42 protein-coding genes are annotated in these 57,671 nt (G+C 49.9%); 25 read left to right on the forward strand and 17 right to left on the reverse strand.

Annotated elements, in window-relative coordinates; translation table 11 throughout:
- The first annotated feature begins 171 nt into the window (after window positions 1–171).
- Together AC4QZR_RS08990 and AC4QZR_RS08995 are read left to right on the forward strand one after the other, a co-directional pair.
- Window positions 172–885, forward strand: a complete 714-nt coding sequence (locus AC4QZR_RS08990) for a DUF8091 domain-containing protein (RefSeq protein ID WP_494480604.1) — start codon at window positions 172–174, stop codon at window positions 883–885.
- Between the two features lie 99 nt (window positions 886–984).
- Window positions 985–2,403: a sugar MFS transporter gene (locus AC4QZR_RS08995; RefSeq protein WP_494480605.1), complete on the forward strand. Its 1,419-nt coding sequence runs from the start codon at window positions 985–987 to the stop codon at window positions 2,401–2,403.
- A 545-nt stretch (window positions 2,404–2,948) separates the two neighbouring features.
- Here AC4QZR_RS08995 and AC4QZR_RS09000 read toward each other — a convergent pair.
- Complete coding sequence (locus tag AC4QZR_RS09000) at window positions 2,949–5,291, reverse strand: GH92 family glycosyl hydrolase (RefSeq protein ID WP_494480889.1); 2,343 nt, start codon at window positions 5,289–5,291, stop codon at window positions 2,949–2,951.
- Between the two features lie 634 nt (window positions 5,292–5,925).
- Here AC4QZR_RS09000 and AC4QZR_RS09005 point away from each other — a divergent pair.
- Complete coding sequence (locus AC4QZR_RS09005; RefSeq protein WP_494480606.1) at window positions 5,926–6,480, forward strand: 3'-5' exonuclease; 555 nt, start codon at window positions 5,926–5,928, stop codon at window positions 6,478–6,480.
- Between the two features lie 104 nt (window positions 6,481–6,584).
- Here AC4QZR_RS09005 and AC4QZR_RS09010 read toward each other — a convergent pair whose 3' ends face one another.
- Window positions 6,585–9,179, reverse strand: a complete 2,595-nt coding sequence (locus AC4QZR_RS09010) for a phosphoenolpyruvate carboxylase (protein WP_494480607.1) — start codon at window positions 9,177–9,179, stop codon at window positions 6,585–6,587.
- A 126-nt stretch (window positions 9,180–9,305) separates the two neighbouring features.
- Window positions 9,306–10,217, reverse strand: coding sequence for an alpha/beta fold hydrolase (locus tag AC4QZR_RS09015; protein ID WP_494480608.1), 912 nt, complete (start codon window positions 10,215–10,217; stop codon window positions 9,306–9,308).
- Between the two features lie 479 nt (window positions 10,218–10,696).
- Between AC4QZR_RS09015 and AC4QZR_RS09020 the strand changes: the two genes are divergently transcribed.
- The 10 genes from AC4QZR_RS09020 (at window position 10,697) to AC4QZR_RS09065 (ending at window position 24,021) form a co-directional block, all read left to right on the forward strand.
- The gene (locus tag AC4QZR_RS09020) at window positions 10,697–11,584 is read left to right on the forward strand and encodes an SRPBCC family protein (protein ID WP_494480609.1); all 888 of its coding nucleotides are present in this window, start codon (window positions 10,697–10,699) and stop codon (window positions 11,582–11,584) included.
- Between the two features lie 24 nt (window positions 11,585–11,608).
- The gene (locus tag AC4QZR_RS09025; protein ID WP_494480610.1) at window positions 11,609–12,043 is read left to right on the forward strand and encodes a VOC family protein; all 435 of its coding nucleotides are present in this window, start codon (window positions 11,609–11,611) and stop codon (window positions 12,041–12,043) included.
- Between the two features lie 345 nt (window positions 12,044–12,388).
- On the forward strand, window positions 12,389–15,478 hold the full coding sequence (locus AC4QZR_RS09030; protein WP_494480611.1) for an anti-phage protein: 3,090 nt from the start codon (window positions 12,389–12,391) through the stop codon (window positions 15,476–15,478).
- Between the two features lie 405 nt (window positions 15,479–15,883).
- Entirely contained in the window at window positions 15,884–16,777 is an 894-nt protein-coding gene (locus AC4QZR_RS09035; protein ID WP_494480612.1) for a phosphorothioated DNA-binding restriction endonuclease, read from the forward strand.
- A 24-nt stretch (window positions 16,778–16,801) separates the two neighbouring features.
- Window positions 16,802–17,200 (forward strand): NUDIX hydrolase, encoded by a 399-nt coding sequence (locus AC4QZR_RS09040; RefSeq protein ID WP_494480613.1) that lies wholly within the window; start codon window positions 16,802–16,804, stop codon window positions 17,198–17,200.
- 70 nt (window positions 17,201–17,270) lie between these two features.
- The gene (locus AC4QZR_RS09045) at window positions 17,271–19,496 is read left to right on the forward strand and encodes an FUSC family protein (RefSeq protein ID WP_494480614.1); all 2,226 of its coding nucleotides are present in this window, start codon (window positions 17,271–17,273) and stop codon (window positions 19,494–19,496) included.
- A gap of 98 nt (window positions 19,497–19,594) precedes the next feature.
- Window positions 19,595–19,924 (forward strand): hypothetical protein, encoded by a 330-nt coding sequence (locus AC4QZR_RS09050; protein ID WP_494480615.1) that lies wholly within the window; start codon window positions 19,595–19,597, stop codon window positions 19,922–19,924.
- A 330-nt stretch (window positions 19,925–20,254) separates the two neighbouring features.
- Window positions 20,255–21,319, forward strand: a complete 1,065-nt coding sequence (locus AC4QZR_RS09055) for a WG repeat-containing protein (RefSeq protein WP_494480616.1) — start codon at window positions 20,255–20,257, stop codon at window positions 21,317–21,319.
- Window positions 21,320–21,467: 148 nt separating this feature from the next.
- On the forward strand, window positions 21,468–23,297 hold the full coding sequence (locus tag AC4QZR_RS09060) for a hypothetical protein (RefSeq protein WP_494480617.1): 1,830 nt from the start codon (window positions 21,468–21,470) through the stop codon (window positions 23,295–23,297).
- A 4-nt stretch (window positions 23,298–23,301) separates the two neighbouring features.
- Complete coding sequence (locus AC4QZR_RS09065; protein ID WP_494480618.1) at window positions 23,302–24,021, forward strand: hypothetical protein; 720 nt, start codon at window positions 23,302–23,304, stop codon at window positions 24,019–24,021.
- 5 nt (window positions 24,022–24,026) lie between these two features.
- Here AC4QZR_RS09065 and AC4QZR_RS09070 read toward each other — a convergent pair whose 3' ends face one another.
- Window positions 24,027–24,923: an aldo/keto reductase gene (locus tag AC4QZR_RS09070; RefSeq protein WP_494480619.1), complete on the reverse strand. Its 897-nt coding sequence runs from the start codon at window positions 24,921–24,923 to the stop codon at window positions 24,027–24,029.
- Between the two features lie 1,110 nt (window positions 24,924–26,033).
- Here AC4QZR_RS09070 and AC4QZR_RS09075 point away from each other — a divergent pair.
- The 3 genes from AC4QZR_RS09075 to AC4QZR_RS09085 all read left to right on the forward strand — a co-directional run bounded on the left by AC4QZR_RS09075 (window position 26,034) and on the right by AC4QZR_RS09085 (window position 28,890).
- Window positions 26,034–26,501: a MaoC family dehydratase gene (locus tag AC4QZR_RS09075; protein ID WP_188499723.1), complete on the forward strand. Its 468-nt coding sequence runs from the start codon at window positions 26,034–26,036 to the stop codon at window positions 26,499–26,501.
- A 35-nt stretch (window positions 26,502–26,536) separates the two neighbouring features.
- Window positions 26,537–27,766 carry a cysteine desulfurase-like protein gene (locus AC4QZR_RS09080; protein WP_494480620.1) on the forward strand — a complete coding sequence of 410 codons (1,230 nt, stop codon included), beginning with the start codon at window positions 26,537–26,539 and terminating at the stop codon, window positions 27,764–27,766.
- 395 nt (window positions 27,767–28,161) lie between these two features.
- A complete protein-coding gene (locus AC4QZR_RS09085; RefSeq protein ID WP_494480621.1) occupies window positions 28,162–28,890 on the forward strand; it encodes a fasciclin domain-containing protein in 729 nt (242 codons plus the stop codon).
- 140 nt (window positions 28,891–29,030) lie between these two features.
- On the opposite strand, the gene AC4QZR_RS09090 is transcribed toward AC4QZR_RS09085, so the two are convergent.
- The 3 genes from AC4QZR_RS09090 to AC4QZR_RS09100 form a co-directional block, all read right to left on the reverse strand.
- Complete coding sequence (locus AC4QZR_RS09090) at window positions 29,031–30,545, reverse strand: SpoVR family protein (protein ID WP_494480622.1); 1,515 nt, start codon at window positions 30,543–30,545, stop codon at window positions 29,031–29,033.
- 116 nt (window positions 30,546–30,661) lie between these two features.
- On the reverse strand, window positions 30,662–31,921 hold the full coding sequence (locus AC4QZR_RS09095; protein WP_494480623.1) for a YeaH/YhbH family protein: 1,260 nt from the start codon (window positions 31,919–31,921) through the stop codon (window positions 30,662–30,664).
- A 252-nt stretch (window positions 31,922–32,173) separates the two neighbouring features.
- The gene (locus tag AC4QZR_RS09100) at window positions 32,174–34,102 is read right to left on the reverse strand and encodes a PrkA family serine protein kinase (RefSeq protein WP_188499728.1); all 1,929 of its coding nucleotides are present in this window, start codon (window positions 34,100–34,102) and stop codon (window positions 32,174–32,176) included.
- Between the two features lie 523 nt (window positions 34,103–34,625).
- On the opposite strand from AC4QZR_RS09100, the gene AC4QZR_RS09105 reads away from it, so the two are divergent.
- From AC4QZR_RS09105 to AC4QZR_RS09115, 3 genes are all read left to right on the forward strand, one after another.
- Window positions 34,626–35,087 carry a hypothetical protein gene (locus tag AC4QZR_RS09105; RefSeq protein ID WP_494480624.1) on the forward strand — a complete coding sequence of 154 codons (462 nt, stop codon included), beginning with the start codon at window positions 34,626–34,628 and terminating at the stop codon, window positions 35,085–35,087.
- A gap of 56 nt (window positions 35,088–35,143) precedes the next feature.
- Window positions 35,144–35,467, forward strand: a complete 324-nt coding sequence (locus tag AC4QZR_RS09110) for a hypothetical protein (protein ID WP_494480625.1) — start codon at window positions 35,144–35,146, stop codon at window positions 35,465–35,467.
- Window positions 35,468–35,673: 206 nt separating this feature from the next.
- Window positions 35,674–36,960 (forward strand): citrate synthase, encoded by a 1,287-nt coding sequence (locus AC4QZR_RS09115; protein ID WP_494480626.1) that lies wholly within the window; start codon window positions 35,674–35,676, stop codon window positions 36,958–36,960.
- A gap of 575 nt (window positions 36,961–37,535) precedes the next feature.
- Here the strand turns inward: AC4QZR_RS09115 and AC4QZR_RS09120 are convergent.
- From AC4QZR_RS09120 to lepA, 4 genes are all read right to left on the reverse strand, one after another.
- A complete protein-coding gene (locus AC4QZR_RS09120; protein WP_494480627.1) occupies window positions 37,536–39,461 on the reverse strand; it encodes an OmpA family protein in 1,926 nt (641 codons plus the stop codon).
- A gap of 4 nt (window positions 39,462–39,465) precedes the next feature.
- Complete coding sequence (locus AC4QZR_RS09125; RefSeq protein WP_494480628.1) at window positions 39,466–40,119, reverse strand: 7-carboxy-7-deazaguanine synthase QueE; 654 nt, start codon at window positions 40,117–40,119, stop codon at window positions 39,466–39,468.
- Window positions 40,120–40,861: 742 nt separating this feature from the next.
- Complete coding sequence (locus tag AC4QZR_RS09130) at window positions 40,862–41,743, reverse strand: bifunctional 5,10-methylenetetrahydrofolate dehydrogenase/5,10-methenyltetrahydrofolate cyclohydrolase (protein WP_253405960.1); 882 nt, start codon at window positions 41,741–41,743, stop codon at window positions 40,862–40,864.
- A 172-nt stretch (window positions 41,744–41,915) separates the two neighbouring features.
- Window positions 41,916–43,700 carry a translation elongation factor 4 gene (gene lepA, locus AC4QZR_RS09135; RefSeq protein WP_253405961.1) on the reverse strand — a complete coding sequence of 595 codons (1,785 nt, stop codon included), beginning with the start codon at window positions 43,698–43,700 and terminating at the stop codon, window positions 41,916–41,918.
- 308 nt (window positions 43,701–44,008) lie between these two features.
- Here lepA and AC4QZR_RS09140 point away from each other — a divergent pair, with 308 nt between their 5' ends.
- The 3 genes from AC4QZR_RS09140 to AC4QZR_RS09150 all read left to right on the forward strand — a co-directional run bounded on the left by AC4QZR_RS09140 (window position 44,009) and on the right by AC4QZR_RS09150 (window position 48,612).
- Complete coding sequence (locus tag AC4QZR_RS09140; protein ID WP_494480629.1) at window positions 44,009–44,689, forward strand: LuxR C-terminal-related transcriptional regulator; 681 nt, start codon at window positions 44,009–44,011, stop codon at window positions 44,687–44,689.
- Between the two features lie 215 nt (window positions 44,690–44,904).
- Entirely contained in the window at window positions 44,905–48,291 is a 3,387-nt protein-coding gene (locus AC4QZR_RS09145) for a methylmalonyl-CoA mutase family protein (protein WP_494480630.1), read from the forward strand.
- 159 nt (window positions 48,292–48,450) lie between these two features.
- Complete coding sequence (locus tag AC4QZR_RS09150; RefSeq protein WP_494480631.1) at window positions 48,451–48,612, forward strand: hypothetical protein; 162 nt, start codon at window positions 48,451–48,453, stop codon at window positions 48,610–48,612.
- 122 nt (window positions 48,613–48,734) lie between these two features.
- Here the strand turns inward: AC4QZR_RS09150 and rnk are convergent, their stop codons facing one another.
- Both rnk and AC4QZR_RS09160 read right to left on the reverse strand, forming a co-directional pair.
- Entirely contained in the window at window positions 48,735–49,145 is a 411-nt protein-coding gene (gene rnk / locus AC4QZR_RS09155) for a nucleoside diphosphate kinase regulator (protein ID WP_494480632.1), read from the reverse strand.
- A gap of 1 nt (window position 49,146) precedes the next feature.
- The gene (locus AC4QZR_RS09160; RefSeq protein ID WP_494480633.1) at window positions 49,147–50,703 is read right to left on the reverse strand and encodes an FMN-binding glutamate synthase family protein; all 1,557 of its coding nucleotides are present in this window, start codon (window positions 50,701–50,703) and stop codon (window positions 49,147–49,149) included.
- 472 nt (window positions 50,704–51,175) lie between these two features.
- On the opposite strand from AC4QZR_RS09160, the gene AC4QZR_RS09165 reads away from it, so the two are divergent.
- Together AC4QZR_RS09165 and bamJ are read left to right on the forward strand one after the other, a co-directional pair.
- Window positions 51,176–51,307 (forward strand): hypothetical protein, encoded by a 132-nt coding sequence (locus tag AC4QZR_RS09165; RefSeq protein ID WP_262890279.1) that lies wholly within the window; start codon window positions 51,176–51,178, stop codon window positions 51,305–51,307.
- A gap of 143 nt (window positions 51,308–51,450) precedes the next feature.
- On the forward strand, window positions 51,451–52,050 hold the full coding sequence (bamJ, locus tag AC4QZR_RS09170; RefSeq protein WP_494480634.1) for a BamJ family beta-barrel-assembly machinery protein: 600 nt from the start codon (window positions 51,451–51,453) through the stop codon (window positions 52,048–52,050).
- Window positions 52,051–52,134: 84 nt separating this feature from the next.
- Here the strand turns inward: bamJ and AC4QZR_RS09175 are convergent, their stop codons facing one another.
- Window positions 52,135–52,626 carry a hypothetical protein gene (locus AC4QZR_RS09175; RefSeq protein WP_494480635.1) on the reverse strand — a complete coding sequence of 164 codons (492 nt, stop codon included), beginning with the start codon at window positions 52,624–52,626 and terminating at the stop codon, window positions 52,135–52,137.
- Between the two features lie 315 nt (window positions 52,627–52,941).
- Between AC4QZR_RS09175 and AC4QZR_RS09180 the strand changes: the two genes are divergently transcribed.
- Complete coding sequence (locus AC4QZR_RS09180; RefSeq protein ID WP_494480636.1) at window positions 52,942–54,366, forward strand: Glu/Leu/Phe/Val family dehydrogenase; 1,425 nt, start codon at window positions 52,942–52,944, stop codon at window positions 54,364–54,366.
- Between the two features lie 28 nt (window positions 54,367–54,394).
- Here AC4QZR_RS09180 and AC4QZR_RS09185 read toward each other — a convergent pair whose 3' ends face one another.
- From AC4QZR_RS09185 to AC4QZR_RS09195, 3 genes are all read right to left on the reverse strand, one after another.
- Window positions 54,395–54,838, reverse strand: a complete 444-nt coding sequence (locus AC4QZR_RS09185) for a hypothetical protein (RefSeq protein WP_494480637.1) — start codon at window positions 54,836–54,838, stop codon at window positions 54,395–54,397.
- 357 nt (window positions 54,839–55,195) lie between these two features.
- On the reverse strand, window positions 55,196–56,998 hold the full coding sequence (locus tag AC4QZR_RS09190) for a M61 family metallopeptidase (protein WP_494480638.1): 1,803 nt from the start codon (window positions 56,996–56,998) through the stop codon (window positions 55,196–55,198).
- 102 nt (window positions 56,999–57,100) lie between these two features.
- Entirely contained in the window at window positions 57,101–57,463 is a 363-nt protein-coding gene (locus AC4QZR_RS09195; protein ID WP_494480639.1) for a hypothetical protein, read from the reverse strand.
- Window positions 57,464–57,671 lie beyond the last annotated feature (208 nt).

Consider the following 57,671-nt stretch of genomic DNA (forward strand, 5'->3'; position numbering starts at 1 on the left):
TAAATTGAGGTCAATCAACTCAAGAAATTACACGTATTTTCACTGGTTTATACACTTAATTCTTACATTCTTTATACCTACTTTCTTCTACTAAGGAATTTACTGGTGCCCGATAGGCTGATTTTACAACAGAATGCCTATTTTGCAAATTAGAAAAAGCAGGTAGCAGGTATGGCTGATTCACAAGTGACAGACAAAGAAGGGATAAGGGGGAATGGCATCGGGATACGCAACGAACGGTCGCTGCATGCCGCCCTGAAGCGATGGTATGCTCAGCCCGGCGATTGCTTTGAAGTACCTGTTAGCGGATTTGTGATTGACCTGGTGCGCGGAGAACAGTTGGTCGAGATACAGACGCGAAATTTCACCGCCATCCGGCCAAAACTGCAAACCCTCGTACAAGAGCACCGCGTACACATGCTGCACCCGATCACGCTCGAGAAATGGATTGTGCAGGTAGATAAGTCCGGTGGTTCAATTTTGTCAAGGCGAAAGTCAACTACGAAGGGAGCGCTGACTGATCTGTTTGAAGAGCTCGTACGACTGCCGGAATTGATGACCAATGCCAACTTCTCCATTGAGTTCCCGCTGATACAGGAAGAGGAAGTGCGCTGCAAAGACGGCAAAGGCAGCAAACGCCGCAAGCGCGAAAGCCTGAAAGACAGAAGGTTGGTTAGTGTGGTCTCGTCCAGGGTGTTCAGCAAGAGTACCGATTTTCTGGAGTTCCTGCCTCCTACCCTGACCCAGCCCTTTTCGAACAAATGCCTGGCAAAGGCTACCGGGCTGCCCATGCACCGCTGCAGGCAGATCACCTACTGCCTGCGTAAAATGGATGCGATTGTGGTAGTCGGAAAAAGAGGGAATGAGCTGCTCTACGAGTGGTAGTGAGTAAAAACAAAACGAAAGCAATCCGGTAAATCCAGAAAAGCATTATATTGTCATACCTTATACGCAATTCGAACCTTAACACTAAACTATACCCTGATGCCATCCATCACGCCTATTAAGACCGACGAAGCTGCTTCACAGTCTACAGAATCAACGCGGGACTATAGAAATTATACCTCTCCGCTGATCGTCGTTACGCTCCTCTTCTTTATGTGGGGCTTCATTACCTGTATGAACGACATCCTGATCCCGAAACTGCAGGAGGTATTTACGCTGCAGCTCTGGCAGGCCATGCTCATCCAGACAGCCTTCTTTGGGGCCTACTTCATTGTGTCGTTCCTGTACTTTATAACTTCCATCGTTAAGGGCGATCCTATCCAGAAGATCGGGTATAAGAACGGCATAATCATCGGTCTGATCGTGGCGGCCCTGGGCTGCACCCTCTTTTACCCGGCGGCCGAATTTCATAGCTATGGTCTTTTCCTGATGGCTTTGTTTGTGCTGGCATCCGGTATTACGGTACTGCAGATCACGGCCAACCCTTATGTAGCAATCCTGGGCCCGCCCGAAACCTCTTCCAGCCGCATGAACCTGTCGCAGGCACTTAACTCCTTCGGCACCACCATTGCCCCTATCATCGGCGGTTACCTGATCTTCGACCAGGTGGCTTCTGCTCAGATTGATACGGCGGACTCCGTGAAACTCCCCTACCTGGGACTTGCCGCGCTTTTATTGCTGTTGGCTCTGTTAATTAAGGTGGCTAGGCTTCCACGTTTAGAAGGCAGCGGTAAAATTGAAACCGGCGCTGTGGCTATGAAGCATCCGCATCTGGTGTTGGGCATTATCTGTATCTTCATGTATGTGGGCGGTGAAGTAAGCATTGGCAGTGCCCTGATCAACTACATTAAACTTCCGCAGATCACAGGCCTGACCGAATCGGAGGCGAAACATTACCTGGCCTTCTATTGGGGTGGTGCCATGATCGGTCGCTTTTTCGGGGCAGTCGCCTTGAGCACCCTGAAGCAAACCGGCAAGTATGCTGTGATCGGCTTGATCGCTCTGGTTACTTTTTTTACAGTGTACGTGCTGTATGACCTCAACGAAGCGCTGATCATCTTGGGTTTGATTGCGCTGAACGTGGTCGTGCTGATGCTGGCCCGCTTTATACCTAACCGCACCGTAGGTCTGTTTGCCATGGCCGTGATCGGCTTGCTGCTGATTGGGGTGTTGGCGGAAGGTTCGCTGGCCATGTGGGCAATCATCGCCATTGGCCTGTTCAACTCCATCATGTTCCCAACCATTTTTGACCTGGCTATTAAAGGACTCGGCCGTCATACCAGCCAGGGTTCTTCCCTCCTGGTAATGGCCATCGTAGGCGGTGCCATCGTGCCCCCGCTGCAAGGCCTGTTCGCCGACCTGACCGGCGACCTGCAGCTGTCCTTCATCATCCCGATGATCTGCTACGCTTATATTGTTTATTATGGCTTTGTTGGGTATAAAGTGAAGGAGGTGTAGGTATAATTGACACACACTGAATTTCAAATAAAAAAGACCGCAGGTAAAACTGCGGTCTTTTTTTGTCTGAATCAGGATTTAAGGATTTACAGGATTTTCATGCACGATTGACATCCCCCTGCCCCCTTCAAAGGGGGACTTTTGGCCATTACCGTTAAACAGCTACAGCATAGTGGCAAACGCCGTTTAGGCTCCTAATGATTTAACCTCCCCCGACCCCTCCTTGTCTAAGGCGCGGAGTCTGATACTACCATAGCTAAAGGTATAGGCTTCGTCGCATCTGTCAAGACCACCGGCAGGTTTAGCAATACTTACTTGCACTCTCACTACGAAGCAGAAAACTGTACCCGGTGCACCAATGACGATTTTGTGTTTGAGCGGTCAGCGAGTTTAAAATCGTCTTGATTTTTTTGCTTACTGGGGGTAGGGGCCCTCTTTCTTTTCATCAAGGAAAAAAGTGAGGCCCGCCCGGCCAGGGCAGGTTATAAAACAACACTAGTTGCTATACTTGTAGCAGCAGTTGCTATAAAGCATGCTATACCTAATTAAGGCGCTACAGCAAAAAGCTTCCTATTCGGCTTGCTGCCCATATAAAAAGTAATCTTCCCGCCATTCATGATCTCGCTATGCGTCAGGAAAGCGCGATTCACCGGCTTCCCATTCAACTCCATCTTCTGCACATACACATTCTTATCACTCTGGCTTTTCACGTCGATGGTAAAGGTTTTGCCATTCTCCAGATTGATCGTAGCTGACTTAATGGCCGGACTGGTGATGGCATATTGGTCGGAACCAGGGGCTACCGGGTAGAAGCCCAGAGTGCTGAAAATGTACCAGGCACTCATCTGACCGAAGTCGTCGTTACCGCCGAGTCCGTCAACTGTTGGCTTGTACATGGCTTTGAGTACCATGCGGGTGCGATGCTGTGTTTTCCAGGGTTGGTCGGTCCAGTTGTAGAGGAAAGGCACGTGGTGCGAGGGCTCGTTGCCGTGCACGTAGTTCCCAATGATGCCTTCCCGGGTAATGTCTTCAGTGTTCTCGAAGTACTTATCCGGCAGCTCCATCGTGAAGAGCGAGTCCAGGCGCTGGCCAAAACGGGTCTTCCCTCCCATCATCGCGATCATCTGGGCCGGGTCGTGGGGCACGTAGAGACTGTAGTTCCAGGAGTTGCCCTCGATGAAGCCCTGCCCGTGTGTATCCAGCGGATCAAACTCCTGCTTCCAGGTGCCGTCGCTCAGTTTCGGGCGCATAAAGCCGGATTTGGCATCATACACATTTTTGTAGTTCTGGGCACGCTTGCTGAACTCTTCGTAAATGTCCTGCCGGTTGAGTTTTTTTGCCATCTGCGCAATGCACCAGTCGTCGTAGGCGTACTCCAGCGTTTTCGATACCGAAGACCCGTTCTTATCCTCCGGCACGTAGCCCATGTCCATGTAGTATTCCAGTCCATCGTAGTAGCGGGTGCGTGCGGTCTGCACGCAGGCATCCAGGGCGCGATTTGCATCGAAATTGCCATTGCCTTTCATCACAGCATCGGCAATCACGGGCACGGAATGGTAGCCGATCATGCACCAGTTCTCGTTGGCGTAGTGCGACCAAACCGGCAGCATTTTGTGTACGCTCTGGTCGTAGTGGGCCAGCATCGATTTGATCATGTCGTTGTTGCGTGCGGGCTGCAGGATGTTGAACAGCGGGTGTAGCGCCCGGTAGGTGTCCCAGAGCGAGAAGCTGGTGTAATTGGTGAAGCCATCGGCCTGGTGCACGTTCATATCGAGCCCTCTATACCTGCCGTCCACGTCCATATAAGTAGTTGGACCTAGGAAAGCATGGTACATAGCGGTGTAGAAGTTCACGAGGTCGTCTTTGCCGGCATCGACAACCACTTTGCTGAGCTCTTTGTTCCAGGCGGCCTGTCCCTCGCGCTTCACCCGCTCAAAGTCCCAGTGCGGAATCTCGGCTTTCATGTTAGCCAAAGCGCCTTCGATACTCACCGGAGAAAGGGCAAATTTGATCTTGATCTTCTCCCCTTCTTCTGTTTTGAAATCGAAATAAGCACGGATCTTTTTGCCGGCGAACTCCGGGAAGTTCTTGGTCTGGTCGAACTTGCGCCAGAAGCCTTTGTATACCTGTGCCTCGGAATAATCTTTATTGCCATACTGGTAGAAGGGCTTGTTGAAGGCCATGGCAAAATAGACTGTGCGGGTGCGGGCCCAGCCGTTGGTCTGCCGGTAGCCGGTGATCAGGGTATCGTTCTCCACGCGCACGAAGGTCCAGGTGGTTTTGCCGTCGTAGTTGTAAATGCCCGACATCAGATCCAAGATAATGTGCGCCTCGTCCGACTTCGGGAAGGTATACTGGTGCATGCCCACGCGGTTACTGGCCGTCAGTTCTGCCAGGATGTTGTGGTCGTCAAGCTTCACCTTGTAGTAGGCCGGCTCTGCCACCTCGTTTTGGTGTGAGAAAGCCGATCGGTAGCCGCTTTCCGGCTTGTCTGCCGTGCCCGGATTCAACTGTAGCTTGCCGGTAGTCGGCGCGATCAGGAAGTCGCCCAGGTCGGAGTGGCCGGTGCCGCTGAAGTGCGTATGACTGAAACCGACGATCGTTTTGTCGTCATACTGGTAGCCGGCACAGTACTTGTACACGTCCTTGTTATACTTGCCGTTCACCTCGTAAGGTATGGTATCGGTATCCGGACTCAACTGTACCATGCCAAAAGGCACCGTGGCTCCCGGATAGGTATGGCCCATCTTGGCAGTACCGATCATGGGGTTAACATACCTGACCAGATCAGGAGCTGAGGACTTCTTTTGGGTAAATGCCAGGAGGGGAATCAGCAGCAGAACAGATAGGGCTATACTTCTCATAGAACGGGCTGTAGGTTCGGGAATCAGGTTAGGATGACGTGTTTAAAGTTAAGGGTTATTTTTAAAATATAGTCCCTTGCTTTGTTTGAGGTTTTTAACTCAGAAGAGCTGATTCGGATTTATCAATCCGAATCCTAATAGAGGGCCCCTACCCCCAACTGTTGCGGGTCTCCAGAACAGCGTGTATCGGCACACGGGGATTAGGAAATCCCCTACCGTTTACTTCGGGATTTATAAATCCCAAAGAGCTCTCGTATGCTACTTTTATGCAGATCCATTAGAAGCTCGGAGCCTCGATAAAGCTCTTCCGGACATCCATGTCCGGAAGTATTTCTGCAGGGGACATCCGTGTCCCCATATACCTACAGACCTACACACGGGGATGTGGACATCCCCAACAGCTTTCTTCGGGACATGGATGTCCCGAAGAGCGTGTGAGCAGTAAGCGGTTGCTTTACAGATTCCATCAACTGATAGAATTACTATGTCATTTCGACAATAGGAGAAATCTGAAGCATTGTGCAGACATTTAAATAACCCAGATCTCTCCTTTCGTCGAGATGACAGATGTGGCTGAAATCACCTCCGCATGGTTTCAGCAAATTGACTAAATTGCACCACTACTTTTCAATACCCTGCTTTTAAACTTAGCCGCCTGATGGATTTTATTGCGCTTGATTTCGAAACGGCCACACCCCAACGTGACAGCCCCTGTGAGATAGGTATAACCGTGGTGCGCGACAGGCGAATCGTCGAAACCCGGTCCTGGCTGATCAAGCCTTTGTATTACCCGAATTTTAATTCCTTTAACATTGCTGTGCACGGCATCCGGCCGGCTGACGTAAAAGACCAGCCTGATTTTGCAGAGCTCTGGCCGCAGCTAAAGCCCTATCTCGAAAACCAGTTGCTGATCGCCCACAATGCCAGTTTCGACATGAGTGTGCTGCGCAAAACCTTGGCGACCTATGGTATTCCGCTGCCAGAGGCGCGTTATACCTGCAGCCTGAAATTTTCGAAGAACATCTGGAAAGGGATGCACAAGTACGATCTCAAAACGCTCTGTACCATGCACCGCATCGATTTTCTGCATCACCGTGCCGCCTCCGACGCCGACGCCTGCGCCCGTCTCTCACTAAAGGCCCTCGACCTGACGGGCACCAACTCGGAAGAAGAGTTTGATGCGCGCATGGGGAGCAAGATCAGCCGTGTCTGATCGCTAATGTGCAGTCACCCGGCGGCAGTATTCCCCTAAAAGGGAAAAGACCCGTACTCCACTCTTTTCGTGGCGGCCAGCAGTGGGCGTCCATCCAGGTATAATCAGGCCGAATTCCGCTCGGCGTTGATGATACCAAATGAGCAGCGCATCACCAACTTCTCGTATACCTGTTTTTCTTGCGGCGTTGCCCCCTGTTCTTCCAGACTCCGGATGCGGGCCAGTGCGTACTGCTGAATTGTGATGAGCGGTAACTCGATGCGTTGCCGTAGCCGGATCGAGAGCTCATCCATGGGTTTGTCGGCCATCAGCGTGTCGGCCCCCGCCAGCAGGAGCACGTATTTTTTCGTCCGCTCAAACTCCTCGTATATCTGCTGCCAGAGCGGGCCGTAAGTGGGATGCTCCGCCAGGTAGGCCGTCACCGGAAAAAAGCACTTCTTCATGGCCATCTCGGAGTTGTCGAGTAGGGTTTTGAAGAACAGCGAGTTTTTGTAGAGCTGCTGCAATTTAGGCCAGTACCCTTTCGCATGTAACGCCTCCAGCGCCCTGCCCACGCCGTAGTAACCCGGCAGGTTCTGCTTCAGCTGACTCCAGGCGCCCACGTAGGGCACGGCGCGCAGATCATCCAGATTGAGCTTGCCGGATTTGCGCTTCGAGGGGCGACTGCCGATGTTGGCCTCACCGTAGTAGCGCAGCGGACTTACATAGGTGAGGTACTCCAGGAAAACCGGATTGTTCTTCAGTTCGACATAAGCGTCGTAGCTCACTTCGGCGAGCTCCTGCAGCAGCTGGTCATCCTCCTGGCTGAGGGTGGGCTTTTTGCGGTTGAACAGACTGTTGCTGATGCCGGCGTGCAGAAGCTGCTCCAGGTTGAAGCGGGCCGCATCCACGGAGCCAAAGTTGGAACTTACCGTCTGGCCCTGAATGGTGAGCTGAATCTCTTTGTTGGCGATGTTGTTGCCCATGGAAGCGTAAAACTGCTGCGTTTTGCCACCGCCCCGGGCCGGCGGACCTCCCCGGCCGTCGAAGAAAATCACCTCCACGCCATACGCGCGGCTCACCTGCGTGAGCGCCTCCTTGGCTTTGTAGATGCTCCAGTTGGCCATCAGGTAGCCGCCGTCTTTGGTGCCGTCGGAGAAGCCGAGCATGATGGTCTGTGTGTTGCTGCGCCGCTGCAGGTGCTCCCGGTATACCTCATTTTCATAGAGCTGGCGCATAACGGCCGACGCCTGCTGCAGGTCCGTAATCGTTTCGAAGAGCGGCACGATGTCTACGGTGAGGGCCTCGGCTTGCCAGCCATTCAGGCGGAACAAAGTATAGACCTCCAGCACATTGAGGGCACTGGTGCAGTGGCTGATAATATAGCGGTGGCATCCCTCCTCCCCGTTGCGCTCCTGTATGGTCCGGATAGCGTTTACAGTTTGCAGCGTGTCCTGCAGCAGCTCATCATCAGCGAACAGATCGAGGTCTTGCAGACTGTCTGCTATACCTGTCAGGGCAGCAATTTTCTCCCCATCCGGAAGCTGCGCATAGTCTTTTGGCAGCAGGTCGGTATGTTGCGAAAGCTCCTCAAACAGGTGGCTGTGCACAGAGGAATCCTGGCGGATGTCGAGTGTGGCGAAGAACAGGCCAAAGAGCTCCGCTTTGGTGATCAGCGCCTCCACCTGTTTTAAAAACAAACTGTTGTGCTCTTCCAGCAATAGCCTGCCTATCTCCCGCAGTGATGTGAGGATATCCTCCTGCTTCAGATCCAGGGTATAGCCGGGCACAAACAGGTGATTGTAGAGCCTGGCTTCCAGCTCCTTGAGCAGATCTTCCACGCCCCTGAAAGTCAGGCGGCGCCTGAGTCGGCGTATGTCTGCATAGTAAGCCCTGATGGCCGCGACCCGCAGCGCATCGGCCACCTGCAGCGTGGTGTCTGCTTTCACAAAAGGATTGCCGTCGCGGTCCCCTCCCGGCCAGAAGCCCATCCGGATCAGTTTAAAGCCCGGCCGGATCACACCCGGGAACTGTGCGTCCAGGTAAGAAATAATGTCGCCGGAAGCACGGTAAAAAACATTCTCCAGAAACCAGATCAGGCTTATAGCCTCTTCGTAGGGTGTGGGTTTCTCTTTCTTGAAAAAGGGCGTCTTGCCCAGCTGCCGCAGGTATGAGTGCGCCTGCGAGGTATTGTCAGTCGCAAGTGCCTGCGACAGGTCGTTGATGATGCCCAGCACATTGCTCGGGTAGAACTGCGTTGGGTGGGCCGTGAGGACCAGGCGCACCGCAAACTCCTGCATTTTGCGGGCCAGCTGCTCCTGCGCCTGCTCGTGCAGCACCGCGATACTCAGTTGGTTCATGGTGCCTGCGCCGTGCATGTCGTGGGTGTCGCGGAAGGCGGCCTCTTCCAGAGCATCGAACAGCACCACCTGCCGCTCCGCATACTGCACAAAACGGAAGAGCAGGTCGTGCTGCTCCTGCTCAGTGCGGTAGTTGGTGTACTGCGCAAAGAAGCTCTGGATGATCTCCTGCGGACTCTGCTGACGCTCGTAGCCGTCCTCACAGTGCAGTACCAGCAGCGAGAGCAGCACGCCTGTTTTTTCCACCCGGTGGAAGGGCAGCGACGAGAACAGACTGTTATACATTTCATAGCGCGTGCCAACCAGGGTGGAGAAGGCTTCCAGGTTGGTATCGGCACGGAGGGTACTGTGCGTGGTCATAGTTTCAGGGAGAAGGTGTGTCTGTCGCTGAAGATAAGAAATAAACCTAAACCTATTTCAAAGCGTCATTATCCGGCTGCAAAACAAGGCCAGTTAAAACTGTATGGCTGAGCTGCGTTGCCGTTCTTATACGGGAGACATCGTAAAAACAGAGTCAACGCACTTCGAAGGCTGATCTAGCCAGGGGCAGTGCCCCGCCCCCTCCACCACCACAAATTCGCAGTTTTGGATAGCCGCTGCTTTCTGCCTTCCGGTAGCAGGAAGTTCAAAAGCGTCCTGATCGCCCCAAATGAACCTGACCGGCACAGCAAGCCCGCCCAGCTGATCGCCCAGGTAGTATTTGTTTTTCCATCCCCGCAGTGTGAGCACGTTTTCCAGCAGCGTGGTGAATGATTTCATGGCGCCTGGCAACAACTGGCTGTAATAGGAATGCCGGAGGTAGGCTTCCGAGAGATGGGCCACATCGGCCACGAAAAGCTCCTTGTGCAGCTTCCTGACATTTGGAATGGAAGGTCTGCCGACCGTATTTATCAGGAGCGTGTTCACCCCCCGGGTACCCAGTAGTCTAAGCAGGAGCGGAATACGGTGGTTCATGCCGGCAGGCGCCCCCATGAGCAGGAGCTTATTTACCCGTTCGGGATACTGCATGGCGAAACAGATACTGAAGTAGCCACCCATGGACTGGCCCAGCAATGAAGCTTTCTCCAGGCCCACAGCATGCATGAACGTACCTACAAAGTCGATAGCCTCCGACCGGAAATCAAGGCCCCGGTAATCCATATAATCAGACAAGCCGCAGCCGGGCCTGTCGACCACCAACAGGTGAAAACGCGCTGAGAGAGGCCGCAGGATATTTATCCATTCCCCGGCATGGCTGCCACCGCCGTGCAGCAGCAACAGCGGCTCTCCGTCTCCCAGTTCCAGGTAATGGATCGTCTTACCCAAGCCATCCACAAAAACCTTTTTTGACTCAGGCTGTATTCCCTCCTGTTCAAAGAGTGTCTGCCGTGTGCTGATGTAACCCTCTATTGCTTCCATCGCGCTTGATTGTTTTATAGCTTCTGCCGGGCCAGCAGAAGCCACTGCCGTTTAGCCCCGCACATTCTTGTATACGTAGGCGGCGCTTCGAAAGGCTCCATACCTGTAACCACTCCTGCAACAGTATACTGCACTTCATTAAGAGGTTTTCTTACTCCCTGCAGATCACTGGCAGGTATAGGAGAAGCGGTTCTTAACTTCTGCAAGCCCCTGACCGGGCAATCAGCCAGAGCAGCTTTACTTTGTCGCAAATCGCCCTTCATTTGTCAATTTTCACCCCCTTTTTCCAGCCCTGTCAGTTTATCTTTGTACTAGTTAGAGCAAGGCAGACAAGCGGCCTGGGGCTATTAGGATCAGGTGCAACAGCCACATGAATTCAAGTGTTTACACCTGTATTCATTTGATTTTTATATGTACATTCATATTGCACCTTGTCAATCCTGATCACAAGTCAATCTTTTCAAAATAAGCTAAATACTATGGAAAACACTTCAAAAACCACAACCGTCACCATCAGCGCAAACGTACAGGCTCCGGTAGCGAAAGTCTGGCGATGCTGGACCGAGCCGCAGAACATTACCAGATGGAACAATGCCTCCGATGACTGGCATACCCCACGGGCTGAAAACGACCTTCGGGTGGGTGGCACGTTCCTCTCCAGAATGGAGGCCAAAGACAGCAGCATGGGCTTTGACTTCAACGGTACTTACACCGATGTGCAGGAGCACGAGCGCATCGCCTATGCCCTGGAGGACGGTCGAAAAGTAGAGATCACATTTGAGCCAGCAGGCAATGAAACCCGCGTTACGGAAACCTTTGACGCAGACCCAAGCCATTCGGTGGAGATGCAACAGGCAGGCTGGCAGGCCATTCTGGATAATTTCAAAAACTATGTGGAAGCTTTTTCAAAGCCCCGCACGCTGCACTACGAAATAAGCATACAGGCACCCGCCGAAAAGGTATACCGCACCATGCTCGACCCGGAGCAGTACAAGGCCTGGACCGCTGTGTTTCATCCGACCTCGCATTACAAGGGCTCCTGGGAGAAAGGCGCTAAAATACAGTTCCTGGGTCTGGACGACAAGGGCGTTGCCGGTGGCATGGTCAGCCGGATAAAGGAGAACATTCCGAACCAGTTTATCAGCATCGAGCACCTGGGCCTGGTGCAGGACGGCACCGAGATCACGAGCGGACCGGAAGTAGCCGAATGGGCGGGTGCGCTGGAGAACTATACCTTTACCGAAAAGCAGGGCGAAACGGTACTGGCCGTTGACGTGGACACGAACCAGGAGTATGAAGCGCACTTTTCAGAAACCTGGCCTAAGGCGTTGCAGAAAATTAAGGCCATGTGCGAAACCGGATCCTAAACTTTTAACCCACAAAATAAAACGATGGCAGCAGTAAGCACCTACCTCAACTTCACGAACCAGACCGAGGAAGCCTTCCTTTTCTACAAATCCGTTTTCGGGACTGAGTTTGTCGGGAACATCTCCCGCTTTGGCGACATCCCTCCTTCCGAGGACATGCCGCCTATACCTGAAGCAGACAAAAACCTGATCATGAACATCGGTTTGCCGATTTTGGGCGGACACCTGCTAATGGGAACGGACGCGCCTGAATCGATGGGATTCCGGCTGACGAAGGGCAACAATGTGTACATCACCCTGCACCCCGACTCCCGCGAAGAAACCCAGCGCCTGTTCAAGGCGCTTTCGGAAGGAGGCAAAGTAGAACAGGAACTGCAGGATATGTTCTGGGGCGACTACTACGGCAGTTGCGAAGACAAATTCGGCGTGCACTGGATGTTCAACTGCGACCAGAAGTAATTTCGAACAGAAATCATAAAAACAAAAGAGCCGCTCTTTCAATTATGGAAGGCGGCTCTTTTGCTTTTAAGTGTCCTTTTGTATTTCTGTAAGGTAAATCTTTGGCTCTAAACTAACATACAGGGATGCATCCTAACATAGTAAAAAGCAATATTATAACTACCCTATATAATATTTATTTTGTACCTTGTTCTCCTATAATGTTACAACAATAGATTAGCTTACTTACAAAAATCATTTGTGCTTGTAAGAATACTTTATGCATGTAATGATTCAATAAAATCTGATAAAATAGTTTTGGCTTTTGAAACATTTGAAAATTAATATCAACTAAAAATCTAGGCTTTGAAAACTTTACTTGTACAACTCAGCGATATTCACTTTAAGGGAGAAAATGATCCTATACTTAATAAAACTGATGAACTAGTATCAGCAATTTCTGCAGAAATTGTAAACGATACCTTCATAATTTTAACACTTACTGGAGATATAGCTTTTTCAGGTGATGAACTAGAATATGTAGTTGCTGCTGATTGGTTGAAGAGTATAAAGAAGAAACTATTTTCTAAGAACTCCTTTATTAAGGATATAAAATATGTTTTTATTCCTGGGAATCATGACTGCGACTTCAGTACCCCTCAGAGCGCTAGAAACTTAATTATAAAGAATATTCATAACGAGTCTGTCACACCTGATATCGTTGAAATTTGCACAAGTGTACAAAGCACTTTCTTTGATTTTGTTAAAGAAATGACAGGAGTAAACATTGAAGGATTAGACCAAATGTTTGCCACTATTAATGTCGATGTGTCAGGCTATAATTTTGTTTTTAATTGCATAAACACAGCTTGGGTTTCCCAAAGGAATGAAACGCATGGAAGCATGTTTTATCCAACCCATCTTATTAATACCAAAGCAAGCAAAACTGATATATCTATCACTTTATTTCATCATCCCTATAACTGGATTATGGAGATGAACAACAGAAGCTTTAGAAAAGTTATTGAAGATCAGTCAGATATACTTATGTCTGGTCATGAACATGACTCTAGTGTCAAAAGGATTGGAGGAATGAGTGGAGAAATTACTGAATATTTTGAAGGTGGTGCGTTGCAAGACTCAAGTGATCCTGATAATTCAAGCTTCAATCTAATTTTCATAGATCCTGAAAATCTACTACAAAAGTTTATAATATATAAATGGGAAAAAAACCACTATACTACTACATATAGAAGCCAAGGATGGGAAGAATTCCAGGGTAATAAATTAAGAAAAAAAAGAGCCTTTGAGATTTCAAAGGCACATCTAGATTGGCTTGAGAATCCCGGCGTAAATATAAATCATCCAGTAAAAGGAAATTTGAAACTGGAAAATTTCTTTATTTATCCAGATTTAAGAGAGTCATCATATGGTAGAGGTGAAACAAATTCTATTATACAAGGAGATCAATTACTCGAACAGCTAATTTCACTTGAAAATATTTTAATAACAGCTCCTGAACAAGGCGGAAAAACTGGGTTAGCTAAAACACTATATAAAGACCTCCTTAAAAAAGGTCTTGTTCCAATACTTATTTTAGGACAGTCTTTCAAAGCTAGAAATAATGAACAAGTTATTGAATATTTCATATCACAGGCTGAAGAACAGTATGAAGGCGAAATAACTGACAAGTATAAACAACTCGATTATAGTCAGAGAATACTTATAATCGATAGCTTTCATAAATTAAAAATTGCTCGCGGCTACGAAAAAGATTTTTTATCGTTACTTGAAGCATACTTTGGCAAGGTCATCCTATTGTCCAATGATATCGCTCAACAAATCAATGAAATCACTGATGCGAAAAGAATGATTGAGGAGAGAGCTTCTTTTAGAACCTTTAGAATACTCCCCTTTGGTTACGTTAGAAGAAATGTATTGATTGAAAAGTGGTTGCTACTTGATTCATCGCTTCACGAAAATGAAGAACTTCTGGCAAATAAATTACTTTCTATTGAAAGAACAGTAGATACCATAGTTGGAAAAAACTTTGTACCTGCGTTTCCTATAATTATTCTATCAATCCTCCAGAATAACGATAGCATAACACCTATTGACGTGAGTGCAAGTACTTATGGCTACTTTTATGAATTGTTCATTCGTAATGCCTTAGCAAATGGTTCAACTAAAATTCAGTTTGATGTAAAAATAGCCTACCTTTCTTACGTAGCTTATCAGATGTTTTCTCTTACTAAAGAGGAGATTCCAGAAGATAAATTTGAAGAACTTCATAGAGAATATGAAGTTGAATATGATTTAAAAATTTCATTTGATGGTATTAAAGCAGAATTAGAGAAATGTTTAATCCTAATTAAGATAGGAGATACATATGAGTTTAAGTATAAGTATATGTATTACTATTTTGTAGCTAAGTATCTAAATGATTTTATTACAAATGAACATGTAAGGCAAAAGGTCAAAGAGTTGTGTCATAATCTCTATATTGAAGATTACGCAAATATTTTGTTATTTCTTGCGCACCTATCTAGAGATCCATTCATAATACAGGAAATGACCATAGCGGCTAAAAATCATTTCAAAAATGACAGACCTGCTAATCTTGACAAAGACCTTGAGTTCCTACAATTTAATGATCCCCAGTTTTTAGATAATAATAACGGAACATTAAGTATAGAATATGTTGAAAAAGATGTAGCAGAAACTAGAAAAGAAAGATTACATGAGTTAGATAATTTGGAAAATGGGCATGATGAGTATGAAAATGACCCTAGTGAGCATAGTGCTGAAGAATTTGAGCAAATGTCTCTATATGCCAAAGAATTAGGAGGTGCATTCAGAACTTTACAAATACTAGGACAAATACTAAAAAATTTCCCAGGATCGTTACCAGCGACTCAAAAACTCCAGATAGCTAAAGAGTGCTATGAATTAGGTTTAAGATCTTTAGGGAACATGTTATCTCTCCTTTCTGAAAATCGAGATCATATTGTCAGATATGTAGTTGAACTACAAAGAACAGAAGAGCCAAATTTCACTAATGATGAGCTACTACAAAGAGCTAAGCAGTCAATCTTAGGATTAACACAAACTATTTCATATAGCACTATAAAACGTGTAGCCGCATCAGTTGGGTCGCCAAGTTTGAATGAGACATACAATCGTCTAATTAGGGAATATGATACCCCAGCAATACACTTAATACACAGTTCATTACAGTTAGACCATGCTGCTAATTTTCCTCAGGCTAATTTAGTCCAATTAGGTAAAACTTTAGAAAAAAAATTCATTCCATTATCAATCCTTAGACATATGGTTGTTAATCATTTTCACCTGTTCCCAGTTCATTTCCAAAGCAAACAAAAAGTTTGCGAGGGCCTTGGTATACCTTACAAACGACTACAATCTACAAACCCAAAAGCAAGGTTAACCAAATAAGTTTTTATATTAATTAGTACCATAATTTAAAGCGAAGGCGAAATGTGAGTTTGTCTATCTAGCAGATGTGCACACTGACCCCTTCGAGAGCTAGTTAAATGGTTTTGACTATGCAGAGACAAGTATGACTTCCATCTTATCTATGTACAATACTGATAAAATATTGAGGAAATTGGGATTGTACGAATAAAAAAACTGAAGACTCAAAACGATCATTTATGTAGTAGATACAGGTGATGTTGTTATCGGCAATAGAGGCGAAATTCTTAGATGAATTCTTCCACTATTGAGGGGGTATCAATTATTGGTAAAACAAGTATAAAATGACCTAAATTCAGAAAAAGTGTAAAGCTTGATGAATTAAAATTTACTACTAATACTATAAGTTTAGAAGGTGTAAAGCTAGTGACAACATCCCAACTCATCTCCCACTTCCAAAACATCAATACATGGAAAAGCAAAGGCATTCGTGCACCACATAAGCCTTTACTCATGCTTTTGGCATTGGGAGAGATTCAAAGAGGCAATACAGGTTTTATACCTTACACAAGTATAGATCCCAGACTTAGAGACTTACTACTTGATTTTGGTCCTCAGCGTAAAACCTTATACCCAAACTTCCCATTCACCAAGCTGGCGAATGATAACCTGTGGCAGTTCAACAAGCCTGAGTTACTGGACACCCGGCAGGACTACAGTTCTAAGTTTCTACGTGATCACGATCTGCAGGGGAAATTCCCGGATGAGGTGACACTACAGCTAAAGCAAGACCCGGAATTATTGCGAACTGTGACTGAACTGATACTGGAACAGAATTTCCCTGACACGCTTCATCAGGATATATTGGATGCTGTTGGGCTGGATATTACGGCAACACCAATTGGCAATAAAGCAAAGACTCCTAGAAAGCGTGTCCCGCAATTTCGGGAAAACATCCTGAAAGCTTATGAATATCAATGCGCTGTTTGCGGCTTTGGTGTTCGGCTTAAGCATAAAGTATTAGCACTTGAAGCAGCGCACATCATGTGGCACCAGGCTGGTGGACCAGATGTCGAAGTGAATGGCCTTGCTCTCTGTGCCACACATCATAAGCTCTTTGATTTGGGTGCTTTTACTGTTAACCCTGATTTACGACTGTTAGTATCAGATGAAATAAATGGTATAGGAGCACAGGAATGGCTTCTGCAGCATCACGGCAAATCAATCCGACCTCCGCAGAAGAAAGCTTTCTACCCCAATCCTGACTTCACCATCTGGCATGTAAACGAAGTATTCAAAGGCGGCTACCGAGATTTGTAATCCCCTTCCCTATCTTTGCCTCCCATGCACATCATCGACAAACTCGCCTGGATCGAAATCCAGGACGGCAAAATACTCAGCACCCGAAGCAAGGGCAGATCCAAATACTATTTCCCCGGCGGAAAACGCGAAGCGGGCGAGAGCGACTTCAAGGCACTGTCGCGTGAAATAAGCGAAGAGCTTAGCATTGACCTGTTCGAGGCCAGCACCCGGTTTCTGGGTATATTTCAGGCGCAGGCCGATGGCCATCCGGATGGGGTGCAGGTGCAAATGACCTGCTATACAGGTAACTATACGGGCAAAATTGCCGCAGCCAGTGAAATAGAAGAAGTCGTGTGGCTTACTTATCAGGACAGAGAGGCCGTGTCGCCCGTTGACCAGATCATCTTCGACTGGCTGAAAGATCAGAAGCTTCTCCACTAACCCAAAGCACTTTCTAAAACTTCCCCCACCAGACACAGCTTCGCACCGGCACTTGCCGTACATTTGCGGTATGCTGCAGGAGCTGAGACAATTTTTCAGGAGTACCGACTTTGTAAAGGCGCTGGTGATCACCTTTGGTGCCGCTGTGCCTGTTTCGCTGGGGCTATGGCTTGGGCAGGTGCCCTACTTTTTGAGCGTCGCCATGGGCGTGGTGCTGGCTTCGGGAAGCGATGTGCCGGGCAGCAGAAAGCATAAAACCGTGGGTATATTGGCAGCGGCAGCTATTGCTATGCTGGCCAGTATCGCCATCGGCCTGGCATCGGGTAGTCTATACCTGCTGCTGCCGGTACTGGCTGTGCTGGTGTTTGCCATCTCCTTTATTTCCGTGTATGGCTTCCGGGCTTCGCTGGTGTCTTTTGCCGGACTGATGGCCATTGTGATGAGTTTTGTGCACGTGCATGCGGGCGCCGACATATTTATACACGGTTTGCTGATGGCTGCGGGTGGCCTGTGGGCGCTGCTGCTTTCGCTTGTTTTCCATTCGCTGCTCCAAAGACGGCAAACTGAAAACCTGATCATTACCTGTCTGCGGCAGACGGCCCGCTACATACAGCTGCGTGGCAAGCTGACGACGGAGAGCCCGGACCAGGAGGCGCTGCAGAAGGAACTCTACAACCTGCAGGTGAAACTGAACGAGACCCACGAAGCCCTGCGCGAAGTGCTCCTGCACGAAAGGCAAAGCTCCGGCACTTCCAACTACCACCGCAAGCAGCTCCTGATCTTTATCGAGCTGATCGACATCCTGGAATTATCGCTAGCCAACCCGGCCAATTATGAGCGGGCCAGAGCACTTTTCGGACAGTCCGTCAGGGTGCTGTTGCCTTTCATTAAGCTGGTTTTTGAATTGTCGGCCAAGCTGGACGACCTGGCCGACAGTATGCAACAGGGGCTTGCCCTGTCAGCAGAGAAAGACCTGGAGCCCTTGCTGCAGAAGTGCAACGACAGCATCCGCCAGTACGTGGAAGAACTGCAACTACCCCAGGCCCGGGAGGGTGCGCTCCTGCTCCACAATTTGCTGGACTACGAAGAAAAACTGCTGCAAAAGATCGCCTCGATCGAGCGGGTGTACCTGGACCTGGAGGACCAGCAAAGTATCGGTATGCAGAGCAGGGAAAGCCGGCAGTTTATCACCCAGCAGGATTATGACGTGCGGATCTTACGCGATAACCTCTCCCCAGAGTCGCCCATCTTTAAGCATGCCGGCCGGCTGACGATCGCGATGCTGGTGGGCTATGTGCTGGGCATCCTCTTCCCGATTCAGAACGCTTACTGGATCCTGCTCACGATCGTGGTCATCCTGAGGCCCGGCTATACCTTAACGAAAGAGCGGTCGAAGCACAGGCTCTACGGTACTTTGCTGGGTGCCGTGATAGCGGGCACGGTGGTGCTCCTGGTGCAGAACGTATACCTGTATGGCGTGCTGGCGCTGGTTTCGCTGGTTCTTTCTTTCGCTTTTGTGCAGCGAAACTACCGCACCTCCTCTATTTTCGTGACCACTGGTGTCATCTTTATCTATGCCCTCATCTCCCCGGATGCCTTCGACGCGATCCAGTTCAGGGTGATCGATACCCTGACAGGCGCTGCCATTTCCCTGGGAGCTATCTCCTTTTTGTGGCCTTCGTGGGAGTTGCTGAGCATCAAAGGAAATATTGTGAAGGCCCTTAACGCCAACCGCAGCTACTTGGCCGAGATAGACAGGTATAGCCATCAAAAATCGCAGAACACTACGGCCTACAAACTCGCCAGAAAAGAAGCCTTCCTGCAGATGGGCAATCTGAATGCGGCTTTCCAGCGGATGAGCCAGGAACCGAAGTCTGCGCAGCAGAAGCTGATGGAGATCTATGAGATCGTCGGCCTGAACCATACCTTCCTGGCGGCTGCGGCTGCGCTGGGCACCTTTATCCGGGACAACAAGACAGAGGCTGCTTCGGAAGACCTGCACCTGATCATCAAGTCGATAGACGCCAACCTGGCACAGGCCCTGCAAACCTTGCAAGAGGAGGTAGAGGCAGAAGAGGTGATGAAGAAAGAGCTGGTGGAGGCGTACGACCACCTGGAGGGCAGGTATAACGAACTGGTTGCCATACGCACCCGCGAGCTGGCCGGAGCCACGTATAAGCCCATCGCTCCCGGCTTCCTCAAAAACCTGAAGGAAGCCCGCCTGATCTCGGATCAGCTGAAGTGGCTGCACACCATCTCCGGTAACCTGAAGCATGCGGTGGAGGGACAGGCTTAATGTCCCTGGGCTGCCTTTGCGCTTACTGATAAAGGGACGGCAATTCAGGCACATTTCCCGTATCTTGCGTTTAATTATTATTAAAACAAATAACACCCATGCCCCACCAACCCCACTACTCTCCTATGGCCCGGCAGTTGTTCGGCCAGTTCCTGGACCAGGAAATAGACCGCGACACCCTGATCGGGCGTTTGCAGGAAATGGAACTGCAGCTACAGGCAGATGCCGACGAGGACAATGAAGATGAAGACGTAGTGGAAAGCACCCAATCGCTGCGCATCCGTATTTTTGGAGGCGATACGCTGGGCATGAGCATCAGGGAGATTGAACAGGACCTGCAGGATCCCTCCCACCCCAACGCCCAGATCCTGATGCGGGGAATTGCCTTCGGTTTGGCGGAAGATGAGCTGGAGGTGCATTACGAATAAAAAAATTACGTACCTTTATTCTATACCTTAAATCTATACCTATGGCAAAGTCACAAGACGCAAAAAAGGATGTAAAGAAAAAGCCGGCTAAAACTCCAAAGGAAAAGCAGGCCGCTAAACTCGAAAAGAAAAAGAAAAGCTACGACTAACGTATAAGCCCTGCCGCATCCGGCAGGTATACCCACACTATTCTGAAAAGCAGCAGACGGAAACGTTTGCTGCTTTTTTGCTTACCGGAATGCCCGATGCTATACTTAAAATTGTATGACTTAATTATATAGCATATCTTTAATATTTATACCATACACCCATCTTCAAACCACACCGCTTATGAAGCAACTTTTACTTCTCGTCATTTTTCTTTCGCTCCCATTCGCCCCTGCTTTCGCACAGGTAATTGAAGAACTGGATGTTATGCCGCCTCAGCAGATGCAGCTGGAAGTGTACTACAAGCTTATCGAAGAGAAAGGGAAGTTTGGCCTCGCTGATTACGGAGGGAAGGTCGTCGTGCCCGCCAGGTATACCTCCGTGGCGTACAAAGGATATGAGCCTCACATCAGAGTGGAACTGGACGGAAAATTCGGGCTCATGGATACGGAGCAGAAGCTCCTTCTGCCGATCCGGTACAGCAAACTGGAGGTATTCTTTCAGCGCACCGATGTATTCTATGTCGAGTACCAGGTGGAGGGAAAACGCAAAACGGATATCATCACGGAAACTGGCAGCAGCATCCTGCCGGCAGGTGCCGTACTAAGGGGCTACCATGGTGCTGAGATCATGGTAAATATCAACGGCAAAGATGCCCTGATAGACGGTGAAAGCGGCTCCTACCTGCTCAAACCCATTTACGACAGTGTGAACAGCCAGGGGGACCGCTACCGGGTTTGCCTGAACGGGAAATGCGGGTTCATCAACAAAAAAACACACAAGGTGCTCGTGCCGCTTATCTACGACGACGAGTACACTTATTACAGAAACGGCCTGGTCATCCTGGTGCTGAAAGGCAAAGCGGGTGTGATGGACGAGCAGGGAAATACCGTGATCCCTTTTGCGTACGAGAAGATACGTTCGGGCAGCGACAACAAGATCTTCAATGTCAGAAACACTGCTAAGAAGGAGGCGCTGTTTCAGGCCGATGGCAAGCAGTTTACGGCCTGGTACGATTACATTACAGACGACATCAGCAAGCAATTCTATTATTACCGCCAGGATCCCCCTTCCGGAGATGTTTATAAGTTTGGTTATGTAGATAAGTCGGGAAAAGACATAACAGGCGCTGTTTTCGATAAACCCGTTATGTTCTACGCTTCAGACAACTGCATTGAACTGAAGAAGGATGGCCAGACCGTATACCTGACCAAAGAAGGAAAAGTAACGAAGAAGAACTGCAAATAGGCCAATGCAGGTCTGGAAGGTATACCTGAAGGTTGCGTCAACAGAACCAGGTATACCTTCCAATTTTCACCCCGGATATAGTGCAAATACCAGACAATCTGTATATTTGCCCGCTCCTATACCTTGTGTTAATATCCGCCCTTCGCCTATGAAGCAACTTTTACGCCTGCTGCTCGGGATCGCCCCGTGCCTTTTTCTTGCCTGCGACTACAGCCCATCCGGAAGTCACTTTGAGGAGGTAAGCCCTCAGGTCGAAGTGATAGGCGATATCGAACTAGACAATTTTCCGTCGCAGGACACCCTGATGCTGCGTGGATCGGTCAATCTTAATTTCAACGTTTCCCTTCCGGGGCGCGCCATCTACTCTGTTGAGCTTTTGCTGGGGAAACATTCGCTGGGCGCGACTTCGTCTGCCACAGGGGGGCGTCAGCTCCAGACGACCGAATATGCCGACGGTTACTATACCCTACAGCTCAACGTGCTGGGCAACTCGGGTACCGGCAGTCTGGCAGACAAAGCGGGGGTTGAGGGTGTTCAGGTATACAGAACCTGGGTGGTGTACATTGATAACACGCCGCCAAAGCCCGTTACGCTCACCAGTGTAAAAGCAGAGGGTGGCAGCCTGAAGCTGGAATGGAAAAAGTACAGGGGAACCGGCTTCCAGAAATACGAGATCCACCGGATATACCCAGGCCAGGTTTACGGGATACTGACGGCCACGATTACCGACCCGAACCAGACGACCTGGTTCGACGAAGACTACCTGGGAGAGCAGATTTCCTACCGGGTGGTGACGCGGGTAAACGGGTACTATTATGACCTGGCCAGCAATTCGATCCCCTACTTTTACCCCAAACCGCATGTGCTGGGGAGTACCATCAGCCCCGAAAAGGAGCTTACCATAACGTTCAGTTCCACCCCCTTCAGCAGGAATTTTGGCAGCTACGAACTGACCCTGAATTCCAACAGGGTTATCACCCTTACCAATCCAAAGGACACCGTTGTTACCATACCTGCCAATATATTTGGGGAAGAGCTGCATGCCACCCTGGCCACGTACTCCAGGTCATACCCCAGCCCCGGCTCAAGGTCGGTGAGGGACTTTGCCATACTGGAAGGTATAGGCGCTCCCTGGGGGCCACAGGACGTAGACAGGCTGTTCGGGAAGACCACTTCCGGAAAGCTTTACTTTGCTGACCGAGGCTATATCAAGGTAGTGGACGCGGCCACCCGCCATGTCTTGCAGGAGCGGAATGTCATGTACGACCAGATAGGCAGCGAGAAGCAGGACGTGATCTCCCAGGATGGCAAGATCCTATACAGCATCATCAACTATGCCATACACAGGCTGGACCCTCTCACACTGCAGACGCTGGCTACCTATGAGCTGAACGATTTACTGCCGGATGAGTTCTACCATTTCAGTATGCTGGATGGGGTGAGCAACACCAACAGGCTGATTCTGCGGGCCCGGAGCGCGGACTATTACGAAGACACGAAGGATTATGCCTATGTGATTGATATGGATCAGAAAAAGGTCATCACCGCTGTGGAGGCCGACCTGCATTATAGCTATTCCATGATCAGCCCGGATGGGAGAACCATCAACGCATCGGACCAGGTGTATGTAGAGCAGCCCAATAGCTCCTGGAAACAGTTGTCTTTGACAAAACAGGAGGCCAATACCCTGAAGTTTCATACTCTCAGTCCGCAGTTCTATACTACCAAAGGATCCACTATCTCCTTTTATTCCACTACGGATGGCACGTTGCAGTCAACGTTTCAGACAGAAAGGGAGCTATACCCGATTGACACGGATCCGGTGACTGGCCATCTCTATGGCAGCAGTTATAACCAGCTCTTTATTTACAACAGCAGTACGGGCCAACTGGTCAACAAACTTGATATAGCGGATGGCACCCTGGTTTTTCTTTACAACAACACGCTCTATTCCGGCAACCGCTATCTAAAACTGTAAGGCTATGTCATACCTGAAAACTTTCCTGCTGGCAGTATGTCTGTTGCTAACTGTCAGCACAACCATAGCCCAGTCGAAGGTATACCTGGAGCCGCGGCTGGGTTTTGGCACTTTCCGGATGCAATCGATGAAGGAGCTGCAGCGCGTTATGATCGCCAACACGGGCCTGAATGCAAAGGCTACCGATACCTATGGCTCTTATCTTCAGTTTGGCCTCAATGTGGTGTCCGATATAGGGGATCAATCCCGCATCGGATTTTTCATCGAGCACGGATCTACCGGTGGCCGGGTGGCTTATGCAGACTACTCCGGTGAGTTTTTGCTGGACACCCCGCTCAATTACAATGCCTTCGGAGGTTTGTTCTATCACCACCAAGCCATCAAAGAAAGTAAGTTACGCTATGTGGCGGGGGCAGAATTGCATATGCTGATGACGAACATGAAGCTGGAGGCCTATACCAAGATAAACAGCCAGACCGAAAGCAGTGAAGATAAGTTTAGCTCGTATGGTTTGGGCTTCAAGCCATTCGTTGGACTGCAATATCCTTTAATGCATTTTCCAACGACCCTCTCATTGGGCTACTTTGTGGATACGAACTATCCCTTCCATGTGCCGGGTGAGCCAAAACAGCAACTTGTCATCAACAGCAACAGCAAAACGATACATCCTGGCTGGAACGGCCTGCGCGTCAACCTGACCGTCTCTATACCCATCGTCCGTTAGGCCCCTCAGCGGTGCTGCTCATACCTGTTCGCCTGTACTATCTGCTGCAGTGCTCTGATTTCTTCAGGTGTTAAATCTGCACTTTTACTGGCCAGTAGCGCCTCCTCCAGCTGCTCTTCGGTGCGTATACCCAGCACGGCCGCAGTCACTGCCGGGTGGTGCAAGGTATAGCGCACCGCCACCTCAGCTGCCATGCGGTTTGAGCCCGCTACTTTTCGTACGGCGTTGGCCGCCTGTTGCACCTCCTCTAAGGTATAGCCGAGGTAGGGTTTGGCAGGCTTGCCGGCCAGCAGCCCCTGCGCCAGGCTACCGCGGGCCAATACGCCTACCCCCTGCTCTTGCAGCAGCTCCAGCACCGATTCTTCCGGCCTGCGGTCGAGTAGGCTGTACTGCAGCATGACGCTTGCTATACCTGAACGACTGACAAATTCCCGAATCACATTGGGCCGGATCGACGAAATGCCATAGTGCCGGATCTTGCCCTGTTGTTTCAGCAGCTCAAATGCTTCGATGGTGTCGTCTATCGGATCGTCGAGGGTGCCGCCGTGCAATTGGTACAGGTCGATGTAGTCGGTTTGCAGCCGCCGGAGGCTCTCTTCCACGGCCTGCAGGATGTAGCTTTTAGTAGGGTTCCAGTCCCAGCCACTGCCATCGGGCCGCCACTGGTTTCCGACTTTCGTCGCGAGGATCACCTGCTCCCGCCTGCCTGCAAACGCCTTACCGACCGTTTCCTCGTTTGCGCCTTTGTCGTACAGATCGGCTGTGTCGAAGAAGTTTACCCCCTGCTCCAGCGCATGGTGCAGGAGCCTCGCATTCGCCGCCTGGTCGCTCCCCAGCGACATACACCCAAAGGCGATTTCACTTATCCGGAGGTCTGATTTTCCCAACTGTTTGTAGGTCATGGTGGTTAAGTTTTGCGTAGTTTGTTTCTATAGCGTGGTTTGGGGGAGAAGGTTGGGGATGTACTGGCTCTCTTCTTTTGAAGTGCGCCCCTGTCGCAGAACGGGAGGAAACGTAAAATAGTAGGGACAGGTCGCGACCTGTCCGAATCGTGGACAGGTATAGTTGTCTAAATCAGGATTTACGGGAATTAAGAGGGCCCCTACCCCCACGGATTTGCAGGATTCCCGTACGCGATTGTCATCCCCCTGCCCCCTTCGAAGGGCAGGGCTGTTAAGTTTTGTATAAAACTATCCCCTTGAGGGGATTATAGGGGTGTTGCTGCAGTACTAAAATGCTGATAGCTGGCCATATTACTGTTTTAACACAATCGTAAACACCCCTCTGCGCTCCCCTCAAGGGGAGAATTAGCTAGAACTTAACGGCCCTACCCTTCAAAGGGGGACTTCTGCCATTACTATATTCAGGTATAAGTGTAGTAGCTTCAGCAGTTTCTTTGCAGTACCGTATCCAACCACCCCTAACCCCTCCTTGTCTAAGGCGGGGAATCTGTAATTGCCATTCCAAGGTAGAGGCGTTGTGGCTGCAGTTTCATGTACATGATTGACATCCCCCTACCCCCTTCAAAGGGGGACTTCCGGCAGTTACCAGTGTTAGTTATAAGTTCTGTATTAATTATCACAATCCACTGGCAGGTATAGCAAGACTAACTTGCCCCGGAGGCAATGAAATAGAAGACATCAGCCAGGTGCATTTTTCGGCGCTCCACTGTTCGAGCGTTCAGCGAGTTTGGAGCGTCTTGATTTTTTTGCTTACTTTTTTCATCAAGGAAAAAAGTAAGGCCCGCCCGGCAAGGGCAAGCTATAAAACAACGCAGCCTGCTATACCTGCAAAAGGCATTAGCAACAAAGCACCTATACCTGGGCCAAGGACCCTACCATAGCAAACACGAGCGAGGACGCTCGCGCCATGAAAGTCATGAAAGTATAAACCTGCCAGCAAGGCAAAAACCATTTATACCATATAAAAACCCCTATCCTCAATATAGGAAACAACTAATTTTCCGGAATAAAACGTATGTTTATACCACCAACACAAACACAAAACCTAACATGAGTCAATTAACCATCAACAGCCTCGAAGAACTGGAATCATACCAGGGGAAAGAACTGGGTGTATCGGACTACCACACCATCACGCAGGAGCAGATCAAGAAATTCGCGGATGCTACCCTCGATCACCAGTGGATTCATCTGGACGAAAACCGCGCAACCATCGAGACGCCTTTCCGGTCGACGATCGCGCACGGCTACCTGACGGTGTCGCTGCTGCCCTACCTGTGGGGCCAGATCGTGAAGATCGGGAATGTGAAGATGCAGGTGAACTACGAAATAGAAAGTCTGCGCTTCAACCAGGCCGTGACCGTGAACAGCCGGGTGCGGCTGCGTGCCAAAATGCTGTCAGTTAAAAACCTGCGCGGCATTGCCAAAACACAGATCGAAGTTACCCTCGAAATCGAGAACAGCCGTAAACCGGCTTATACAGGCGTGGTGACGTTCCTGTATCATTTTAACGATTAACCGGTCCGTTGGCGGGTCATCCAGACAATCAGCTTATGAGTTCTTTAGCAGCAAATATTCGCGCAGCCTTCCCGGCTCTGCAGCAATCAGGTGATCAAGTGCCGTTCATCTATTTCGACGGACCCGGCGGTACGCAAATGGCAAAGCAGGCCATTGAGGGGATGCTGGCTTACATCACTGGCGGGATGGCCAACCTGCACGGCGCCTTCCCCACCAGCGTGGGCACCGACAACCTGCTGCTGGAAGGACGCAAAGCGGTGTCGGACCTGCTGCACTGTGCACCTGAGGAGGTGGCTTTCGGACAGAACATGACGACGCTGGCCTTCAGCATCGCCCGCAGTCTGGGCAGCTTTATCTCTTCCGGCGACGAAGTGGTGGTGACCGAAATGGACCACCGCGCCAACGTGGATCCGTGGGTGACGCTGGCCAAGGACAAAGGCGCTCAGGTGCGGTTTATAGAGCTGAACCCCGACACCTATACCTTAAACCTTGACAGACTCGACGAACTGATCACCGAGAAGACAAAGCTGGTAGCGATCGGGATGTCGTCGAACGTGACAGGGACGGTGACGGATGTGAGGCGAGTAATAGCGCGAGCCAAAGAGGTGAATGCGATCGTGGTGCTGGATGCCGTGCATGCTGTGCCGCACCTGCCCATCGACTTTCAGGAACTGGGCTGCGACATCCTGTTTTGCTCTGCCTACAAGTTCTTTGGTCCACACATTGGTATCGCTGTGATCGCGGCATCGCTTTTCGAGAAACTGCAGGTATACAAACTGGCGCCCGCACCGCAGCAGATACCCGACAAACTCGAAACGGGCACCCAAAACCACGAAGCCATTGCCGGATTGATCGGCGCCATCACGTTCATAGAACAGTTGGGCGAAGGCCATACCCGAAGAGAACGGCTGGTATCAGGCATGCAGTGCATTGAAGCGCACGAGCAGCAGCTCACAGATCGGCTGGAAAGTTTCCTGCGCCAGATACCTGGTCTGAAGCTTTACCGAGCAGCTGAAGGCACCTACAAAACCCCGACCTTCGCCTTTACGCTGCCTGGTATAAAAGCCCGCGACGTGACGAGCTGGTTTGCCGAACACTACCATATGTGCATTGCCGACGGCCACTTCTACGCCTCCACCATGGCCGACAAACTGGGCGTAAACCCCATGGGCGGCTGGATCAGGATCGGCCTGGCTCCTTACAACACGATGGAGGAAGTAGCGCTTTTTGAGAAAGGCCTGAAGGAATTCATGGCTACTCACTGAACATAAATTAACGCAAGTGAATTGCCCTGGCGCGAAGCCTCTAATATACTGCCATATGAGGGTAGCTAAACAACAATTACTTACTTTTATCTTATAATTATACAATTACAGTTTTTCAACACATGGGGGTTCTGTACCTCAAACTCCTTACACTGCTAACGAAAACCCATGCTTTGCCATATTTTAGCCAAGCATGGGTTTTTTCATTCGAACACACGTAATTCTCGTGCCAACAGACATATTTTTTTAGTTAAGGGTTTAACACCATGGTATTTAATGTAGCAACATTGAAACATCATGGCTTTAAAACAGTAGAAATTTATAAGACTTGTCTCCTGATCAAAAAGAAGGCAGGTAAAGATTTTTATACTTTGTAAATATTAACACAGAAAGCTATGATGATGAAGAATATTTTGAAGCCGGTTGCCGTAATGACATTATCGACTTTTGTACTGTTTGGTTGCGCCAGTTCTGCCGAGACGACAGATGCAACTGCCATGGAACGAGAAGCCACATACAGTGAAACCGAGCGTATGGCAGGAAGCACTACCGATGAGGGAGGCCAGATATTGGATGTGCTGGTTGTGGAAGAAAAGGCAATGGTTCCGGTTGGAACGATCGCTGTTACCGCGCTGGCACTGGAAAACCCCGTTCCGATTGATGACATGTTTGACGACATTGACGATACAGAACAGTACACGGTCATGGAACTGGCCAGAAAAAGTCCCAACCTCTCTACCTTTGTGAAATTGATCGAGCAGGCTGGCCTGGAAAACGACCTGGAGCGTTTAGATAAAATGACTTTCTTCGCTCCAACAAACGAAGCCTTTGCCAAAATACCGGAAGATAAGCTCGCCAAGCTGCTGCTAACTGACAACAGCGCTGTACTTTCCGCCATGATACAGGCACACATTCTGCCTTCGGAGGTAGGCTCGGGGCAATTACAAAGCAATACCAGAATCCGGATGACAGACCAGAGCTACCTCCCTGTGAGTACTGATAACAGTGGCACCATCACCTCAGTCGGGAACGCACAGCTGATCAAGACGGATGTGGAAGCCTCTAACGGCAGGATTCACGTACTCGACTCCGTCATCATGCCGTCCGCTGTGGTCGATCTATAAGGCGAATAAGTCAGGCTGGATAGAATAAGCTAGACATGAATTATAAAAGCGCTGAAGGAAATGTTCCTTCAGCGCTTTTATAATTTAAAGTAAGGACTTAAACAGGGCTACTAAAGTGGATAGACGATAGTCTCTGTCTCTTACTTTATCTCAAAAGAACTCTCATTGATCCCCAACTTATTCTTGGAGTGCAGCTCCACCGGAAAGCCCCACAGGTAGCGGAGATGGGCCATTGTCTGGCGGGCGCTTTTGGTTTCGAGTTTGCGGTCCCGCTGCATGTAGTGCGTCAGGTATAGCTTGCTGGTCTGGTGCCGGTCTACGCGGGTCACCTGGATGTTGGGGATGTGGCTGGAACGGTCGTACTGTGCCGCCAACTGCTCCCGCACCCGGCGGTAGCCCCGTTCGTTGTGGATGGCCCCGATCTCAAACTCCGCTTCTCCTTCGTTGTCGATGATCGTGAAAAGCTTCATGTCGCGGATCACTTTCGGGGAAAGGTACTGCAGAATAAAACTGTCGTCGCGGAAGTTTTCCATCACATACAGCACCTGGTCCAGCCAGTCTTTGCCAATCAGATCCGGGAACCAGGCCTTGTCCTCCTCAGTCGGCTCTTGGCAGATGCGCTTGATGTCCATGAAAATATTGAAGCCCAGGGTATAGGGATTGAGCCCGGAGTAGAACTTGCTGCTATACTCTGGTTGATAGAGCACGCCGCTGTGGCTCTTGATGAACTCCAGCATGAAGCCGTCGTTGAGGTAGCCCTCCTCGAACATCTTGTTGATGATGTGGTAGTGCACAAATGTTGCAAAGCCCTCGTTCATGACTTTGGTCGCGCCCTGTGGGTAAAAGTACTGCGACACCTTGCGGACGATGCGCACCAGTTCACGCTTCCAGGCCGGTAGAGCCGGAGCGTATTTCTCAATAAAATAAAGGATGTTGTCTTCCGGCTCTTTGGGAAAGCGCCCTTCGTCCAAAGCACCTGTTTCCAGTTCGGCTGTGCTTTTGGGCAGGGTACGCCACAGTTCGTTGTAGTTTTCATGCCGGATCAAAGTGAGTTTCTTCAGCCGCTCGTTCTCCTCCAGTGCCGACAGCTTAGAGGGTTTCCTGTACTTATCGACGCCGTAGTTCATGAGTGCGTGTGCTGCATCCAACACCTTCTCTACCTCCTCTTCTCCATGCTCTTCTTCGCAGCGCAACACATATTCCCGCGCAAAAGCCATGTAGTCAACAATGGAGTCGGCCGAGGTCCAGTCGAGGAACATGTAGTTGTTGGCAAAAAAGGCGTTGTGGCCCTGGCAGGCGTGGGCGATCACGAGCAGCATCATGCAGGTGGAGTTGTTCTCCATGTTGTAGCTGATGCAGGGGTTGGAGTTGATCACCAGTTCGTACGAGAGCCCCATGCGGCCTTTGCTGTAGTTGCTCTGGTTAAGCACGAAGTCCTTCCCAAATTTCCAGTGCGGGTACGAGGTAGGCAGGCCGGTGAGCGCATAGGCATCCAGCATCTGCTCCGAAGTCACGACCTCGATCTGGTTCGGGTATATCTTCAGCTTCAGATACTCCTTCCCGATCCGGCTGATCACCTCATCCGCCGCCTGCAGCGTTTCATAATCCCAGTTCGGATCACAAAACATCGCCCGGTATTTTTCTATGTCTGTCATATTTTTTTGGGTATCAAGTATTAGGTATCACGTAGCAAGACTTAGCTTGAGGGAATGGCTTGAAAAAGGATGTTTTGAAGGCATCGTGCTACTTGCTACGTGATACTTGATACGTTTTAAGCGGCACTCCGCTTCCTGAACAGTCCCTGGAAAACAGGCCAGATCTCGAAGGGCTCGTATACCTGGCGGATTGAAAAAGAGTCGTCGTCGCTGATGCGGTTGTAGGCTTGCCACAGGTCACTTTCGCGCGGACTGTTGCTGATCTCAATGTAGGCCATGTACTGAATAACGGGTAGAATATTCTCCAGCAAAAGCTGCTTGCATTCGGTAGCGTCCTGCTTCGACCACACGTCGCCATCGGAGGCCTGGCAGCAGTACACGTTCCAGTTCTCGTCGTAGCGGGTGCGCATGATCTGCTCCATCAGCTTGAGCGAGGGCGCCACCACCGTACCGCCACTTTCTCTGGAATTGAAAAACTCTTCTTCAGACACTTCCTTGGCTTCGGTATGGTGCCGGATAAAGACCAGCTCCACGTTTTTGTACTGCCGGGTCAGGAAGATGTAGAGCAGCGTGAAAAAGCGCTTGGCTACGTCTTTCTCGTGTTGCCCCATCGAGGCCGATACGTCCATGATGCAGAACATCACGGCCGAAGTGACAGGTATAGGCACCCGCTCAAAATTGTTGTAGCGCAGGTCGATGTCCTCGAAGAAAGGCAACGTGTTGGCCTGACGCCGTACCTTCTCCGCCTCCTCTGCGAGTGCGGTTTTCAGCTGCGGGTCGGTCGCCAGCGACAGCTGCTCCTCCAGTAGCGCCAACTTCTTGTCCAGTACGCCCTTGAGGGCCAGTCGACGCCCAAGCGACTGTTGGTAGCTGGTCTTGATGTTGAGGCGTGAAGGAACGCTGTCGCGGGTATAACCGGCTCGTCGCATCTCAAAATTCTCGGTGCTGTCCATCAGTTTCTTCACCATATTGGGCAGCGCCAGGTCGTCAAAAAAATACTTCAGAAACTCCTCCCGCGACAGCACCACAGTAAACTCATCCTCGGTCACCTCCGGACTGTTAGAACCCTTGCCCCGGCCGCCGCCTCCCCCTCCCCCTTTGGGCTTGGGCACGCGGTCGCCCTCACTATACTTGTCGTTACCGGGGCGCACCGCCTGCTTTTTGCCGGTTTTGGGGTCATGGTGAAATGTAGGCTCCTCAAGTCCGCGCACAGGCACCTTCACACTTCCGCCGGTACTGCTGTCCTTGATGCTCTCCTGCGAGATGATATCAGGTATAGCTTTCTTGATCTGATTCTCCACCCGCTTCAGAAACTTCTGCCGGTTCCCGGTGGACTTCCCCTTGTCGTTCTTCCGTCTGTCGATGATGTGGCTCATTTGAGTTAGTGATTGAGTGATTGAGTGATTGAGTGATTTTGGATTGAGTGAATGAGTGAGTTAGTGATTGAGTGAGTTTTGGTGGGAATATTTTGAATTGGTGAGTAAAGTCGGGTGTGCGTGAGGCGTTATTTTCTAATGGATGAATTATCAATTCATCATCAAAAAATAAATCCCTCATTCAATAAACCACCCATTCAAAAATCAAAACCAATCACTCAATCACTAACTCACTCATTCACTCAATCAACCTCACGCCATCGTCTTACGCACACGCATGAACCAATCTACCAGGATGCGGATCTGCTTGTCGGTGTAGCCGCGGTCGCGCATGCGGCGGGTGAAGTCACGGTGCTTCTTCTCGTCTTCCTCGTTTGTTTTCACATTGAAGGAAACGACCGGCAGCAGGTCTTCGGTGTTGGTGAAGATCTTCTTCTCGATCACGTTTTTGATCTTTTCATAGGAATCCCAACGTGGGCTTTGTCCGCCATGGTTGGCCTTAAAGCGCAGGAAAAAGTTGGTCACCTCGGAGCGGAAGTCTTTCGGGTTGGCGATGCCTGCCGGCTTCTCGATCTTCTCCAGTTCCTCGTTCAGAATGCTGCGATCGAATATCTCTCCGGAGTCCGGGTCGCGGTAATCGTTGTTCTGCATCCAGTGGTCGGCGTATACCACGTACTTCTCGAAGATGTTCTGACCGTAGGAGCTGTAGGATTCGATGTAGGCCTTCTGAATCTCGTCGGAAATGAACTCGGCATACTTGCTGGCCAGCACCGACTTGATCAGGTGCAGGTACTTGGTTTCGGTTTCGGGCGGTAGCATCATCTTGATCACCTCCTGCTCCAGCACATACAGCAGGTGCACCGGGTTGGCGGCGATCTCCTCGCTGTCGAAGTTGAAGACCTTGGACAGAATCTTGAAGGCAAAGCGGGTCGATATACCCTGCATGCCCTCGTTTATACCTGCATCGTCGCGGTACTCCTGTATGGACTTGGCGTTCGGGTCCGTCTCGCGTAAGGTTTCCCCGTTATACACCCGCATCTTGGAGTAGATGCTGGAGTTCTCCGGTTCCTTCAGGCGCGACATCACCGAAAACTCAGCCAGCAGTTCAATGGTCTTCGGGGCGCAGGGCGCTTCTTTCAGGGAGCTCTCGCGGATGAGCTTTTCGTAAATCTTGATCTCTTCGCTCACGCGCAGGCAATAGGGAACCTGTACCTTATAGATGCGGTCGAGAAAGGCCTCGTTCTTTTTGTCGTTGAGGAATTTGGCCCACTCCGACTCGTTGGAGTGCGCCAGTATGATACCGTCGAAAGGTATGGCACCGATCGGCTCGGTGCCTTTGTAGTTCTTTTCCTGGGTGGCGGTGAGCAGCGGATTCAGCACCTTGATCGGGGCCTTGAACATCTCCACAAACTCCAGCAAACCCTGGTTAGCCAGGCACAGACCACCGGTATACGAGTAGGCATCCGGATCGCTCTGCTGGTAATCTGCCAGCTTACGGATGTCGACTTTGCCCACCAGGGTGGAGATGTCCTGGTTGTTTTCATCGCCAGGCTCGGTCTTGGAGATCGCAATCTGCTCCTGGATGGACGGGAAAAGCCGCACCACCTTGAAACGGTTGATGTCACCGTCAAACTCACGCAGCCGCTTCGACGCCCAGGGGCTCATGCAGCCGGGTATGTAGCGGGCAGGTATAGCGTACTCCTCCTCCAGCTCTTCGGCATAGTCGGCAAACAGCCCCAGCGGACTCTCGAACACCGGACTGATCTGGTCGTCTGCCTTGAGCACATAAATCGGGTTCTGCTGCATCAGGTGCTTCAGTTTCTCGGCGAGGGAGCTTTTGCCGCCCCCCACAGGCCCCATCAGGTATAGGATCTGCTTCTTCTCCTCCAGCCCCTGCGCCGAGTGGCGGAAGTAGGACACGATCTGCTCGATGGTGCTTTCCATGCCGTAGAAATCACGGAAAGCGGGGTAAATCTTGATTTTCTTGTTGGAGAAAATGCGGCTCAGTTTAGGGTCCTGGCGCGTGTCGAGCATCTCCGGCTCACCGATGGCATCGAGGATGCGCTCGGCGGGCTTGGCGTACATTTTCGGGTCTTTCCGGCACTCCTCAAGATAGGCAGCTACTGTCATCTCGTTCGTGGAGGCACTGTAATTGGTCTTGATCTTTTCTAAAATATTCATTGGGCGTATTTTTAGAGAATCATTTTAAACCTGGGAGCAATAAGCAGTGCCTTCGTGATGGATAGCCCGTTTACTGCCTGTCGGTTGAATGTGTCATCATTTGAGTTATTTTATGGTCTGCACGCCTTCTATGCAAGGAATGCCGCTATGCTTACTTGTCTGATACCGTGCCATGGCCAGGCCCTTGGTTGGTTCTGAGGCTGTACGCTCACGCACAGGTATGCGGGCAGGAAATGTGTACGCGTACACATGAAGCAGGGCGCTGCTTTCCATTGCCCGGAACAGGGGAAGAGTGGCTCGGCGACAAAATGGGCTGTCCCCTGTGCCCTATGTTATGCTATACGTAGATTTTATACTAATGTAGTTGGGTTAGAGCCCCTCTTATCTGCAAAACAGTGCCCCCGTATTTTAAATTCAAAATCGGCAATATTTTATAACTTCACATCTATACGTATTTTGTACAAAATTGTCTATCCCTATACCTATTGTTGTAGGTATGGCAGTATTGGCCCAACACACAGATATGCAAGAAGATAACTTCAACCCGCGCCAGATGCCGATTTTCCGGAAGGGTCGTGAAATCTACGAACTCACCGTCAAGATCGCAGATCTTATACCTGAAGATGACCACCGGCTCTCCGGCAGCAAGGCTTTCATGCTGGAAGATGCGGCACTGCTGAGTGTTAAAGTGGCTGGTGCTGAGGGTGGCGACCTGTATGATATACGAATGGAATGCGCCACGCTAATCCGCAAGGCAGCCCGCGACCTGCAGAACCACTGCAACACGCTGATCATGTTTGGCTTTGAGCACATCCACTACCTGCACCTGATCAGGGACGCGCTGGAAGAGTACCGCCTGTTGTTTGTAGAATGGGTGAAAACGTTTGACGCCTGGAACTACGCCGTGGATCGCTGGGGCCTTTTCAATCCGCCCGGTGTGCAGCCTGATGACCCCGATCCGGATCGCGGATCGGATGGATTGTGATAGAAGAATGTAGCTTTATGCACTGGAATGAGTATAAATGATAAACGAAGCAGATTATGGCGCAGGAAATGGAATACTGGGATGAAGACAGGTACATGGAACTGAACACCTACTTCCGGATAAAAATACAGGGCATGGTCGACTCCGATCCATACATCCGGGATCTTCAGAAATCGGAAGACGGCTTGCAGCTAACAGACCTGATAAACCGCATGTCGGATAGTGACCAGGAGATTTGGGAAGAGTTCATTAAACTGGATCGTATTAAGCTGCACCTGGACATGCAGAACCACCTGGAGGGCAAAGGCACCCCGTATACCCCGCGATATGGATTTGGAGGCGCGTCCTCCGAGGCTGATGACAGCGCTTCTCCATGGTGAGCAACGAAGGATGGATTAGTACAAGACACTGCATAATATTCCGAAACATTTTGACAGAATGTCGTTTATACAAATGGCGGATTCAAAAGTGGGTTAAAACATTGTTAATTTACCATATATCGCATCATTCCATTTCGTTTTAAATACATTTTTCTATAATTTCGCTTCGTTAAGAGACTATTCACGGACATATAAAAAATACAGGCATGTCAGAACACGCTGAAATAATTTTAGAGGGGAAGTCCTACAAGTTCCCGGTTGTAACAGGTACCGAGAATGAGAAAGCAATCGATATAGCTGCTTTGCGCTCGGAGTCAGGCTACATCACCCTGGACTCCGGTTATAAAAATACGGGTGCCACTAAAAGTGCCATCACTTTCCTTGACGGAGAGCAAGGTATTCTGCACTACAGAGGTTACCCGATCGAGCAACTGGCTGAGAAGTCAAACTTTATTGAAGTAGCCTACCTGCTGATCTACGGCGCACTGCCAACCACACAGGAACTGGAAGACTTCAGTGGTAAGATCAAAATGCACACCCTCGTGAATGAGGACATGCGCAAGATTTTGGACGGCTTCCCGTCAACGGCACACCCAATGGGTATCCTTTCTGCCATGATTAGCTCCCTGACAGCTTTTTATCCGGAGTCGCTTAATCCAAACCAGTCAAAAGAAGAGATGGACCTGTCTATCATTCGCGTGATGGCCAAGATTTCTACTATTGCTGCCTGGTCTTATAAAAACTCGGTAGGGCATCCAGTAAACTACCCTAAAAACAAGCTGGACTATTGCTCTAACTTCCTCCACATGATGTTCGCCTTCCCAACGGAGGATTACGAGATCAACCCGGTGGTAGTAGATGCGATCAACAAACTACTTATCCTGCACGCTGACCACGAGCAAAACTGCTCTACGTCTACTGTACGTCTGGTAGGTTCTGCCAATGCCAGCCTCTACTCTTCTGTGTCTGCCGGTATCAGCGCCCTGTGGGGTCCGCTGCATGGTGGTGCCAACCAGGCCGTAATTGAGATGCTGGAGCAGATCAAAGCGGATGGTGGCGACTCGAAGAAATTCATCGCGAAAGCAAAAGACAAGGACGATCCGTTCCGCCTGATGGGCTTCGGTCACCGTGTTTACAAGAACTTCGACCCACGTGCCCGCATTATCAAGAAGGCTGCTGATGAAGTACTAACTGCTCTTGGCATCAATGATCCTATCCTAACCATCGCAATGGAACTTGAAGAAGCAGCACTGAACGATCCTTATTTCGTGGAGCGCAAGCTTTACCCGAACGTAGACTTCTACTCCGGTATCATCTACCGCGCACTCGGCATCCCAACCGACATGTTTACGGTAATGTTCGCCCTTGGCCGTCTGCCAGGCTGGATCGCACAGTGGAAGGAAATGCGCGAGCAGAAAGAACCAATCGGCCGTCCACGTCAGATCTACACTGGCGAAACGGAGCGTAACTACATCGATATCGAGAAGAGATAATATTATAATGTTATTTAAGGGAACGGCCTGCAACTTTACAGTAGCAGGCCGTTTTGTTTTATTGTTTTTGCAGGTATAGCGCGAGCGTCTCCGCTTGTGTTTGCTGTAGCGGGGCTGCAGGTATAGGTATAGGTATAGGTATAGGTATAGGCATAGCTTACTGTTGTTTTCTAGCAACTGCAAATACAGGTATAACAAACTGTAATGTTTTATAGCTTTGCCTGTGCGGCGGGCACTCGCTTTTTGCCTTGACACAAAAATCGAGGGCCCCTACCCCCAAGAAAAAGGTCAAGACTCCCCAAATCGAGGGTCCCTACCCCCACTCGCTGAATGCTCAGACAGTGTGTAGTTGTAATGGTGCACCTGGCTAAGGTGATCTGTTTCATAGCTGAAGGGGCGAGTTAGTCTTATTATACCTGTCAGTGATATTTTAGAGTAACGAAAGAGCTTATACCTGATTCAGGCAGTTGAGGAAAAGTCCCCCTTTGAAGGGGGCAGGGGGATGTTAATCGTGCATATGAAACCGCAGCTACATTAGTTATACCTGATCAGTGGCAGTGGCACGAGCTCCACTCCTACAGCACGCGCATTTCGATGCGGCGGTTCTGGCTACGGTTTTCGTCTGAAGAGTTTGGCTTAACAGGGCGGTTCTCGCCGTGACCTACGGAGGTGATGCGTTCCTTCGGCAATTTGTTGCTGCGCAGGTATTCAGCTACGGAACGGGCGCGCCGCTCGGAGAGCACCTTGTTATCAGCATCAGAACCAACATCATCGGTGTGGCCCGAGATCTCAATCTTAATAGCAGGATTTTGCTGCATGAAAGTGATGAGCTTATCGAGCTCTGTTTTCGACTCACGCTCCAGCTTATACTGCCCCGTGTCGAAGAACAGGTTATTGAGCACAATCGCCGCTCCGGACTTGATCGGTTTCAGGTATACGTCGAGCGCAACGGGGTCAAGCGACTTGCGGGAGGTATAGTCAAAGCTCAGGCTGTTCATCAGGAAACCGGGCGCTGATACGTAGAGTGCGTACTGCTGTCCTTCGGAGAGCACAATGGTATACTCGCCCGATACCTGGTCGGAGTTCACCTGCTGCACCAAGGAGTCAGCACTTACGTCGTAGAGCTGCACGACCGCGGCAATCGGCTTTTTGGTATCGGCGTGAAATACTCTGCCCTGGGCATAAGTACTTTTTACTTTGCTGCGCCAGTTTTCAGGCACGTCCAGTTCGTACAGTTGGATTGTTGCGGCGCCGGCTTCCGTCATTTCCTGACGGGAGTAGTAGCCTTTTTTATTGTCGGCTGTGATGAAGAGCGAGCCTTCATCGGCATAGGTGTTAAGCGGATATCCCATGTTTTCGGGTGCACTCCATTTGCTTTTGTTATCCTGCGATGTCATAAACACATCGAGGCCGCCCATACCCAGGTGCCCGTCGCTTACAAAATAAAGCGTACTCCCACTCACGTGGATGAAAGGCGCCATATCACGGCCTTTTGAATTCACAGGTTCGCCCAAGTTCTCAGGCTTCTGCCACGAGCCGTCTTCATTCAGCCGGGTCACCCAGATGTCTTCTTTGCCTATACCTCCCGGCCGTGTGGACGTGAAGTATAAGGTGCGCCCATCAGCAGAAAGGCTAGGCTGAGAGTCCCATGCTTTGGAGTTCACAACCGTACCCATGTTCTTGGGTTTGCTCCATTCATCCCCGCTCCTGAATGATATGTACAGATCGCAATCGCCCTGGCTGTCAGAGCGGTTGCAGGAGGTGAATACAATGGTTTTGCCATCTCCGGAAATGGTAGCGGCTCCTTCGTTGGCAGTCGTGTTGATGGATGGAGAGATAGAGTTTGGTGGACTCCACTGGTTGTCGCGGTACTGGCTGACAAATATGTTTTCGTCCTGGTCAGGGCGGTGGCCGGCACGTGCAGTAAAGATCAGGTGGCGCTGATCGGCAGTGGTGGATGGAAAGTACTGCAGTTCAAAGCGGTTGACATTGCCTGGTAGTCTGACCGGGTTGAAGCTCACCGGTTTCTTCATGGCCTCGGCAGCAAACTCAGCGGACTGGATCTGCTGACGGGCAAAGTCTGTCATGCGGCCGTTGCGGGGCTTACCGCGCAGGAAAAGCTCAAAGTTTTTGCGGGCATTCTCATAATCACCCCGTTCAAAATACAGGTCTGCCAGATCAAAATAGCTGTTCATCAGTCCGGCATTAAAAGGCTTGAGGGTCAAGCCTTTCTGCAGGTTTTCAAACACCTCGGGCTTGTTGCCCATGGCCCGATGCAGACTCGCAATTTTCAGGTAAGCGTCAGCATATTTTGGGTCACGTTCAATAGCCTCATCAAGGTAAGTGAGTGCCTTGTTAAAATCACGTGCCTGAGCTGCTTCTTCGGCTTTGTAGTAGAGTGTTACTGCTTTTCTGGAATTGGAGGCTGGTCTGTCCTGTGCCAGGCAAGAGGTTGCTATACTAAGGGTAATCAGAGTCAGAAGAAGCAGCGGCTTAAGCATAGCTTTACGGAATATCCATGTACTTGTGCGTCTGTAAGGACACACGCCATTGGGGGTTGTTTTTAACGTATTCGACAATAAGCGGCATTAATTGCCCGGCTTTGCTCCACTCTGGCTGCAGGTATAGCTTACAACTGGCCCCTACCCTTTCCGCATGCTCTTCTGCCCACGCAAAATCCGATTTGTTAAATATAATGACTTTTAGCTCATCTGCAAAAGGATATACAGAAGCATCTGGTGCCTTGAATTTTTTAGGAGACAAACACACCCAATCCCAGTGACCGCTCAACGGGTAAGCCCCGGAAGTTTCGATCATGGTGCGTATACCTGCCTCCTGCAATCCGGCTGTTAGCGGGTGGAGATTGTACAGCAAAGGTTCGCCTCCTGTTACTACGACGGTTTTGCCCGGAAAGGTTTTGGCAGTATCCACGATCTCAGGTACAGGCGTGAGCGGATGCTGTTCAGCGTCCCAACTCTCCTTCACATCGCACCAGTGGCAGCCCACATCGCAGCCTCCCAGCCTGATAAAGTAAGCGGCCGTGCCGGTGTTGCCACCCTCCCCCTGTATGGTATAAAAAGCTTCCATCAACGGAAGTTCACTGCCATCTTTAGGCACTGTATGAATCGAGGCAGTCTTGTATGCTTTTGTCGTTTCCAATTCTGTATTCCATCGGCTATACCTGATCACTCAGGTATAGACCTTCATTAAATTAAAGCCCGGCTATACCTATACAAAGTGTAAGCGTTACCGAACTTGCAAAGTTAGTTAAAAAAGCAACAAGGTAGAGATCAACTTATGTTCCGCTATACCTTAGAGGAACATAAACTTCTGTAGTCAGGCAGTTGTAGGGACAGGTCGCGACCTGTCCGAAACGTGCGAAAGAACTTGCAGATTGGAGACTGAAGAAGTGCCGGCTATTTCAGGTAAAGTTAAGTAAACGCTCTTTCGGACATCCGTGTCCGAAAGCCATCTGTTGGGGATGTCCACATCCCCGTGTTCCAAAGTAGTTACCAACTCTTCGGGATTTATCAATCCCGAAGTATACTGTAGGGGATTTCCTAATGCCCGTGTGTGGATTTCGTTTGCATGTATACGGGGACAAGGATGTCCCCAGCAGAACTACTTTCGGACACGAATGTTCGAAAGAGCGCTCAGGAGCGCGCCGGCTGCCTACCTCCCCATGTGCTTACAAGAGCATGGGGTAACAGTTAGAAACAGACACCTCCTTTTTGATTCAGAAGCAGGTATATCTGAATCACTTTATGAACAACAGGAAGCCTTCATGGAGATGTTCACAATATGTTCAGAGGAAGCGATTAGCTGATCTAATTCTAAAAAAAGCCCCTTGCCCATTTTGGAGGGCAAGGGGCTTTCATCAAGGTAGAGGGCAAACGATAGTTTACGCGTATACTTCTTTTCTTGCCGCTCTCAGCGTGTTTTTCAGCAGCATGGCAATCGTCAATGGACCAACACCACCTGGAACTGGCGTAATGTAGCTGCATTTTGGTGCCACATTGTCAAAATCTACGTCGCCGCGCAGTCTGTAGCCCGACTTGCGGGTAGGGTCCGGTACACGGGTTGTGCCCACGTCGATCACCACAGCGCCTTCTTTTACCATATCGGCTGTTATAAGACCAGGTATACCTACAGCGGCGATGATGATATCAGCCTGCCTGGTGTGGTAGGCCAGGTCGTATGTGTTGCGGTGGCAGAGGGTCACTGTGGCATTGCCCGGGTAAGCGGCTTTGGCCATCAGGATGCTCATGGGAGAGCCCACAATATTGCTGCGGCCGATCACCACACAATGCCTGCCACTTGTTTCGATGCCGTAGCGTTCGATCAGTTGCAGGATGCCATATGGGGTGGCAGGCAGGAAAGAAGTCAGGCCGGCCACCATGCGGCCCACATTTGCCGGGTGAAAGCCATCCACGTCCTTCTTCGGGTCTACCGCTTCCAGTACTTTCTGCGTATTGATGTGCTTTGGCAGCGGCAACTGCACGATAAAGCCATCTACTTCTTCGCTCTCGTTCAGCTCCTGTATCTTGTTAAGCAGTTCTTCCTCGGTTACATCGTCCTCGTAGCGCACCAGGGTAGAGCCGAAACCAACACGGTCGCAGGCTAGCACCTTGTTGTTCACGTACGTGACAGAACCACCGTCATTGCCTACCAGTATGGCCGCCAGGTGCGGCACCTTGCCACCATGGGCTTTAATTTCGGCAACTTCAGCAGCAATTTCTTGCTGAATGGCTTCGGATGTTTTTTTACCGTCGAGCAGAATCATGTTTATAGTTAAAAGTTATGAGTTAAGCGTTCTGAGTTTTTTTGACAAAGGAAATTTGGACTAAATACAAAATCGATTCATCATCATGAAGTCCTTTTGTCTATATGTCTTTGGTCTATGCATTTTAAGCGACAAGCCCCGGCGCGCGGAGGCACGTCGGGGCTTGGTAATGTTAGTCGAGTTTGAGCACAGCTAAGAAGGCTTCTTGCGGAATTTCCACGTTGCCTACCTGGCGCATGCGTTTCTTACCTTTCTTCTGTTTCTCGAGGAGCTTGCGTTTACGTGAAATGTCACCGCCGTAGCACTTGGCCAATACGTTCTTACGCAGGGCCTTTACCGTTTCGCGGGCAATGATTTTCTGCCCGATAGCCGCCTGTATAGCGATCTCGAACATCTGACGCGGTAGCAGCTCCCGTAGCTTTTCGCAGAGGCGTTTGCCCCAGTCGTAAGCCTTGTCGCGGTGCACAATGGCACTCAAGGCATCCACCTTCTCGCCGTTCAGCATCACGTCAAGCTTCACCATGTTCGACTGACGGAAACCGATCAGCTCGTAGTCAAGCGAGGCGTAGCCTCTGGAAATAGTCTTCAGTTTATCAAAAAAGTCGAACACGATCTCAGCAAGCGGCATTTCAAACGAAAGCTCTACGCGGTCGCTGGTCAGGTAGGTCTGGTTCTTCAGAATACCGCGCTTGTCCATGCAGAGCGAGATAATCGGACCCACATACTCGGCCTTCGAAATGATCTGTGCCTTGATGAACGGCTCCTCGATGCGGTCGATGTAGTTCGGCTCCGGCATTTCGGAAGGGGCATTCACCTTCAGCAACTCGCCCTTGGTAGAATAGGCGTGGAACTGCACCGACGGCACCGTAGTGATCACCGTCATGTCGAACTCACGCTCCAGACGCTCCTGCACGATTTCCATGTGCAGCATTCCCAGGAAGCCGCAACGGAAACCAAAGCCGAGGGCGGCGGATGTTTCCGGCTCCCATACCAATGAAGCGTCGTTCAGCTGTAGCTTCTCCATAGAGGCTCGCAGTTCTTCGTACTCGCTGGTCTCTACCGGGTATATACCGGCAAATACCATCGGTTTCACGTCTTCGAAGCCCTGTATACCTACTGCAGGACGGTCGACGTGCGTAATCGTATCGCCAACTTTTACCTCTTTTGCATTCTTGATACCTGAGATTAGGTAGCCCACGTTGCCGGCAGCCATCTCCTGCCGCGGTTCCTGGTTAAGTTTCAGCACCCCGATTTCGTCTGCTTCGTAGGTCTTGCCGGTGTTGATGAACTTTACCTTCTCCCCCTTCTTGAGTGTTCCATTATAAATTCGGAAATATACCTCAATACCTCTATAGGAGTTGAAAACCGAGTCGAAGATGAGGGCCTGCAGTGGAGCGGCAGGGTCTCCTTTCGGAGCCGGCACGCGATCGCAAATGGCGCTCAGTATATCTTCTATACCGATGCCTGCCTTACCTGAGGCATGAATTATGTCCTCTCTGTCGCAGCCGATCAGGTCGATGATCTGGTCACTTACCTCCTCCGGCATGGCGTGCGGGAGGTCGATCTTGTTCAGCACAGGTATAATCTCCAGGTCAGAACCGATGGCCAGGTATAGGTTCGAAATCGTCTGCGCCTCTATACCTTGCGAAGAGTCCACGATCAGCAGCGCACCCTCGCAAGCGGCAATTGAACGGGACACCTCATAGGAAAAGTCGACGTGCCCTGGGGTGTCGATCAGGTTCAGTACATAGTCTTCTCCCTTGTAACGGTAGTTCATCTGGATGGCGTGGCTCTTGATGGTGATGCCGCGCTCCCGCTCCAGGTCCATGTTATCGAGCAGCTGGTTTTGCATTTCACGCTCTGCCACCGTCGAGGTAAACTCTAACAGGCGGTCAGCCAAGGTACTTTTACCATGGTCAATGTGGGCGATGATGCAGAAATTGCGAATGTTCTTCATATAAGTTTAATACGAGAACAAAGTTAATAATATTCCTGTCAATTTAATTCAACTAAGTGCTGACAGCACGAACTAAATCTGTTATACACGTCAGCAAACTCGTCTTGTAACCCTCCAGCTCCGTTTCCACAGTTCTCATCCCGACACTGGTTTTCAGCGCTTCAATGCTAGCCCAAGCGTACTTCCGACAGCTATATGCCTGAACTACAGTACAATTTTTTTCTTTTAAGTGTGAGTCCCAGAGTTGCTTTCATCTTCAGAACACACTATATTGTAAAAGTCTATATATGTCTATATAAAACAACACAATGACCGGCAACAACAGCATCCACGAGAAAGTAAGAGAGAAAATTAAGGAAGTAGAGGCGCTGAACGAAGAAATACCGGGGGTAGTCATCATCCACTGGCTCGACAGCGGACTGGTGGAATATTTATCTGAACGAGGAGCAAAAGCATTAGGCACTACCCAGGAAGAAATAAAGGCGATGGGCCTGGATTACTACAAAAGATACTTCAACCCCGAAGATGCTGAATACTATGTACCCAAGCTACTCGGATTGATAAAGCGCAATGATATAAATGAGTTTGTCACTTACTTCCAGCAGGTGCGGCTGTTGCAGCAGCAGGACTATGTGTGGCATTTGAGCAGTTCCAAAATTTTTATGCGGGACGAGGAAGGCATGCCCCTGTTGTCTATCACGGTGTCTATACCTGTGGATCCGGACCACCATGTAACGCCGAAGGTGGGCAAACTACTGGAAGAAAATATGTTCCTTCGAAAAAACATGTCTACCTTCTCCCAACTGTCCGGGCGCGAACGGGATGTCCTAAAGCTGACTGCGCTGGGCAAAAGCTCCTCCGAGATTGCCGATGAGTTATTCATTGCGACATCCACCGTCGAAACCCATCGCCGCAACATCAAAGCCAAGTTAAATGCCACAACATCTTACGAACTGGCCCAATACGCACGTGCTTTCGATCTGATATAGCCCTTATTAGCAGTCCCTTTTCTAAAAGCCGGCCAACACGCTTATTCAGGCCAGATCGCTATTGGCCACAAGGCCCGTCAGTGCGGATAACAGAATCCCTTTCCTTCCGTTGAAGCGAATACCGGTTTGGACTTCCAGTGTATGCTCAACCCTGTCAATCCTGCGCGAAAATGACTATATTCGCATCAAATTTGAAAAATCCTTGTTAGTAAATTATGCAAGTTACTAAAATAGAGCCATATAAGCCCGTTAACCATATTCGTATCGTGACGGCAGCCTCCCTGTTCGACGGGCATGACGCTTCGATTAACATTATGCGCCGCATCATACAGGCCTCCGGCGCCGAGGTGATTCACCTGGGTCATAACCGCTCCGTGCAGGAAATTGTGGACTGCGCCGTGCAGGAAGATGCGCAGGCCATCGCCATTACCTCGTACCAGGGTGGTCACTTGGAGTACTTCAAATACATGTACGACCTTCTCAAAGAGCGCGGCTGCGGCCATATCCGTATTTTCGGCGGCGGCGGCGGGGTCATTCTGCCTACTGAGATCGAGGAACTGCACGAATACGGGGTTGCCCGCATCTACTCCCCTGACGACGGCCGCGCCATGGGCCTGCAAGGTATGATCAACGACATGCTGGAGAAATGCGACTTCCCGACAGGCAAAGACCTGAACGGCGAAGCAAAACACCTGCGTGATAAAGACCCTAAAGCCATCGCCCGCCTGATCTCGGCGGCCGAGAACTTCCCGGAGGAAGCCCGCAGCATCCTGAACGAAGTGAGAGAGCACGCTAAAGAAGTAAAAACGCCGGTGCTGGGTATAACCGGTACGGGTGGAGCCGGTAAATCTTCATTGGTAGATGAGCTGGTGCGTCGTTTCCTGATCGACTTCCCTCAAAAGAAGATTGCCATCATCTCCGTAGACCCGTCGAAGCGTAAGACAGGCGGCGCTCTGTTAGGTGACCGCATTCGCATGAACTCGATCTCTAACGAGCGGGTATACATGCGCTCGCTGGCTACCCGCCAGAGCAACCTCGCCCTGAGCAAGTATGTGCAGGACGCGGTGGATATAGTGAAGGCGGCAGACTTTGACATGATCATCCTCGAGACTTCAGGTATAGGTCAATCTGATACCGAGATCATCGAGCACTCCGACATGAGTTTGTATGTGATGACGCCGGAGTACGGTGCCGCCACGCAGCTTGAGAAGATCGACATGCTCGACTTTGCCGACGTAATCGCCCTGAATAAATTTGACAAGCGCGGTGCCCTTGACGCGCTGCGTGACGTGAAAAAACAATACAAGCGTAACCACCAGCTCTGGGATGTGAGCGACGATGAGATTCCCGTATTTGGCACCATTGCTTCGCAGTTCAACGACCCGGGCATGAACCAGCTATACCGTGCCGTGATGGCCAAGCTGTCGGAGAAAACAGGTATAGCCTTCGACTCCAACCTGCAGACTTCGAAGGAAATGTCGGAGAAGGTATACATCATCCCTCCTGCCCGCACCCGCTACTTGTCTGAGATCTCCGAGACCATACGCAACTACGATAAGTGGACGAAGGATCAGGGCGAGATTGCTCAAAAACTCTACGGCATCAAGAAGTCGATAGAGGCGGTGCAAGGTATAGAGGTTGAAGACAAAGATCGTTTGATCAAACAGCTTGAGCAGGCTTATTCCGAGGTGGAGCTGAGCCTGGATGGACAGAACAAGAAAATTCTTGAGAACTGGAAAGACAAAGTACAGGCCTACAAGAATGAGTTCTACATCTTCAAAGTGCGCGACAAAGAACTCAAAATAAAGACGCATACAGAGTCGCTTTCACATCTGCAAATTCCGAAGGTATCTACGCCGCGCTACGAGGCATGGGGTGATTTGCTGAAGTGGAACCTGCAGGAGAACGTGCCAGGTGAATTCCCTTACACGGCGGGTGTATTCCCGTTCAAGCGCGAAGGCGAAGATCCAACCCGTATGTTTGCCGGTGAAGGCGGACCGGAGCGTACGAACCGTCGCTTCCATTATGTGAGCCTAGGTATGCCAGCCAAGCGTCTGTCAACAGCCTTCGACTCGGTAACCTTGTACGGTGAAGACCCGGATTTCAGACCAGATATTTATGGTAAAATTGGTAACTCTGGCGTGAGTATCTGCTGCCTAGATGATGCCAAAAAACTGTACTCTGGCTTTAACCTGGCCGACCCGATGACGTCGGTTTCCATGACCATCAACGGTCCGGCTGCGATCCTGACCGGCTTCTTTATGAACGCCGCCATCGACCAGCAGTGCGAGCTATACATCAAGGAGAACGGCCTGGAAGAGGAAATCAACCAGAAGATTGACGCTATTTATAAAGAGAAAGGTATAGCGCGTCCGCAGTACCAGGGCGAACTGCCACAGGGCAACGACGGCTTGGGCCTGATGCTACTTGGCGTGACGGGCGACCAGGTATTGCCAGCCGAGGTATACGAGCCGATCAAAACGCGTACCCTGGCAGCCGTGCGAGGCACCGTGCAGGCCGATATTCTGAAAGAAGACCAGGCACAGAATACCTGCATCTTCTCCACGGAATTCTCGCTGCGTTTGATGGGTGACGTGCAGGCCTACTTCATCGACAAGAACGTACGCAACTTCTACTCGGTGTCCATCTCCGGTTACCACATTGCAGAGGCAGGTGCCAACCCTATTTCGCAGCTGGCCTTTACGCTGGCCAACGGCTTTACATTTGTGGAGTATTATGTGAGCCGTGGCATGGACATCAACAAGTTTGCGCCGAACCTGAGCTTCTTCTTCTCCAACGGCATCGATCCGGAGTATGCGGTGATTGGCCGTGTGGCACGCCGTATCTGGGCAAAGGCGATGAAGCACAAATATAACGCCGATGCCCGCTCGCAGATGTTGAAGTACCACATCCAAACGTCCGGCCGTTCGCTGCACGCACAGGAAATTGACTTCAATGACATCCGTACCACGCTGCAGGCCCTCTACGCAATCTACGACAACTGTAACTCGCTGCACACCAATGCCTACGACGAGGCGATCACAACACCAACTGAGGCCTCTGTTCGCCGCGCTATGGCGATCCAGTTGATCATCAACCGGGAGTTGGGTCTGGCTAAAAATGAGAACCCGCTGCAAGGCTCCTTCATCATCGAAGAGCTAACGGATCTGGTGGAAGAAGCCGTGTTGCTGGAGTTTGACCGCATCACGGAGCGTGGCGGTGTGTTGGGAGCCATGGAGACGATGTATCAGCGCGGCAAGATTCAGGAGGAAAGCTTGTACTACGAAACGCTGAAGCACACCGGCGAATACCCGATCATCGGCGTGAATACCTTCCTGTCGTCTACCGGCTCTCCTACCGTGCTTCCGACGGAGGTTATCCGCGCGACGGAGGAAGAAAAGCAGTATCAGATCGCGATGTTGCAGACCTTACAGCAGCGCAATGCTGACAGAACACCTGAGATGTTGAAGCGCCTCCAGCAAGTGGCCATCGCCAACGGCAACATCTTCGAAGAGATGATGGAAGCCGTGAAATACTGCTCGCTGGGCCAGATCACCAATGCCCTGTTTGAGGTAGGCGGACAGTACCGCAGAAATATGTAAGCACTTAATTATAAGATGCCCGCTACTGCTGGCGTTAATAAAAAAGGAAGGCCGGGCAATTGCCCGGTCTTCCTTTTTTATACCTACTGACAGTAAGCAACTTGACAACTAATTGCCGCTTTGCAAGGTATTATAGAACAACAAACAAGCATCGCGTTTATGAAAACAAAAGACAAAGACTTAGAAGACTTCCCGTTTGTGCTGGTAGGTTCCGCCCTCCTCTTTTTAGGCCTGGCCACTTATGTATACCTCAGCACCCGGATCGAAGAAGATGACATCAATTTTGATCTTTGGGACGAAGACGTCAGCAACTATGCCTGATCAAGAACAGGTATAGGTCGTTTATAAAAGATTGAGATTAGCTCTAAAGATAAATAACAAAAAGCCAGTCCGCCATACCTTGTCAGGTTGCGAACTGGCTTTCTTACAGGTATAGCTTATCCTTATAATGCGAAGTTGCCGGATGCCTCCGGTTGGAAAGTTACTTTCTCTATCTTATAGTTGATGGTGCCAGATGGTACGGGCCACTCTACCTCGTCGCCTTCTTTGCAGCCGATAATGGCGGTGCCTACCGGGGCAAAGATCGAGATCTTTCGGGCATTCACATCGGCGTCCTTCGGGTATACCAACGTGATTTCCATCTCCTTGCCGCTTTTCATGTCCCGCAGCAATACACTGGAGTTCATGGTCACAACCTCAGCCGGAATCTCATCCGAAGCGACTCTCTTGGCCCGCTTCAGTTCCTCTCCCAGCTTGGCAATGTTTGCCTGCATACCTGGTCCCTGCCGTTGCTGCTGCACCAGTTCAATCAGGCGCTTATAGTCCTGCTCCGTAAGATAGATCACATTTTCCATATCAATTAAGTACGTAATTTTTGCTGATAGGACTAGATGAAGGCTGTTTTGGGAAATAAATATCCCGGAAGCTCTTCGTTTGCCCCTGCTCCACTCGTCTGAATATTTTGTCAGGTGTAATGCCTTCCAGCGATGCAAATCCACAGGCCTCCATCACCTCAATGGTAGACTTAATGGTATTGCCGTGGAAGTTGGCCACCCGCACTTTTTTATCAGCTACGTCCAGCCCCTGGTACAGGTTCTTGTCCTGTGTGGCTATACCTACCGGACAGCGACCAGAGTCGCACTGCAGGGCCTGTATACAGCCCAGCGCGAACATCATGCCGCGGGCACTGTAGCAAATGTCGGCTCCCAATGAAATAGCCTTGATAATATCCACCCCTGTAATGATCTTGCCCGCCGCAATCAACTTGATCTCGTCACGCAGCCCGTACACCTCGAGCATGTACTGCACGTAAGCCAACGCATCGTAAAGCGGCATACCCAGACTGTCGGTAAACTCCAGCGGTGCTGCACCAGTGCCACCCTCTGCCCCGTCGATCGTGATGAAGTCCGGGTAGATGCCGTTGTGCTTCATCTCCATGCACAATAGCTCAAACTCCTGCTTATTTCCTATACAGAGCTTGATGCCAATAGGTTTGCCCTCTGACAGTACACGCAATTGCTCGATGAAAAGCAACATCGTGAACTGGTCGCTGAAAGCAGAGTGCGCCGGCGGAGAAGCCACCGTCGTATGAGGCTCCACCTTACGTATGGCCGCAATCTCAGGTGTGTTTTTAGCGGCAGGCAGTATACCGCCGTGACCTGGCTTAGCACCCTGCGACAATTTAATCTCCACCATTTTGATGTGCGGATGAGCCACCTGCTCCTGAAACAGCTTTTCAGAGAAGTTGCCATCTTTGTCACGGCAGCCGAAGTAGCCTGTCCCGATCTGCCAGATCAGGTCACCGCCTCCCTCTATGTGGAAGGGACTTACGCCACCCTCGCCGGTGTTATGTGCAAAGCTGCCCAGTTTGGCACCAGCACTCAGGGCAGTCACGGCAGTTTTGCTCAACGAACCGTAACTCATGGCCGAAATGTTATAAATAGAGGCGCTGTACGGCTGCTTGCAGCGGCTACCCCCTACTGTCACGCGCAGGTCCTGGGCCTGCACATGCGCCGGGAACATGGTATGGGCGATCCACTCAAAACCGGCTTCCTGACTGTTGGCCTGCATCCCGAAAGGCACCGTTTGGCGCACGTTTTTAGCACGCTGGTACACAATGGAGCGCTGCCGGCGGCTGAAAGGCTTGCCATCCAGGTCGGACTCAAAGAAGTACTGCCGGATTTCCGGGCGGATGCTCTCAAAGAAATAGCGTAGGTACCCTACTAGCGGGTAGTTGCGCAAAATAGAATGCCTGCCCTGTCGGACGTTAGCTAGGTATAGCATGTGAAGCGGTAATATGGCCACAAACAGCCACAGGTACTGCCGTTCGAATACCGATAAAAACAAGGTAATCAGATAAGCTGATAAAAAGGCATATCCCATGGACTGCCTTACACTGACCTTACTTGCCATGATAAAAAATAGGTGAAAATGAGTTAAATAAAGGGAATTTGGTAAACCAGAAATACGTAATTACCAGTTTTGTTTGCAGGAGGCCAGAGCTGTAAGCTCCGGCTTACTAGTTAAAGGCCTTGGGGGAGGAAAGAAAGTTAAGGCAATAGCCGTTCAATTCATCACACATTGCGACATGATGAGAAGCTGCTACAAGTCCCGAAGCAGGTATAGCAAGCCAAAAAGAAAGGTATCTGCCTGTTGGCCTCATAATCTTTATGATTGATACTGCAAAGTTAGCGGAAAGAAAAGGAGAAAACACAAAAATCAGCCACTAATAATTATAAGTCGCCGTATTTTGGCTACAATTGCCGGACAACGAACCAACTTTACGTTTTATTTCTAAAATACAATTCATGAGCCTATAACGGGTATAACCTTAATCTCTATATAGCGTTAAGAAACTTAAGTTTAATTCTTCAGGCTAACAAACATGATGCGCTTTACGAAAATCTCCTCTCTCCTGCTTATCGGCACCACATTTGGCTATTTCATGAAAGGCTGGATGTCACCTGAGCAGCTCCAAATGGACCTCCACGAAGAAGACATACACCTGTATCTCTAGACTTGCGACTTTTGTTTTGATAAATTACAAAGCAGGTTTCACAACCTGCTTTTTTTATCCCCGTACGGCCCTTTATAGGTAAATCGGCCCAATAAACGTACCTTTACCATTCGAAAATCAATCCTATCATTATACCATTATACATGACACAACAGGAAAAAATAAGCTACATCATTGGCCGCGACATGGCTGCCAACCTCAAAAAGCAGGGTATCGACATTGAAGCGGAAGCTTTTTTCAAAGGCTTAAAAGAGGTGATCGCAGGTGAGCCTTCCTCTCTGTCGCAGCAGGAAATTCAGATGGCCATGATGGCGCTACAGCAGGAGATGCAACAGAAGCAAGGCGCAAAAGGAGGTGAAAACCAGAAAGCCGGTGAGGCCTTTTTAGCTGAAAATAAAAACAAAGAAGGTGTGAAGACACTGCCGAGCGGTCTGCAGTACCAGGTGCTGGAAGAAGGCACAGGCAAATCACCAGCTGCTTCTGACAAAGTAACGACCCATTATCATGGCACATTGATTGACGGCACTGTATTCGATTCTAGCTACGAGCGCGGACAACCGGCCACTTTCCCGGTAAATGGCGTGATCGCGGGTTGGACAGAGGCGCTTCAGTTGATGAAAGAGGGTGCCAAGTGGAGACTGTTCATTCCATCGGAACTGGCGTACGGAGCACAAGGCGCCGGCGACTCGATCGGACCAAACACGGCCCTTATTTTTGATGTGGAGCTGATCTCAGTACACTAATTTAGACTACCATAATAATAAAGTGGTCCGGCTGCGTACTAAGTACGACGGCCGGACCACTTCTTTTTTTATACTCCTTTATACCTAGGCGATCTTCAGATCTGTTTCCGCCATTTCACGCAGCCAGCGACGACTCTCTTCCTGGTACAGAAAATGGTGGATGATCATAAAGTTATCACCGTCTATCAACTCGTCTCCGTTTATTTCATTTACCAGGCTGTTGTAAGCAAACACCGGCATCACGATCGCCACGAACACATTTTTGTTTACAGCGCGCAGCACCTGCGGGAAAATATACTTGAACACCCACTGCTGATCCTCTTTCTCGATGGATAGCCTGTTTTGGAGGTCCATGATCCACTTTTGAGGCTTGTAGGTCAGGACCATGTACATGATGTGGGCGTATCCCTGACGCAACTCATTGGAGCTTACCTCTCCCTCCCACTTAATATAAAGTGTTTGTTCTTCATGATTGTACTTAAGTACAAGCTGCTCCTGCAACACACTCCGGTTCTTGTCCTTTACCGAAAAATGTCTGCTGAAAGCATTGGCACCAATCAAATTGTCTCTATACATGGTAGGATCAGGTTATGCGGCGATTGGCCATTAAGTAGTAAGCATGAGTGAATTAATTTAACGAAACCCAGCTGACAAGGATTATATTATAAACAAAGATGTAATATTTATATATCATTAACAAAATATAGTTAAATATTTTATTGGATTCATATAGTAAACTTGTCTAACTGGCTTATTGACAAGTAGCTAAGCCACTAAATTATTTTGCCTTAATCATAGCCGGATACTGAAACAAAAGCCTTTAAGCAAACAAATTACCCCGGCAGACGTTCTAAACACATTTAATGCATTCACCAAAAAACATATACTCGTATGGCAAACACCGACAATGAGGGCAGAAAATTTCTGGAGAGCGTGCACCAGTTCTTCGACCATGCTGCCAGTTATTCAAAACTGGACCCTGGTATTCTGGCACAGATCAAGACCTGCAACAGCGTTTATAAAGTGTCATTTCCAGTAGAGATTGACGGCCGTGTAGAAGTGTTCGAAGGCATCAGGGTACAGCACAGCCACCACAAGCTTCCGTCTAAAGGCGGTATCCGATTTAGCATGCAGGTAGATGAGGACGAGGTGAAGGCACTTGCAACTATCATGACATTTAAGTGCGCCGTAGTAGACGTGCCTTTTGGTGGTGCCAAGGGCGGCGTTAAGATCAACCCGCGCACCAGCTCTGTGAAAACACTTGAGAAGGTAACACGTCGTTATGCTGCTGAACTAATCAAAAGAAACCTGATCGGGCCAGGTATGGACGTGCCGGCTCCTGACTATGGCACGGGTAGCCGTGAAATGGCCTGGATCGCTGATACATACCAGGCCCTCAAGTATGGCGAAACCAATGCGCTAGGCTGCGTAACAGGTAAACCCGTTGGGCAGGGCGGTATACGTGGCCGAGCAGAAGCCACCGGCCTGGGTATATTTTATGGTATACGCGAAGCTTTCAGCGATACGGACCTGATGAAAAAAGCAGGTATAGAAGGCAATACCATGGAAGGCAAGCGCATTATTGTGCAGGGTCTGGGTAATGTGGGCTACAACGCCGCCAATTTCTGCCAGCAGGACGGAGCCATCATCATCGGTATAGCCGAGCGCGAAGGAGGTATTTACAATTCCAACGGCATTGATGTGGCCGAGGCCTTTAAACACCGTAGCGAAACGGGCTCTATCCTGAACTTTGGACAGTGCAAGAACTTCGAAAACTCTGCCGATTTGCTGGAAGAAGAGTGCGACGTGCTGCTGCCTGCTGCGCTTGAAAACCAGATCAACGCGGACAATGCCGCCCGCATCAAAGCCAAAATAGTGGCGGAAGGTGCCAACGGACCCGTTACCCGCGATGCTGAGAAAATTTTGCTTCAGAAAGGCATCATCATCATACCAGACCTGTACATCAATGCTGGCGGCGTAACGGTTTCTTACTTCGAGTGGCTCAAGAACCTGTCAAACGTGCGCTTTGGGCGTATGGGCAAGCGGGCAGAAGAAGCCAGTCACCGCCGGTTGGTTAATGCGATCGAAAGTGCCTCCGGCAAGAGCATGTCTACGCACGAACGCAGCCTGCTAATACAGGGCTCTGACGAGATAAGCCTGGTACGCTCCGGGCTGGAGGACACCATGATCAATGCCTATCACGAGATCAGGGGGATGATGAACAAAAAAGACATTGAAGACATGCGTACGGCCGCTTTCCTTTCGGCTATCGAAAAGATTGGGGTAAGCTACGAAGCGCTCGGAATTTTCCCTTGATGGGTGAGCGTAACTGCAGAAACAGAGGTCAGGATTTTGCTGAAATGGCGAGGTCCTGGCCTTTTTGCATATACAGCAGCCAATCCATTGCTTCTTCCTTATCCGTGAAGTAATTGAAGTGAATGAAGTCATGCACCGGCAGCAGCGGGGATGCAGTATAGTTGCTGACCAGCGCCTTAAAATGGCCTTCTGAGAAGATAACGGCTGCGTAGATGTCTTCGCCGATTATACCGGATACCTGCGGGTAATACTCGCGGCTCAACCAGGCTTCCTGCTCCGCATCCAGAGGGCCGATTAGTGAAATGTCAGTAGTATAATAGCGGATTTTTGAGTTGGTCTTCACGAATTGAAGTACCTGCCAATACAGATTCCTGAACTGCTCCATACCTGGTTTCAATCTCCAGCTAATGCACAGCACGTTGGCTTCCTTCGAATAGTGAACAAATGCATAGGACGAATCACTGATAACCATAAGGCAAACTGCTTGGTTTCTGGTAATTATATTCGAAATATAATATGTATTTTATTTTTGTGCAAATACCATCTCTTAAAAAATTACTAATACCAATCCAATTTCAATTCTGACTTATTTTTAAAAAGCGGTGCTATTTTAAATATCCATACCCACATATCTATAGTTATATTAATCTACCATAAAACGTTCTTAATCTGTCTATTCCAATCTCACGAGAGAAAGATGCCACCATCTATGCTATAGGTATAAAATAACTCAACATGCCTAAGCCAAAACTGTGGCAGGAGCCTAATTAAAAAGGCGACGCTTGGTGTGAAGCGTCGCCTTTTTGAAGTTCTTGAGGGTATAGGCAGGTTAATCCTGCTTCAGCCACTTGCTGTAGATTTTCTGTTGCAGGGCTGTTGTTTTCTCCATCCGCTCAAATTTATAGCGAACGCTTTTGTCTGCCACGATCGGAATTTGCAGCTCCATCAGCTTCCCATCGCGCGCAACAGTTACGGGTACTTTATCGCCAATAGCTCGACCGCTGAACAACTGGGAAATATCGCTTTCCACTCTGTATCCGTCAATGGCGATGAGCTCGTCGTTGACGTTCAGGCCGCCCTCATAGGTACTGCTGCCGCGAGCCACGGTTTTTACAATAGTGCGGCCGTTTTCCAGGGCTGTACCGGCGCCCCAGTTCAGGTTGAGCACACCTTCATTTTGGTTGACAAGACGCAGACCGGCTGCCTCGAAATACTGATTGTAATCTGGTGTTTTGGTGCCGTGCACATAGTTCTGGAAGAAATCATCCAGCTTGCGACCCGCAAAGCGTTCCAGCGCCTCTTTAAATTCCTGCTCGGTAAAGCCACGGTTCAGCTTCGTGTAGTAGCGGTCGTACATGTAGCGCATCACGTCGTCCAGGCTCTTGTCACCTTTGGTGCTTTTCATGATCTCCATGTTAAGCAACTGCCCGAGCACACCGCCTTTGGTATAGTAAGACACCTCAGCATTGTTCGTGTTCTCATTGCGTCGGTAGTACTTGATCCAGGCATCGAAGCTGGATTCTGCCACTGTCTGTACATGGTTGCCCGGGGTGTTCTCTACTGAGGTGATGCTGCCCGCCACTACATCCAGATAGCGCTGTGTACTCATCAGTCCGGCCCGTTGGGTGAGCAGATCGTCGTAATAGCTGGTAATGCCCTCAGACACCCACAACAAACGGGTATAGTTTTCTTTGTCGTAATCGAAGGGGCCAAGCGGGGCCGGACGCATACGCTTCACATTCCAGAGGTGGAAGTACTCGTGGGCAACCAGCGCCATAAATCCGGTATAGCCCTGCTCGGTGCCATAGTTCCAACGGCTTGTCTGTAGTGTAGTAGAATTGAGGTGTTCCAGTCCGCCGCCTCCGCGGTGCAGGTTGTGCACAATGAACACGTAGCGGTCAACAGGCAGTTTGCCCATCAGGCTGATGCACTCCTCCACCACTTTTTTCATGTCGGCCAGCAAACGCGCTGGCTCGTAGTTGCCTTCGCCGTACATGGCTACTTCGTGGGGCACACCACCCGCTTCAAAACGCAGAACTTCATGGTTGCCAATCTCCAGCGGAGAGTCAGCCAGCACGTCGTAGTCAGGGAAGGTATAGGTAAAGTTGCCGGTGCTCTTGAGGCCAGTAGAAACAGTTTTCCAGTCTTTATAAGGTTGCACCACGAGTGTGCCCTGTTGTTTTTGATAGCCCTCCGGGTACATGAACATGCTGGTACCGTTCACATAGCCATGGGATGCATCCAGAAAGCTGGTACGCACACTCATCTCAAAAGCGTATACCTTGTAGCGCACCCGCACGGCATCCGCCTTATTGCTGTACACACGCCAGGTGTTTTTGCTGATCTTTTCGTGGCGTAGTTCCTTGCCTGATTTGTCAGTGGCGCTGAAGCCCTCCACATTTTTGGCGAACTCTCGCACCAGGTATGAGCCCGGAGCCCAAACCGGCATTTTATAATCGATGTAATTTTGTCGGGCACCGCTCAACTCCACCTCTACCTCGAAATAGTGGGTATGTGGCTCCGGCATCGACAAGGTATAGCGCAGGTCGGCTGCGAGTGCCGGGAGAACGGTTAAGAAAAAGAAGCAGAAGGATAAGAAAAGGTATAGAATAGAATGCCTTAGGTGATACATGCGGTTTAGTTGGGATTGATGTTTAAAAGCTATCCGGCATTTTACGATAAAAAGCCTGCTTTTCAAAATCCACATAATTCAGGTATAGCCCGACTGATCGGCTTAGGCACACTCCGACTGGCGATGATCGAGCCATTCGATGGCCCCCTGCAAGTCGCAAAAAGTATTCATGATGATGAACGAATTATAGCTTTTCAGCCCCAACAGCCCCGATTCTCTGATCATGTCACCGTAACAACGCTCGTCTACCACCAATGCTACATGATTGTCTGTGCCCAGGTGCATCATGATTTGCGGAAAAATCTGTACCTGCAACCAGGTTTCCTCTTCTTCGCTAAGCTTTCCAATGCTGCGAAGGTCAAATAACCATAACTTGATTCGATGATCCTTGGCAAACTGCAACGCCTTGAGCAATCCCCCCCTAAAATCCTGTGACTGCATATTCCGGTCGAACCGTAACTCCAACCTGTCTGCTACAAATCTTACTTCACAAGTATCCGCCTTAAACAATTCCATCCTCTAAGATTTAAACTGTCTGCAATATTATTAATTATATTATAATTTTTAAAACAATTATACCAAAATGTTTTTACTAAAAGATCTTTATTATATGAATAGCCTAAATCAGCCGATTAACGGCCCTTAATTTCCTGTTAAATCAGCATGACTGCTT

The sequence above is a fragment of the Pontibacter sp. YIM B11418 genome, assembly GCF_059278805.1.

Coding starts and splice junctions, on each gene's coding strand:
- AC4QZR_RS09025 (WP_494480610.1), top strand. CDS start 11,609: ATGGCAGCAGTAAGCACCTACCTCAACTTCACGAACCAGACCGAGGAA.
- AC4QZR_RS08990 (WP_494480604.1), top strand. CDS start 172: ATGGCTGATTCACAAGTGACAGACAAAGAAGGGATAAGGGGGAATGGC.
- AC4QZR_RS09085 (WP_494480621.1), top strand. CDS start 28,162: ATGATGATGAAGAATATTTTGAAGCCGGTTGCCGTAATGACATTATCG.
- AC4QZR_RS09020 (WP_494480609.1), top strand. CDS start 10,697: ATGGAAAACACTTCAAAAACCACAACCGTCACCATCAGCGCAAACGTA.
- AC4QZR_RS09165 (WP_262890279.1), top strand. CDS start 51,176: ATGATGCGCTTTACGAAAATCTCCTCTCTCCTGCTTATCGGCACCACA.
- AC4QZR_RS09105 (WP_494480624.1), top strand. CDS start 34,626: ATGCAAGAAGATAACTTCAACCCGCGCCAGATGCCGATTTTCCGGAAG.
- AC4QZR_RS09050 (WP_494480615.1), top strand. CDS start 19,595: ATGCCCCACCAACCCCACTACTCTCCTATGGCCCGGCAGTTGTTCGGC.
- AC4QZR_RS09015 (WP_494480608.1), bottom strand. CDS start 10,217: ATGGAAGCAATAGAGGGTTACATCAGCACACGGCAGACACTCTTTGAA.
- AC4QZR_RS09120 (WP_494480627.1), bottom strand. CDS start 39,461: ATGCTTAAGCCGCTGCTTCTTCTGACTCTGATTACCCTTAGTATAGCA.
- rnk (WP_494480632.1), bottom strand. CDS start 49,145: ATGGAAAATGTGATCTATCTTACGGAGCAGGACTATAAGCGCCTGATT.
- AC4QZR_RS09160 (WP_494480633.1), bottom strand. CDS start 50,703: ATGGCAAGTAAGGTCAGTGTAAGGCAGTCCATGGGATATGCCTTTTTA.
- AC4QZR_RS09075 (WP_188499723.1), top strand. CDS start 26,034: ATGAGTCAATTAACCATCAACAGCCTCGAAGAACTGGAATCATACCAG.
- AC4QZR_RS09145 (WP_494480630.1), top strand. CDS start 44,905: ATGCAAGTTACTAAAATAGAGCCATATAAGCCCGTTAACCATATTCGT.
- bamJ (WP_494480634.1), top strand. CDS start 51,451: ATGACACAACAGGAAAAAATAAGCTACATCATTGGCCGCGACATGGCT.
- AC4QZR_RS09065 (WP_494480618.1), top strand. CDS start 23,302: ATGTCATACCTGAAAACTTTCCTGCTGGCAGTATGTCTGTTGCTAACT.
- AC4QZR_RS09095 (WP_494480623.1), bottom strand. CDS start 31,921: ATGAGCCACATCATCGACAGACGGAAGAACGACAAGGGGAAGTCCACC.
- AC4QZR_RS09110 (WP_494480625.1), top strand. CDS start 35,144: ATGGCGCAGGAAATGGAATACTGGGATGAAGACAGGTACATGGAACTG.
- AC4QZR_RS09005 (WP_494480606.1), top strand. CDS start 5,926: ATGGATTTTATTGCGCTTGATTTCGAAACGGCCACACCCCAACGTGAC.
- AC4QZR_RS09100 (WP_188499728.1), bottom strand. CDS start 34,102: ATGAATATTTTAGAAAAGATCAAGACCAATTACAGTGCCTCCACGAAC.
- AC4QZR_RS09055 (WP_494480616.1), top strand. CDS start 20,255: ATGAAGCAACTTTTACTTCTCGTCATTTTTCTTTCGCTCCCATTCGCC.
- AC4QZR_RS09045 (WP_494480614.1), top strand. CDS start 17,271: ATGCTGCAGGAGCTGAGACAATTTTTCAGGAGTACCGACTTTGTAAAG.
- AC4QZR_RS09175 (WP_494480635.1), bottom strand. CDS start 52,626: ATGTATAGAGACAATTTGATTGGTGCCAATGCTTTCAGCAGACATTTT.
- AC4QZR_RS09090 (WP_494480622.1), bottom strand. CDS start 30,545: ATGACAGACATAGAAAAATACCGGGCGATGTTTTGTGATCCGAACTGG.
- AC4QZR_RS08995 (WP_494480605.1), top strand. CDS start 985: ATGCCATCCATCACGCCTATTAAGACCGACGAAGCTGCTTCACAGTCT.
- AC4QZR_RS09115 (WP_494480626.1), top strand. CDS start 35,674: ATGTCAGAACACGCTGAAATAATTTTAGAGGGGAAGTCCTACAAGTTC.
- AC4QZR_RS09180 (WP_494480636.1), top strand. CDS start 52,942: ATGGCAAACACCGACAATGAGGGCAGAAAATTTCTGGAGAGCGTGCAC.
- AC4QZR_RS09130 (WP_253405960.1), bottom strand. CDS start 41,743: ATGATTCTGCTCGACGGTAAAAAAACATCCGAAGCCATTCAGCAAGAA.
- AC4QZR_RS09040 (WP_494480613.1), top strand. CDS start 16,802: ATGCACATCATCGACAAACTCGCCTGGATCGAAATCCAGGACGGCAAA.
- AC4QZR_RS09060 (WP_494480617.1), top strand. CDS start 21,468: ATGAAGCAACTTTTACGCCTGCTGCTCGGGATCGCCCCGTGCCTTTTT.
- AC4QZR_RS09010 (WP_494480607.1), bottom strand. CDS start 9,179: ATGACCACGCACAGTACCCTCCGTGCCGATACCAACCTGGAAGCCTTC.
- AC4QZR_RS09185 (WP_494480637.1), bottom strand. CDS start 54,838: ATGGTTATCAGTGATTCGTCCTATGCATTTGTTCACTATTCGAAGGAA.
- AC4QZR_RS09190 (WP_494480638.1), bottom strand. CDS start 56,998: ATGTATCACCTAAGGCATTCTATTCTATACCTTTTCTTATCCTTCTGC.
- AC4QZR_RS09150 (WP_494480631.1), top strand. CDS start 48,451: ATGAAAACAAAAGACAAAGACTTAGAAGACTTCCCGTTTGTGCTGGTA.
- AC4QZR_RS09140 (WP_494480629.1), top strand. CDS start 44,009: ATGACCGGCAACAACAGCATCCACGAGAAAGTAAGAGAGAAAATTAAG.
- AC4QZR_RS09070 (WP_494480619.1), bottom strand. CDS start 24,923: ATGACCTACAAACAGTTGGGAAAATCAGACCTCCGGATAAGTGAAATC.
- AC4QZR_RS09080 (WP_494480620.1), top strand. CDS start 26,537: ATGAGTTCTTTAGCAGCAAATATTCGCGCAGCCTTCCCGGCTCTGCAG.
- lepA (WP_253405961.1), bottom strand. CDS start 43,700: ATGAAGAACATTCGCAATTTCTGCATCATCGCCCACATTGACCATGGT.